The organism is Synechococcus sp. RC10A2 (assembly GCF_047502605.1).
The window spans coordinates 1-56467 of sequence record NZ_JANSHP010000067.1 but is presented as its reverse complement, the minus strand read 5'-3'; the positions used below and the strand labels follow the sequence as shown (position 1 = coordinate 56467).

The 56467-nt window shown below is 62.1% G+C and carries 54 protein-coding genes and 2 pseudogenes; 20 read left to right on the top strand and 36 right to left on the bottom strand.

Annotated elements, in window-relative coordinates:
* Window positions 1–125: 125 nt before the first annotated feature.
* Window positions 126–1523 carry a hypothetical protein gene (locus NW848_RS08970; RefSeq protein ID WP_414510925.1) on the bottom strand — a complete coding sequence of 466 codons (1398 nt, stop codon included), beginning with the start codon at window positions 1521–1523 and terminating at the stop codon, window positions 126–128.
* A 35-nt stretch (window positions 1524–1558) separates the two neighbouring features.
* Complete coding sequence (locus tag NW848_RS08965) at window positions 1559–2188, bottom strand: flavin reductase family protein (RefSeq protein WP_414510924.1); 630 nt, start codon at window positions 2186–2188, stop codon at window positions 1559–1561.
* 40 nt (window positions 2189–2228) lie between these two features.
* On the opposite strand from NW848_RS08965, the gene NW848_RS08960 reads away from it, so the two are divergent.
* On the top strand, window positions 2229–3458 hold the full coding sequence (locus NW848_RS08960; RefSeq protein ID WP_414510923.1) for a neutral/alkaline non-lysosomal ceramidase N-terminal domain-containing protein: 1230 nt from the start codon (window positions 2229–2231) through the stop codon (window positions 3456–3458).
* A 69-nt stretch (window positions 3459–3527) separates the two neighbouring features.
* Here the strand turns inward: NW848_RS08960 and NW848_RS08955 are convergent, their stop codons facing one another.
* From NW848_RS08955 to NW848_RS08940, 4 genes are read right to left on the bottom strand one after another with little or no spacing between them, the layout of a single operon-like run.
* Window positions 3528–4157, bottom strand: a complete 630-nt coding sequence (locus tag NW848_RS08955; protein ID WP_414510922.1) for a Uma2 family endonuclease — start codon at window positions 4155–4157, stop codon at window positions 3528–3530.
* Between the two features lie 12 nt (window positions 4158–4169).
* Window positions 4170–4508, bottom strand: a complete 339-nt coding sequence (locus NW848_RS08950; protein ID WP_414510921.1) for a P-II family nitrogen regulator — start codon at window positions 4506–4508, stop codon at window positions 4170–4172.
* A complete protein-coding gene (locus NW848_RS08945; protein WP_414510920.1) occupies window positions 4505–5251 on the bottom strand; it encodes a phosphatidylinositol-specific phospholipase C/glycerophosphodiester phosphodiesterase family protein in 747 nt (248 codons plus the stop codon). Before NW848_RS08945 ends, NW848_RS08950 begins: the two co-directional genes overlap by 4 nt.
* Entirely contained in the window at window positions 5248–6015 is a 768-nt protein-coding gene (locus NW848_RS08940; RefSeq protein ID WP_414510919.1) for a 3D domain-containing protein, read from the bottom strand. The genes NW848_RS08945 and NW848_RS08940 overlap by 4 nt, the downstream gene beginning before the upstream one ends.
* Before the next feature lie 285 nt (window positions 6016–6300).
* Here NW848_RS08940 and NW848_RS08935 point away from each other — a divergent pair, with 285 nt between their 5' ends.
* Window positions 6301–6564, top strand: a complete 264-nt coding sequence (locus tag NW848_RS08935) for a hypothetical protein (RefSeq protein ID WP_414510918.1) — start codon at window positions 6301–6303, stop codon at window positions 6562–6564.
* Here NW848_RS08935 and NW848_RS08930 read toward each other — a convergent pair.
* Window positions 6561–8012 (bottom strand): phytoene desaturase family protein, encoded by a 1452-nt coding sequence (locus NW848_RS08930; protein ID WP_414510917.1) that lies wholly within the window; start codon window positions 8010–8012, stop codon window positions 6561–6563. The two genes, NW848_RS08935 and NW848_RS08930, sit on opposite strands and share 4 nt — an antisense overlap.
* Window positions 8013–8223: 211 nt before the next feature.
* On the opposite strand from NW848_RS08930, the gene NW848_RS08925 reads away from it, so the two are divergent.
* Window positions 8224–9270 (top strand): porin, encoded by a 1047-nt coding sequence (locus tag NW848_RS08925; RefSeq protein WP_414510916.1) that lies wholly within the window; start codon window positions 8224–8226, stop codon window positions 9268–9270.
* A gap of 51 nt (window positions 9271–9321) precedes the next feature.
* Window positions 9322–10734 (top strand): dihydrolipoyl dehydrogenase, encoded by a 1413-nt coding sequence (gene lpdA / locus NW848_RS08920; protein WP_414510915.1) that lies wholly within the window; start codon window positions 9322–9324, stop codon window positions 10732–10734.
* Window positions 10735–10963: 229 nt separating this feature from the next.
* Here the strand turns inward: lpdA and NW848_RS08915 are convergent, their stop codons facing one another.
* The 3 genes from NW848_RS08915 to aspS all read right to left on the bottom strand — a co-directional run bounded on the left by NW848_RS08915 (window position 10964) and on the right by aspS (window position 15058).
* Entirely contained in the window at window positions 10964–12205 is a 1242-nt protein-coding gene (locus NW848_RS08915; RefSeq protein WP_414510914.1) for a hypothetical protein, read from the bottom strand.
* A gap of 74 nt (window positions 12206–12279) precedes the next feature.
* On the bottom strand, window positions 12280–13287 hold the full coding sequence (locus NW848_RS08910) for a 4-(cytidine 5'-diphospho)-2-C-methyl-D-erythritol kinase (protein ID WP_414510913.1): 1008 nt from the start codon (window positions 13285–13287) through the stop codon (window positions 12280–12282).
* Window positions 13274–15058: an aspartate--tRNA ligase gene (gene aspS / locus NW848_RS08905; RefSeq protein ID WP_414510912.1), complete on the bottom strand. Its 1785-nt coding sequence runs from the start codon at window positions 15056–15058 to the stop codon at window positions 13274–13276. Before aspS ends, NW848_RS08910 begins: the two co-directional genes overlap by 14 nt.
* A 73-nt stretch (window positions 15059–15131) precedes the next feature.
* Between aspS and sucD the strand changes: the two genes are divergently transcribed.
* From sucD to NW848_RS08880, 5 genes are all read left to right on the top strand, one after another.
* Window positions 15132–16007, top strand: coding sequence for a succinate--CoA ligase subunit alpha (sucD, locus tag NW848_RS08900; RefSeq protein WP_414510911.1), 876 nt, complete (start codon window positions 15132–15134; stop codon window positions 16005–16007).
* Between the two features lie 57 nt (window positions 16008–16064).
* Window positions 16065–17567: an aldehyde dehydrogenase family protein gene (locus tag NW848_RS08895; RefSeq protein ID WP_414510910.1), complete on the top strand. Its 1503-nt coding sequence runs from the start codon at window positions 16065–16067 to the stop codon at window positions 17565–17567.
* Between the two features lie 200 nt (window positions 17568–17767).
* Window positions 17768–18805, top strand: coding sequence for a deoxyribose-phosphate aldolase (gene deoC, locus NW848_RS08890; protein WP_414510909.1), 1038 nt, complete (start codon window positions 17768–17770; stop codon window positions 18803–18805).
* Between the two features lie 243 nt (window positions 18806–19048).
* Window positions 19049–19903 carry a type II secretion system protein gene (locus tag NW848_RS08885; protein ID WP_414510908.1) on the top strand — a complete coding sequence of 285 codons (855 nt, stop codon included), beginning with the start codon at window positions 19049–19051 and terminating at the stop codon, window positions 19901–19903.
* Window positions 19904–21214, top strand: a complete 1311-nt coding sequence (locus NW848_RS08880) for a DUF58 domain-containing protein (RefSeq protein WP_414510907.1) — start codon at window positions 19904–19906, stop codon at window positions 21212–21214.
* Between the two features lie 39 nt (window positions 21215–21253).
* On the opposite strand, the gene NW848_RS08875 is transcribed toward NW848_RS08880, so the two are convergent.
* The 3 genes from NW848_RS08875 to NW848_RS08865 all read right to left on the bottom strand — a co-directional run bounded on the left by NW848_RS08875 (window position 21254) and on the right by NW848_RS08865 (window position 23191).
* Complete coding sequence (locus NW848_RS08875; protein ID WP_414510906.1) at window positions 21254–22261, bottom strand: glycoside hydrolase family 5 protein; 1008 nt, start codon at window positions 22259–22261, stop codon at window positions 21254–21256.
* A 166-nt stretch (window positions 22262–22427) separates the two neighbouring features.
* Window positions 22428–22928 carry a DUF3368 domain-containing protein gene (locus NW848_RS08870; protein WP_414510905.1) on the bottom strand — a complete coding sequence of 167 codons (501 nt, stop codon included), beginning with the start codon at window positions 22926–22928 and terminating at the stop codon, window positions 22428–22430.
* A complete protein-coding gene (locus NW848_RS08865; protein ID WP_414510904.1) occupies window positions 22907–23191 on the bottom strand; it encodes a UPF0175 family protein in 285 nt (94 codons plus the stop codon). Before NW848_RS08865 ends, NW848_RS08870 begins: the two co-directional genes overlap by 22 nt.
* A gap of 65 nt (window positions 23192–23256) precedes the next feature.
* Between NW848_RS08865 and NW848_RS08860 the strand changes: the two genes are divergently transcribed.
* A complete protein-coding gene (locus NW848_RS08860) occupies window positions 23257–24891 on the top strand; it encodes an alpha amylase family protein (RefSeq protein WP_414510903.1) in 1635 nt (544 codons plus the stop codon).
* A 277-nt stretch (window positions 24892–25168) separates the two neighbouring features.
* Here the strand turns inward: NW848_RS08860 and NW848_RS08855 are convergent, their stop codons facing one another.
* Window positions 25169–25714, bottom strand: coding sequence for a PEP-CTERM sorting domain-containing protein (locus tag NW848_RS08855; protein ID WP_414510902.1), 546 nt, complete (start codon window positions 25712–25714; stop codon window positions 25169–25171).
* 369 nt (window positions 25715–26083) lie between these two features.
* Between NW848_RS08855 and NW848_RS08850 the strand changes: the two genes are divergently transcribed.
* Window positions 26084–27859: a S8 family serine peptidase gene (locus tag NW848_RS08850; protein WP_414511080.1), complete on the top strand. Its 1776-nt coding sequence runs from the start codon at window positions 26084–26086 to the stop codon at window positions 27857–27859.
* 109 nt (window positions 27860–27968) lie between these two features.
* Here the strand turns inward: NW848_RS08850 and NW848_RS08845 are convergent, their stop codons facing one another.
* On the bottom strand, window positions 27969–29087 hold the full coding sequence (locus NW848_RS08845; protein WP_414510901.1) for a hypothetical protein: 1119 nt from the start codon (window positions 29085–29087) through the stop codon (window positions 27969–27971).
* Between the two features lie 685 nt (window positions 29088–29772).
* Window positions 29773–31101, bottom strand: coding sequence for a PxKF domain-containing protein (locus tag NW848_RS08840; RefSeq protein ID WP_414510900.1), 1329 nt, complete (start codon window positions 31099–31101; stop codon window positions 29773–29775).
* A 166-nt stretch (window positions 31102–31267) separates the two neighbouring features.
* Between NW848_RS08840 and NW848_RS08835 the strand changes: the two genes are divergently transcribed.
* The 5 genes from NW848_RS08835 to ribD all read left to right on the top strand — a co-directional run bounded on the left by NW848_RS08835 (window position 31268) and on the right by ribD (window position 36241).
* Window positions 31268–31465, top strand: coding sequence for a hypothetical protein (locus NW848_RS08835; protein WP_414510899.1), 198 nt, complete (start codon window positions 31268–31270; stop codon window positions 31463–31465).
* A 679-nt stretch (window positions 31466–32144) separates the two neighbouring features.
* Entirely contained in the window at window positions 32145–34058 is a 1914-nt protein-coding gene (locus NW848_RS08830; RefSeq protein WP_414510898.1) for a protein kinase domain-containing protein, read from the top strand.
* Window positions 34055–34735 carry a ribulose-phosphate 3-epimerase gene (rpe, locus tag NW848_RS08825; RefSeq protein ID WP_414510897.1) on the top strand — a complete coding sequence of 227 codons (681 nt, stop codon included), beginning with the start codon at window positions 34055–34057 and terminating at the stop codon, window positions 34733–34735. Before NW848_RS08830 ends, rpe begins: the two co-directional genes overlap by 4 nt.
* Window positions 34732–35064, top strand: a complete 333-nt coding sequence (locus NW848_RS08820) for a hypothetical protein (protein ID WP_414510896.1) — start codon at window positions 34732–34734, stop codon at window positions 35062–35064. Before rpe ends, NW848_RS08820 begins: the two co-directional genes overlap by 4 nt.
* Window positions 35051–36241 carry a bifunctional diaminohydroxyphosphoribosylaminopyrimidine deaminase/5-amino-6-(5-phosphoribosylamino)uracil reductase RibD gene (ribD, locus tag NW848_RS08815; protein ID WP_414510895.1) on the top strand — a complete coding sequence of 397 codons (1191 nt, stop codon included), beginning with the start codon at window positions 35051–35053 and terminating at the stop codon, window positions 36239–36241. Before NW848_RS08820 ends, ribD begins: the two co-directional genes overlap by 14 nt.
* 147 nt (window positions 36242–36388) lie before the next feature.
* On the opposite strand, the gene NW848_RS08810 is transcribed toward ribD, so the two are convergent.
* Window positions 36389–37597, bottom strand: a complete 1209-nt coding sequence (locus NW848_RS08810; protein WP_414510894.1) for an MFS transporter — start codon at window positions 37595–37597, stop codon at window positions 36389–36391.
* Window positions 37597–40260: a protein translocase subunit SecD gene (secD, locus tag NW848_RS08805; RefSeq protein WP_414510893.1), complete on the bottom strand. Its 2664-nt coding sequence runs from the start codon at window positions 40258–40260 to the stop codon at window positions 37597–37599. Before secD ends, NW848_RS08810 begins: the two co-directional genes overlap by 1 nt.
* Window positions 40261–40374: 114 nt before the next feature.
* On the opposite strand from secD, the gene NW848_RS08800 reads away from it, so the two are divergent.
* Together NW848_RS08800 and NW848_RS08795 are read left to right on the top strand one after the other, a co-directional pair.
* Window positions 40375–41769: a DUF1800 domain-containing protein gene (locus NW848_RS08800; protein WP_414510892.1), complete on the top strand. Its 1395-nt coding sequence runs from the start codon at window positions 40375–40377 to the stop codon at window positions 41767–41769.
* A 255-nt stretch (window positions 41770–42024) separates the two neighbouring features.
* The gene (locus tag NW848_RS08795) at window positions 42025–43020 is read left to right on the top strand and encodes an NAD(P)/FAD-dependent oxidoreductase (RefSeq protein WP_414510891.1); all 996 of its coding nucleotides are present in this window, start codon (window positions 42025–42027) and stop codon (window positions 43018–43020) included.
* A 99-nt stretch (window positions 43021–43119) separates the two neighbouring features.
* Here the strand turns inward: NW848_RS08795 and NW848_RS08790 are convergent, their stop codons facing one another.
* The 3 genes and pseudogenes from NW848_RS08790 to NW848_RS08780 form a co-directional block, all read right to left on the bottom strand.
* Window positions 43120–44217 carry an LptF/LptG family permease gene (locus tag NW848_RS08790; RefSeq protein WP_414510890.1) on the bottom strand — a complete coding sequence of 366 codons (1098 nt, stop codon included), beginning with the start codon at window positions 44215–44217 and terminating at the stop codon, window positions 43120–43122.
* The gene (locus NW848_RS08785) at window positions 44214–44969 is read right to left on the bottom strand and encodes a hypothetical protein (protein WP_414510889.1); all 756 of its coding nucleotides are present in this window, start codon (window positions 44967–44969) and stop codon (window positions 44214–44216) included. The genes NW848_RS08790 and NW848_RS08785 overlap by 4 nt, the downstream gene beginning before the upstream one ends.
* 51 nt (window positions 44970–45020) lie before the next feature.
* Window positions 45021–45135: pseudogene (locus tag NW848_RS08780) on the bottom strand (transposase); the annotation flags it as partial.
* Window positions 45136–45251: 116 nt separating this feature from the next.
* On the opposite strand from NW848_RS08780, the gene NW848_RS08775 reads away from it, so the two are divergent.
* Both NW848_RS08775 and NW848_RS08770 read left to right on the top strand, forming a co-directional pair.
* Window positions 45252–48308, top strand: a complete 3057-nt coding sequence (locus NW848_RS08775) for a FlgD immunoglobulin-like domain containing protein (RefSeq protein WP_414510888.1) — start codon at window positions 45252–45254, stop codon at window positions 48306–48308.
* 5 nt (window positions 48309–48313) lie between these two features.
* Entirely contained in the window at window positions 48314–49210 is an 897-nt protein-coding gene (locus NW848_RS08770) for a hypothetical protein (RefSeq protein WP_414510887.1), read from the top strand.
* A gap of 125 nt (window positions 49211–49335) precedes the next feature.
* Here NW848_RS08770 and rplE read toward each other — a convergent pair whose 3' ends face one another.
* The 15 genes and pseudogenes from rplE to NW848_RS08695 form a co-directional block, all read right to left on the bottom strand.
* Window positions 49336–49878, bottom strand: coding sequence for a 50S ribosomal protein L5 (gene rplE, locus NW848_RS08765; protein ID WP_414511079.1), 543 nt, complete (start codon window positions 49876–49878; stop codon window positions 49336–49338).
* Between the two features lie 118 nt (window positions 49879–49996).
* A complete protein-coding gene (rplX, locus tag NW848_RS08760) occupies window positions 49997–50347 on the bottom strand; it encodes a 50S ribosomal protein L24 (RefSeq protein ID WP_414510886.1) in 351 nt (116 codons plus the stop codon).
* A gap of 12 nt (window positions 50348–50359) precedes the next feature.
* Window positions 50360–50728, bottom strand: coding sequence for a 50S ribosomal protein L14 (rplN, locus tag NW848_RS08755; protein ID WP_414510885.1), 369 nt, complete (start codon window positions 50726–50728; stop codon window positions 50360–50362).
* A 15-nt stretch (window positions 50729–50743) separates the two neighbouring features.
* On the bottom strand, window positions 50744–51028 hold the full coding sequence (rpsQ, locus tag NW848_RS08750; protein WP_414510884.1) for a 30S ribosomal protein S17: 285 nt from the start codon (window positions 51026–51028) through the stop codon (window positions 50744–50746).
* Between the two features lie 46 nt (window positions 51029–51074).
* Window positions 51075–51284 carry a 50S ribosomal protein L29 gene (rpmC, locus tag NW848_RS08745; protein WP_414510883.1) on the bottom strand — a complete coding sequence of 70 codons (210 nt, stop codon included), beginning with the start codon at window positions 51282–51284 and terminating at the stop codon, window positions 51075–51077.
* Window positions 51281–51742 carry a 50S ribosomal protein L16 gene (rplP, locus tag NW848_RS08740; RefSeq protein ID WP_414510882.1) on the bottom strand — a complete coding sequence of 154 codons (462 nt, stop codon included), beginning with the start codon at window positions 51740–51742 and terminating at the stop codon, window positions 51281–51283. The genes rpmC and rplP overlap by 4 nt, the downstream gene beginning before the upstream one ends.
* A gap of 227 nt (window positions 51743–51969) precedes the next feature.
* A pseudogene (rpsC, locus tag NW848_RS08735) lies at window positions 51970–52599 on the bottom strand (30S ribosomal protein S3); the annotation flags it as partial.
* Entirely contained in the window at window positions 52599–52988 is a 390-nt protein-coding gene (gene rplV, locus NW848_RS08730; RefSeq protein WP_414510881.1) for a 50S ribosomal protein L22, read from the bottom strand. The gene rplV and the pseudogene rpsC, both read right to left, overlap by 1 nt.
* A gap of 10 nt (window positions 52989–52998) precedes the next feature.
* Window positions 52999–53292 carry a 30S ribosomal protein S19 gene (gene rpsS, locus NW848_RS08725; protein WP_414510880.1) on the bottom strand — a complete coding sequence of 98 codons (294 nt, stop codon included), beginning with the start codon at window positions 53290–53292 and terminating at the stop codon, window positions 52999–53001.
* A 3-nt stretch (window positions 53293–53295) separates the two neighbouring features.
* Window positions 53296–54120 (bottom strand): 50S ribosomal protein L2, encoded by an 825-nt coding sequence (rplB, locus tag NW848_RS08720; protein WP_414510879.1) that lies wholly within the window; start codon window positions 54118–54120, stop codon window positions 53296–53298.
* Between the two features lie 16 nt (window positions 54121–54136).
* Window positions 54137–54427: a 50S ribosomal protein L23 gene (gene rplW, locus NW848_RS08715; RefSeq protein ID WP_414510878.1), complete on the bottom strand. Its 291-nt coding sequence runs from the start codon at window positions 54425–54427 to the stop codon at window positions 54137–54139.
* Entirely contained in the window at window positions 54424–55053 is a 630-nt protein-coding gene (gene rplD, locus NW848_RS08710) for a 50S ribosomal protein L4 (RefSeq protein WP_414510877.1), read from the bottom strand. The genes rplW and rplD overlap by 4 nt, the downstream gene beginning before the upstream one ends.
* Window positions 55054–55058: 5 nt before the next feature.
* A complete protein-coding gene (gene rplC, locus NW848_RS08705; protein WP_414511078.1) occupies window positions 55059–55685 on the bottom strand; it encodes a 50S ribosomal protein L3 in 627 nt (208 codons plus the stop codon).
* Window positions 55686–56007: 322 nt separating this feature from the next.
* Window positions 56008–56316, bottom strand: a complete 309-nt coding sequence (gene rpsJ, locus NW848_RS08700; protein WP_414510876.1) for a 30S ribosomal protein S10 — start codon at window positions 56314–56316, stop codon at window positions 56008–56010.
* A 68-nt stretch (window positions 56317–56384) separates the two neighbouring features.
* A partial coding sequence (locus NW848_RS08695; protein ID WP_414511077.1) for a hypothetical protein occupies window positions 56385–56467 on the bottom strand: 83 nt, incomplete at its 5' end.

Sequence of the window (56467 nt, the reverse complement as noted above, 5' to 3'; positions counted from 1 at the left end):
TATGTTCGGGAAGCGGTGTGGGTTCCGCCTGCCGTTGGGTGCGTTTCTTGCGTTTGGGTTCGGTAGTGGCAATCTGCGTCGCCATCGCATAGCAATTATACCCGCCCAAGTGGGCGTCCTGCGGTTCACTTCGTTCCCTGCAGCTCCTTGAGAAACCGATACCGCTCGGCGTAGTCATAGGGTGTTGCGAGGTAGCGGTTGGCGTGCGCGTGGTAGGCGGCGCGGGCGTCTTCGCAGTCGGGGTACTGTAGGGCGGTCTGGTAGCACTCGAGGGCGCGTTCGCGCAACTGCAGCAGGTCGCAGAGAAGCCCGCACTCGAACCATGCGCGTCCGCGCAGGTCGTCGTCGCTCTGGGCAGGCGCGGCGTTCGCCTGCTCGAACGCCTGCCGCGCACTTTGCAGGTCGCCTGCCCAAAAAGCGCAATACGCCCGCCCGTAGTAGCCTAACCAGAGGTCAGGGCGCATCTGAACCATCTGCTCGGATAAAGCCTGCACAATGGCGACACCTTCGCCGTCCATAATTGCCCAGCGCAGTCGGTGTTCCAACACCTCCTGAAGTGTTTCGGTGCGCGCCGATTCGGGCAACTGCGTGTGCAGGTACTCCCGCCACAGCATCTCGGCTTGCCCAAGGCTCATGCCGAATACCTGTTGGAAGGCGCAGTCTTCCTCGCCTCGGCGTAGCTGCGCGTAGAACTCGCGAAAACGCGCCAGCCCAAACTGCTCGATTAGGTAGAGTGTGAAACTGCCTGCCCAAGCGTAGTGGGCGTGCTGCCGCTCTTGGTCGTAGAAGCGCGTCCCGTCCAATAGGAGCAGAAGAGGACAGCTGGGAAAGTAGTGTAGGAAATAGAGCGCATAAGAGTGTACGGTGGTTGGACTTCCGTGATACTTGGCGGCTTCTGCAATCCCCTCCCGAAACAGCGCAGGCACGTCCTCGTTCCAGCACGCTGTGATGATGTGCGCCCACTCGTGAAGGAGCGTTCGGTAGAGCGCGTCCGTATCCTCACAGTAGACTACCGTTATACTCTCTGTCTCGTGTTGCGCCCAACCAGAATACCAGGCAGGTCTCCCCCACCGAATGTTTTCAAGCGATTCTGTGACGATGTAGACCGCGCCCAACCTGTTCGGCAGCGGCGTCTGCAAGTAGGTTTCCGCCTCGTGAAGCGCCTGCAGGGTGAGTTGGTGCAGCGTCTCACTGTGCGCCTCCAGCGTCGCCTCGTAAGCGAACAAGAAAAATCGCTCGCTGTCGCGGAAGCGCAGGCGCCGTCGGAAAAGATACTCTTGTTTGGCGACTCTGCCCACCCTCACGCCCACCCACACGCCCAAAAACGCCACAGCCACCCAAAACGCGGCATCGACCAATTCGCTGGAGATATACCGTCGCACCGCCGCCCAAAAGAGAACGCCTACAACAACAAGCAGCAGAAATTTCAACGCCTGACGCGCATGCCAAGTCCGTCGCAGCCGACGACGGATTAAGCGCCCCACTCTGTGCAAAACGCGAAGCAGGTAGCGCAAATCGTCCATAAACCGTCCCCCACCAGCACCAACAGTATACCCTGCTACTTCCCCGTGGGGCGCTCCATGCGGAACATGGCTTCGGGTGTGGCGCGCACATACCACGATTCGCCCATGCGCCCGATGTAGTCGGCGACGAGGTTGTCTACGATACCTTCGGGCTTGAGCAGCGTCTCGGCGATGTGGAAGCACAGCACCTCGCCAATCACATAGTTCGCGGCGACGGGACCCGTGCCGTGCGAGACGACTTGGAACAGCTTGCACTCCATCGCAATCGGGCTTTCCGCCACGCGCGGTGGCTTTACATACAGCGACGGCGCGCGAGTCAGCCCGACCTGCTCGAACTCGCTGATGCCGTACTCGTACTCGAACGAGGTCTGGTTCATCTTCTCGGCGAGCCAGTAGGGAGCGATGTTGACCACGAACTCGCCTGTGGCTTGCACATTGCGTAGGGTGTCTTTGGGGCGCCCGTCGCGGAAGTTGGTGCAGGAAAACACGACCGACACGGGGTTCGCCCCGCCCGCGTTGAAAAAGCTGAACGGCGCAAGGTTCGTACTGCCGTCAGGCGCGCAGGTGCTGACCCACGCAATCGGGCGCGGCGCAACACAGCTAATCAACAGGGCATACGCCTCGCGCGGACTCATTTCCGAAGGAACAAAGGTGCGCACCGCCATCGCCCCAAAAGATACCCGATTCGGCTATAATATGCCCGCTATGACGCGCACACGACTACGAGCGGGCGCTGCGAAAGTAGACATCACGCCCGATATTACGAAGATACGCATCCAGCTGGGCGGCTACAACGCGCGACTGAACATGCCGCCCACAGGCGTCCACGACCCGATTTACGCCCGTGCGCTCGCACTGGAGGTCGGCGAGCAGTCGGCGGTTCTCGTCGCGCTGGATCACCTGCTCATCCCGTGGAGCCTCACACGGAATGTGCTGCAAGCGGCGGGGCTGCAGTCCCCTCAACTGTTCATAAGCGCAAGCCACACGCACTGCGCTCCCGACTCGATGGGACTGAACGAGCGGATGCGCTTCCCGCTACCAGGAGTGGGCACATTTTTACCGGAGTTTCTGGCGTTCACGACGGAGCGCGTCGTGCAGACGATACGGCAGGCGCGGCAGCGCATGCGCCCCGCGATGCTTGCCATTACCGCCGCCGAGCTGCCGAACCTGAACCGCAATCGGCGCGGTAGGCGACTGTTAGACCGCACGATGACCGTCGCGCGACTGGACGACTCGCGAGGCGAGCCGCTCGCAGCGGTGGTGGTTTTCGCTGCGCATCCGACGATTTACCCCCATACGATGATGCAGGTCTCGGCGGAGTTTCCAGGCGTGGTGCAGACGACGCTAGAGCGCGCGTTGGGGCGCGGCGCAGTCGCGCTGTATCTGAACGGCGCATTAGGGGATGTCTCACCCGTTGCTGATGTGGGCAAAGACCACCACGAGCGCGTGCGAATCTACGGCGCGTCGCTCGCTGCACACGCACAACGCCTGCTACGCAACGCCCAGCCTGCGCTCGCGCGGCTGCGCGTGCATCAGCAGATGGCGCGTTTGCCCGAAGCGCAACCGCACCCTGAGTTCCGAGAGACGACAGGGCGCGACTACAAAGTGCCCGAATCGTTGCTGCGACAGTTGGTGCGGGAGATAGTGCCCGAAGCCGCGCCTGTAAGCCTGCTCGCGCTGGGCGACTTGCTGCTGGTTGGCTTTCCGGGCGAGCCAATTAGCTCGCTGGGGCTGCAGGCGCGCGAGTTGGGTCGCGAGGCAGGCTTTCGGTATGTTACGCCCGTCGCGCTTGTCAACGACTGGATTGGCTACATCCTCACCCGCCACGAGTACCTCAAGGGCGGCTACGAGGCGACGGTCTCGTTCAACGGGCCCGACGCGGGCGAGGCGGTTATGGGCGCCGTGCGGGCAGGGATAGGCGCACTACGCGGCTGAGTCGCTCGCTGACGGCTTCCGTACAGGCAGAGTGCCCGCGTTCCCCGCATGGCTCCACTGTCCAGTTCGTCATCCTGCGCGCGAATCGTCCCTCCGCTCTAACTCGTCCAGCACGGCGAACACCTCGGCAGGCTTGAGTTCCAGCCCTGCCAGCACCTGCGAGGCGACAACCTGTTCACCCGAAAACCAGCCCAGCGAACGATAATCACTCGCCTCACGCACTTGCACCTCAATCGCTCGCTTGTCTATATCCACCAGCCACACTTCGGGCACGCCCAGTGCGTGATAATCCTGCAGTTTCTCGCTCCAGTAGGTGTAGGTGTCCGACGGCGAGAGGATTTCAATCACTAAGTCGGGGGCGAACTCCAGGCGCGGCTGCTCTTGCAAGTGTGCCCAATCTTGGAGACGTTCGCGCGACAGGAAAAACAGGCCGGGCTGGCGTGTGCGCACAGGCGCACGACGAATCACAAAGTCAAATGGGGCGGTAAACAATCCACCCAGCCTATTGGTCGCAGCGAATGGCGCGATTTGCTTGATGAGTTGCGTCACAATTGCTTGATGTTTCAATCTCGGGCTTGCCAAAGGGATCACCTCGCCGTCGATGATTTCGTAGTGCGTCAGGTCTTCGGGCAGGTTCAGGTAGCCCTCCCAGTCTACAATCCAGCGTTCCGTAGTCGGTTGCGTGGTTGTGATAGCCATAAGACACCCCCATTAGAGCGCGGCTTCGCCGCGTTCGCCTGTGCGGATGCGCACGACCTCCGCCACATCCGCGATGAAGATTTTGCCGTCCCCGATTTCGCCTGTCTGCGCCGCCTCGATAATCGCGCTGACGACCTCCTCGACGCGCTCGTCGGGCACAACGATTTCGATTTTGATTTTGGGCAGGAGGTTCAGCGTGTAGGTGCTGCCGCGATACTTCTCGGTGTGCCCCTGCTGGCGTCCGAACCCGCGCACATCGGCGACGGTCATCCCGTAGATGCCGATGTCGTTCAGCGCCTCTTTGACCGCCTCGAATCGGATGGGGCGGATGATTGCCTCGATTCGTTTCATCGCGGCGTCGCTTTCAGTTTACCCCACATGAAGTCGCGCAGCGCATAGATTAGGTCTGTGCCGATTAAATCGACGCCTGCGTCCCAGAGGGCTTCCCACACGGGTGGGATGTCAGGTGCGCCCCAGAAGCGGAGTTTGTAGCCTTTTGCGTGCGCGCGGCGCAGAACCTGTTGCAGTTGCTCGCGTTCGGCGTCGGGGAACGCGCCGCGTCCGTTCCAGCGGAACAGTTTCACCCAACTGTCGCTGACCCACGGCATTAGCGTTGCGGGCGCGTTGCCGTCCAAGTCGGGCAGGCGTCCGTCGTAGCCGATGAAGCGCACGCGCTCGCGCCCAAGTCGCTCCAGCGCGACGCGATTGCCCGACAACACCGCCGTCACAGCGCGGGGGTAAACGCGCGTCCCCTCGTAGCGGGTTAGCAGGTCATCGTAGTGGGCAAGAGTCTTGTGCAGCGCGTCGTAGGTAGGCTGTGCTTCACTTTTGACATCGATGAGTAGGTAAAAGTGGGGCGCGTCGGGGTAGATGCGCCCGCGGAACTGGCGGGCGCGCTCGCGCAACGGCGCAAGGTACAGCGACTCCAGCGTGCGCTCGTGGCGCAACTCGTGCAGGTCGTGCCCCACCAGCAGTTGATCGCGCACCAGAAAGATGTCCGCCTCCACGCTGCAGAAACCGCACGCCAGCGCGTCCAGCAAGGGACGCTTGCGCCAGTAGTCGTTGTGGGAGTGGGCGCGGGGCAGGGGCATCATGAGGAGTCCTCGTCGGCGTCTGGGGGCGGGTCCTTAGCGTCTTCAGGTGGTTTAGGCGGTGGGGCGGCGGGCGCAGCGCGTAGGATATGCACGCGCACTTTGCGCCTGCCGAACTGCAACGCCTGCTGGCGCGTGGCGTAGCACAGGTCGATCTTACGCCCACGAATTGCGCGCCCTGTGTCAGCGGCGATTGCCATCCCGTAGCCCTCGATATACAACACTGTACCCAGCGGAATCACACGCGGGTCTACGGCGACCAGTCCGTAGCCTGCAGGTAGCCCTGTGGCAGTGCGTCCTGTGCCTGTGCCGCCGCCGCTGCGATGTGGGGTGTACGCGCTGGCGTGCATTTCGAGAACTTTCACGGTGCGGAACGCAGCGCTCCTCCCCACTGTGCCGCGCGAGGCGATATGCCCGTGAACGCCGATTTCGTAGATGCGCGGCTGCGGCGGCTCAATCACATCCTCACGCACCTTGACGCGCCGTACCTCCTTACCGTTGCGGTAATAGACGCGCCAAATGATATGGCTCTCGCCAGGCTTACCTTCTGCTTTCAGCACGCGATGGCGCGGGGGTAGACGCCGATTCACTTCAAACAGGGTGGGCGGCGGCGTCTGCACGCGCTCGTCCACAATCTTGACGATCGTACCTTTCGGGGCAGTGCGCGGCTCTTTGGCGCAGCCCAGCGCGCAGAGCGCGACTATGCCCACACCTACCAGCAGCCCGCGCCACAACCTAACCCAACAAGCGTTGTTTCGCTGTCGCATTCTTGCCTCCTTTGGCGTCCCAGTTCATGCCCCTATCGATATAGGCGCACACGCGCAAGGTCGGCGACAGTTGCTCTCACGCATTCGCCATCGACAGCGTACCTTATCGCGTGGAGGGTAGTATACCTGATTGAGGTGGCAAACTTTAGTCTCTCCCCGCATGCGGGAAGGGCGGGGGTAGAGGCAAGCCTTCCCCACAGGATCGGTCTACGCCTTGCGTCGCCCAGTTGCCCAGCATGCGCGTGGCGACTCCTGAGGTACACTCTGGCGCGGAGGTGATGAGCAGTGGCTTTCAAAGGTACCGTGCGTGGCTCTGTGATCGAACTGGACGAACCGCTGGTGTTGCCCGAAGGCACGCGCGTGCAACTTGAGATTGTCGGGATTGGCGACCCGCCGTTGCCGAAAGGCTCGCCGCAGTTGGTGTTGCAACTGCTGGCGGGAACGCTTACCGAAGAGGAAGCAGAGGCGATTCGCCAAGCGATTGCTGAAATGCGCCGCGCCGATTTGGAGTTTTGGGAATACAACATCTGGATTCCCCCAGAAGACTAAGCCTTTCGCCCCCAAGTGCCCAGAATGCGCTGGGCGACTAACTCTGCGGAAATCAGCGTCATCGGGATACCGTTGCCAGGCTGCGTGCTTGCCCCGACCAAGTAGCAGTTGCGGAACGGCGTCTGTACCGACGGGCGGAACGCCGTGGACTGGAAGAAGGTATGCGCAATCCCGAACGCCGCGCCCTGCCACAGCCCCATCGCCTGCCACTCGTGCGGGGTCAGCATCTCCACGAACTGCATCCGCTCGCGCTTGAGTCCGACGCGCTCGATGACCGTCTGCAGCACGCGCGGCGCGGCGGCGCGGGCGTCCTCGCCCGTCAGGTTCGGCACGGGAACCAGCACATAGAGGTTCTCACAGCCTGCGGGCGCGTCGGCGGGGTCTGTGCGATTGGAAAGGCAGGTGTAAAACGACGGGTCGCTGGGCACACGGTTCTCTTGAAACAGTTCGCGCAGGTTCGCCTCAAAATCGTGGCTGAAGTAGACATTGTGGTGCAGTTGGTGGGGCAGCGGCTCGGTGTAGCCGATGTAGAACATCAGCGCGCTGCACGAGTTGCGGAAGTTGCGCGTGGCGTAGGGCGTCGGCGGCAGCAGCTCGCGGTAAGCGGTCGGCGCGTCGGCGTTGATGACCACATAGTCGGCTTTGAGTACCTCGCCCGACGCGAGGCGCGCGCCCACGGCGCGCCCGCTTTCAATCAGCACTTCCTGCACGCGCTGGTTGAGGTAAATCTGCGCGCCTTCCTCGCGGGCAATCCGCGCGACGGCTTCGGGCAGGCGGTGCATCCCCCCGCGCGGATACCACACGCCCTCGCCCGACTCCATGTAGGTCAGCACGCCGTAGACCCACAGCGCGTCTTTGGGCGACAACCCCAGATACATCGTCTGGAACGAGAACAGCATCTGCAGGCGCGGGTCGCGCACATAGCGCCCAACGCGCCACCAGAGGTTGCTTAGCAGCCGATGGCGCAGCAACAGCCCGACTTGGTACGGCGTGAACAGGTCAGCGAGGCTGTCGTACTGACGACGCACAAACGCGGGCACGACAGCGTGGTACATCGCGCTGAGGTCTGCCATCAGGCGCAGGTAGCCCGGCACTTCGTTGGGGCTGATTTTGCGGGCGATCTCGCGCGTCATGCGGGCGATGTTCGGCGTGGAGTCGAACACCGTGCCGTCGCCGAAGTAGACGCGATACGACGGGTCAATCAGCGCGAGGTCGAGGTAGTCCTCCACGCGGCGGTTGAGGTCGGCGAAGAGGCGTTCCAGCGGTTCGAGCATCATCAGCAGCGTGGGACCTGTGTCGAATCGGTATCCGTCGCGGCGCAGCTCGCCGATGCGCCCGCCGACTTGGGGGCGCGCCTCGAACACGGCAACCTCATAGCCTGCGTTTGCCAGGCGCGCGGCGGTCGCCAGTCCGCCCATCCCCGCGCCTACGATAACGACCGTTTTCATACGCAGGAAAGTGTACCTAATGGGTGGGGTGTGTGCGCTTACTGCTCGCCGCGCAGCCGCTTGAGGGTGGCGACCTGCTCCTGCTCGGACACGACAGGCGTTGCGGTTTCGGGCATACAGGGATTATACCCGACTCGGCGAAACACACCTATAGCAGCAGGAAAGGCGTCCCGCGCGGCGTATCCCCCACAGCCCAAGCAAGGAGGCGACGATGCGAAGCAGGAAGCTTTTGGGACTTTTCAGTGGGCTATGCGTGCTGTTGCGCCTTGCCTATTCAGGTGAGGCGCTTGACGAGCGGGTGCAGCTGACAGGTGTGCTGCGCGTGCAGTGGGGCGATGTACAAGGCGATCAGGGCAGCGACGGGTTCAGCGTGCGCTTGGCGCGGCTTGGTGCGCGGTTTCAGGTCGACGAGCAGACCACGGGCAATCTTCAGGTGGAGTTCGCTTCGGGTGAGGCGGGACGCGCGGCAGACTTGCTGGACGCATTTGTTGCGTGGCGCCCCAGAGCGGAGATTACAGTTTTCGTGGGGCAGATGCTTGCACCGCTGTTTTACGATGTGCGCGAGCGGATTGTGATTCTTGACACGCTGGAGCGGGGCAACACGACGCGCACTCTCTTCGCGGGGGCGCGCCTGCGTGGGGGCTATGTCGCCTACCGCGTGAACGCACAAAACACGCTGGAGGTGGGCGTCTGGAACAGCCTCACCTATCGCGACCCGCAACTGAATGCGTCGGGTGGGCAAGCGGCGGTCGCAGGCACGCTTAGCTGGCGCTATTGCAGCGGCGACACGCAGTTCGCCATCGGCGGGCTGGTCGGTAGACGCCCCCGCCTGCAGGCGCGCGACGCGAACAACACCCCCATCGAAGTGCCCGACAGCGACCGCCGTATCTTCTACGCCGAACTGGAGCAGCGCATCCCGAACACACCGCTGAAAATCCGTGCGGACTACATCTGGGGACGCGACCGTAACCCAGCAGGTGGAACCGCGCCGCGATTCCTGAACCCCAGCGACCTGCAGACGGTGTTCCTGTACGCCCTCTACGAGCCGAACCCGCGCAACCAGATTGTGCTGGCGTGGGAGGACTTCGACCCGAACACCGAGCGCGGCGGCGATCGCCTGAAGACTCTCTCGCTGACCTATCACTACTTCGTGCAGGAGAAGGTGCGCCTCAGCCTGCGCTACGAAGGCAACACCGAAGAGCGCGGCAACCGCATCGCCAACGACCGCGTGATCCTGGCAGCGCAGTATCGGTTCTGACGCCAGAGACGCCCCCGCTGGGGTATACTCTCCGCCGTTAGGGAGGCACTTATGGCAACTTACGAAGCGGATGTGGTGGTGCTGGGCGCGGGACCAGGCGGTTATGTGGCTGCTATCCGCGCAGGGCAACTCGCCAAAGAGCATGGCGGCAGCGTTATCTGTATCGAACGCGAGTATTTAGGTGGAACCTGCCTCAACTGGGGCTGTATCCCCAGCAAAGCGATGATTGCCCACGCTGAGCGCTACCAGCATGTGCTGCACGCAAAAGAGATGGGCATCCTGATTAACGGCACAGTAGACTACGACTTCGAGCAGATGCAGGCACGCAAAAACAAAATCGTGCAGACCCTGCGCGGCGGGATTGGCATGCTGTTTAAGAAAAACGGCGTGCAGAGCATCGAAGGCACAGGCAAACTGATTGACCCCCATACCATCGAGGTCACGCGCCCCGACGGAAGCAAAGACCTCGTGCGCGGCAAGAATATCATCCTCGCGACTGGCTCCAGCGTGATGAAAATCAACATTCCTGGGCTGGAAGGCGAGAATGTGTGGACGAGCGACGATGCGGTGAACGCGCCGTTTGTGCCCGACAGTATGCTGATTCTGGGCGCGGGCGCGGTCGGTGTGGAGTTCAGCTTCGTGTTCAACGCGCTGGGTGGCCATGTCACGGTCGTGGAGATGATGCCCCACATCCTGCCCACCTTCGACGAGGAGATTGCCAAAGAGGCAGAACGCGCCCTGTCGAAGCAGGGGATCCAGTTCATCACGGGCAGCACGCTCAAGTCCGCCGAGCGGGTCGGCGACCGCTGGCGCTGCTATGTGGAGACGCCTAACGGAATCCAGCAGTTCGATGTGCAGGTGGTGCTGATTGGCGTCGGGCGCAAGCCGAATGTAGACGGCATCGGGCTGGAGACGGTCGGCATCCAGATGAACAAGCGATATGTGGCAGTCGACGAATCCATGCGCACGAATATCCCGCACATCTACGCGATTGGCGACATCACGGGAATTGCGCCGCTGGCGCATGTGGCGAGCATGCAGGGCATCGTCGCCGCCGAGAACTGCTTCGGCGCGGCGCGCAGGATGGACTACCGCGCTGTGCCGAATGTGGTCTACACTGTGCCTGAGGTGGCGGGCGTCGGGCTAACCGAGCAGCAAGCGCGCGAGCAGGGCTACGAGGTGCGCATCGGCAAGTTCCAGCCGCGCATCTTGGGGCGCGCGATGGCGGTCGGCGAGCGCGACGGGCTGGTCAAGGTGGTCGCCGACGCCAAGTACGGGCAGATTCTGGGCGTCCACATCTGCTGCAGCCACGCCAGCGACCTGCTGCAGGAGGCAGTGCTTGCCATCAAGCTCGAAGCGACGCTCGATGAGCTGGTGGACACCATCCACCCGCACCCGACGATGGTGGAGGCGCTGATGGAAGCCTTCCACGATGCGGCAGGGCACTGCATCCACAAAGCATAGCACGCGCCTTGCAATGCGGAAGCAAAGCGCGTGCTGAGGCTTGCAAGCCAACCACAGGTCGGGGGCGTCCGCGCATGTAGAGCGACACGGAGTGGACGCCGCAGGAGGAGGCGAACGACTGTCGCTTTTTGTGAAGTCTGGTTCGGCGATTGGTAAGTGCCTTCGCGCTATACAAGTAGCCCCCCACCCGCGCGGGGGCAGGGGGCTTCGAAGCGGTACTCCGTGCGGTTTATTCGCTGCTGCCGAAGCCGAACAACACCGTCAGCAGGTCAGCGTCGTCGATGATACCGTCGCCGTTCACATCACCGAAGATCATCGTCTGCGACGCTACCGTCGGGCTGCACGGATCGATGCTCCAGCCGCCTGCGCGATCGAAGGTGACCTTCAGCCCGTTGTCCCAGCGGCGCACGGTGATAGAGGCAATTTCATTGGACACAGGCAGAGTGAACCGTCCGTTCTCATCCAAGTAGGTGGTGAAGCGCGAGGTGAATGGGTTCTGAGGATCAGAGTCGTTGACCACCTCCACATCGACGATGTTGCGGCGGAGGGCTTCCTCGATTCCCTCGTCGGGGTCGCCTGCAGGATCGTCGTCAAACTCGAACGCGAGCGGGTCGCTTGGCTTCGCGCGGTTGCTTAGTGCGCCCATATCCACAGTGCCCGCGAAGTTGTGCGTGCCGCGAATAGCAAGGTAGAACGACCCCTGTGGCAGCCCTGAGAACACGGAACCCCCAGTGACGGCGGTGAAAGCGGTCGGGGGCGTTGCGAGGCGGAAGTAGCCACGCCCCGACAGCATCGAAACATTGCCAGGCGTGCTGTTGGCAATCAGGGGACCGATGTTCGCCAGGTTAATCGTGGAATTCAGTGTGTTCGGAGTAGCCGCCACCCAGAACGCCTTGGGCACTGGCAGGCTGGGACTCACAGGAACCGTGACCAGAAAGATTCCAAAGCCTTGCACAGGCGGAATGTTCAGAGTCAAAGTCGCACCTGCGATGGGCGTACCAGCCGCCGTACCGAATAGCCCATTCCACGGGTGGATGTCCAGTCGCAACTCTAAGGTTCCGCCAAAAGCATCCGTGGAGAGCAGGGCAAAGGTAATCTCGGAGATACAGGCGACGGGGGTCGTTGTATCGTACCCGAACTGACCTGGATCGGGCGCGCCGCCCAGCAGCACCACATCGTCGCCAAGAGTGCGTCCGCCTGTGAAGCTGAAGAACGACAAGCCGTACGCGCCAGCATCGTTCCAGCGAGCGAACATAGTCTGCAGGTAGACATACGGGTCGGGGGTTGACCCAGCGGGCTGGAAGTCGCCGCGCAGGTCGATTCGGTGGATTGTCGGGCGTCCTGTGAAGGTGACGGTGCGGACGCCTTCCTCGGTCAGCGTCGGCGCAGAAACTGCCTTCTGCGCAAAAGCGGCGCTTGTCAACGCCATCGTCGTCAGCGCTACCGCGCTCAGTAGAGTTAAGCCTTTCATGCTATGACCTCCTAAGGTGAGATTTGCCTGCCTATGGCAGGCTCCTTCAATTGTACCCTACTTCTCACGAAAAATCAACAGCTCCGCGCCCGAACTGCCCAGTAATTCTGTCGAATAAGCGCATTTGCGAGGGTTTTGGCGTGGTCTTCGGATTCGCAGAGGGCGGCTTGTGCCGCGCCGCTGCCGCACAGAATCACGCGCAGCGCGCCGCCCTGTTCCAGAAGCGTGCGCAGCTCCGCCAGCGCGGGGATGGCTTGCAGAATCGGCGTGTCGAAGTCGTTGTGCAGCAGTGGGGCGAGGTCGCGGGGCGTGCGAATGGTTGGCAGCAGGCGCGCGAGGCGTTCGGTGTGGTCGGCTCGTGCGTTCGGGCTGACTGCGCCGCGTCCGAGTTGTGCATACGCCCAGCCTGTGGGCACGCCGACCTCGTAGGGCTTCGCCAGCACCCACCAGAAGGGGGGCAGGGTCGGCAAGGGCTGGAGACGCTCGCCCTTGCCCGTTGCGAGGGCGCACCCACCGTTCAGAAAAAAGGCAACATCCGTGCCCAGCTCGCAGGCGAGCGCATAAAGCGCGTCGTCGGGGAGGGCGCGCTCGTACTGCGCCGCCCACTGGTTAAGCAGGCACAGGGCGCACGCGGCGTCGCTGCTGCCTCCGCCCAGCCCCGCCTGCGACGGGATGCGCTTGAGAAGTGTTGCGTGCCAAGAGTGTTGAACCCCCTCCGTAAGGTTCCCCCTGCAAGCAGGGGGAACCGAGGGGGGTTGGTTCCCCTCGCGAAGCGGGGGGAACCTCATGGAGGGGGGCAAATTCAACATCTCGCCAAATCGCCCCACCGCCTGCCACACCAGATTGCGCGAATCGGTCGGAATCGTCTCGCGCAGGGGCGCGCCGTCAGACGCCTCCACGATGTGAATCGCGCCCCGCGCAGGATTGAGACGGTCGGGCGGGGGCAGCTCCAGCGTCAGCGTATCGCACAGGCTGAGCGTGTGCATGATGCTGGCGACTTCGTGGTAGCCGTCCGCGCGACGCCCCAGCACCTCCAGCGTCAGGTTCAACTTCGCAGGCGCGTGCCCTTCAAGTCTCATCATCACACACAATCCGCAGGTGCAGTTCGCGGAGTTGTTCCTCACTCACGGGCGACGGCGCGCCGAACATCAAGTCCACCATCGCCGTGTTCTTCGGGAAGGCAATCACATTCCGTATCGTTTCGTCGCCTGCGAGCAGCATCACGAGTCGGTCGATGCCGGGGGCAATCCCGCCATGGGGGGGCGCGCCGTACTCGAACGCCTCCAGCAGATGTCCGAACCGCTCCTGAATCTCGGCGTCGGAGTAGCCCAGCAGGTGGAAGATTTTGTCCTGCAGGTCGCGCCGATGGATACGGATACTACCGCTGGCGAGTTCGTGCCCGTTACACACGAGGTCGTAGCAGTTCGCGCGTACCTTGCCTGGGTCAGTATCCAACAGCGGGATGTCTTCCTCGCGGGGCGCGGTGAACGGGTGGTGCGACGGGTTCCAGCGTCCTTCGTCTTCGTCCCACTCCAGCAGCGGGAAGTCCACCACCCACGCGAACGCCATCAAGTTTGGGTCTGCCAGTCCCAGCTCGTGCCCCATGCGGTGGCGCAGGCGGCTCAGGCACTCGTTCACCACTTTGGGCGCGTCGGCAACAATTGCTACCAGGTCGCCTACCTGTGCGCCTGTGCGCTCGCGAATTGCCTGCAGTTCCCCTTCCGAAAGGAACTTCGCGATGGGGGAGCGCACTCCGTCGGCAGTAAAGGCGATCGTCGCCAGCCCTTTCGCGCCGAACCGCTTGACAAACTCGGTCAGCTCGTCGATCTGCTTGCGTGAGTAGTCGGCGCAGTTGGGTAGGCAGAGGGCTTTCACCATCCCGCCCGCTTCTATCGCGCTTCGGAACGCCTGAAACTCTGTCTGGCGCAGCAGGTCGGTCAGGTCGTGCAGTTCCAGTCTGAAGCGCAGGTCGGGTTTGTCCGTGCCGTAGCGGGCGATGGCTTCGTCATAAGTCAGGCGCGGGAAGGGCTTCAGCACACGCTTGTCCGTGCAGGTTTCAATCATCCCGATGTAAAGTTCCTCGATGAGGTTCAGGATGTCGTCTTGGGTGACGAACGACATTTCGAGGTCGAGTTGGGTGAATTCGGGTTGGCGGTCGGCGCGGGGGTCCTCGTCGCGGAAGCAGCGGGCGATTTGGAAGTACCGCTCCACGCCTGCGACCATCAGCAGCTGCTTGAGTTGCTGGGGCGACTGCGGCAGCGCGTAGAACTTGCCTGGATAGAGGCGGCTGGGCACGAGGTAGTCGCGCGCGCCTTCAGGCGTGCTTTTGATGAGGATGGGCGTTTCGATCTCCAGAAAGCCGCGCGCGGAGAGGAAATCGCGCATATACTTCACGATGCGGTGGCGCAGCTCGAGACGCTGGTACATCGCGGGGCGGCGCAGGTCTAAGTAGCGATAGCGCAGGCGGATACTTTCGTCCACCTCCAAGTTCTCCTCGTTCAGTTGGAACGGCGGCGTTTTGGAGGGGCTGAAAATGTGCAGCGCGCGCGCGAACACTTCAATCTCGCCTGTGGCGAGTTTGGGGTTCTCTGCGCCAGGGCGTCGGCGGCGCACCTCGCCCTCAATCGCGACGCAGTACTCGACGCGCAGGTCGCTGGCGCGCTCTACCAGCGCCGTATCGATAGAAGGGTCAAACACCACCTGAACCAAGCCTGTGCGGTCGCGCAGGTCTACGAACACCAATCCGCCCAGGTCGCGGATGCGATGCACCCAGCCGTTCAGGCGTACCGTCTGCCCGATATGCTCTGGGCGCAGAATGCCGCACTCGTGCGTCCGCTGCCAAGTCGCCTTCATACGCGGGCAAGATTGTACCCGCTAGGAACCCGTGTATCAGGTACAATCTTCCCCGCGCAAGGAGCAAGACGCTATGGCTATCTTAGTCAACGCCGATTCGAAGGTGCTGGTTCAAGGAATTACAGGGCGCGAAGGGGAGTTCCACACGCGCCAGATGTTGGAGTACGGCACGAAGGTTGTCGCGGGAGTCACGCCAGGCAAAGGCGGGCAGGAGGTCGCGGGCGTGCCCGTGTTCGATACGGTTAAGCAGGCGGTGCGCGAGACGGGCGCGAATGTCTCCTGTATCTTCGTGCCTGCGCCGTTCGCCCCTGACGCCATCCTGGAGGCTGCCGACGCGGGCATCGAACTCATCGTGTGCATCACGGAAGGCATTCCCGTGCAAGACATGGTGCGTGTGATGAGTTATATCAAGCGTTGCACGCGCAGCCGCGTGATTGGACCCAACTGCCCTGGACTGACCACCGCCGAAGAGTGTAAGGTCGGCATTATGCCTGGCATGCTGTTCAAAAAGGGGAACATCGGGCTGGTGTCGCGCAGCGGCACGCTGACCTACGAGATTGTGTACGAACTGACGCAGGCGGGGCTTGGGCAATCCACCTGCGTGGGGATTGGCGGCGACCCGATTATCGGCACGACCTTTATCGATGTGCTGCCGCTGTTTGAGGCAGACCCGCAGACGGAAGCCGTCGTGATGGTGGGCGAAATCGGCGGCTCGGACGAGGAGATCGCGGCGGAGTATATCAAGCATCACATGACCAAGCCTGTAGTGGGATTCATTTCGGGGCGCACGGCACCACCAGGCAAGCGCATGGGGCACGCGGGCGCGATTATCTCTGGCGGCAAGGGCAGCCCACAGTCCAAAGTCGCCGCGCTGACCGACGCAGGCGTGCCTATCGCCGACACACCCAGCGAAATCCCCCACTTGGTCAAGCAAGCCCTGAAGCGGTAGTCCCATCAGGTAGAATCCTGAACGGCTCAACGCCGAGTCTAACCGATAGGAGGGACGATGATGAAACAGGTACAGGCGATGAACCTGATTCGTGGGCGCTGGCACGAGTCGGCGTCTGGCAAGCGTTTTGAAAGCCTCAACCCTGCGGATACGCGCGAAGTGATTGGCACGGCTCCCTGGTCTGGCGCCAGCGATGTCGACGCGGCGGTACGCGCGGCGCGCGAGGCGTACCCGATGTGGAAAGCGATGTCGCGCGTCAAACGCGGCGAACTGATTGACAACCTTGCCCAACTCATCAAGCGCGACCTGAACGCGCTCTCGGAACTGGTGACGCGCGAGTGCGGCAAGCCCATCAACGAAGGGCGCGCCGATGTCGTGGAGGCGCTGCACATGACGCAGTATGTGGCGGGCATGGCACGCATGCCGCATGGCGAAATCATCGACAGCGAAATCGCCGAAAAGGACGCCTACATCCTGCGCAAGCCGAAAGGCGTCGTGGCGTGCATCACCCCGTGGAACTTCCCCGTTGCTATCCCGCTCTGGACAATCCTGCCCAGCTTGCTGGAGGGCAACACAGTCGTGTTCAAGCCCTCGGAGGATACGCCCATCTGCGGACACGCGTTGGCGGAACTGTTCGTGGAGGCAGGTTTCCCGCCTGGCGTGTTCAATCTGGTGCATGGCCCTGGCGAGGATGCAGGCGATCCGCTGGTGCATCACCCCGAAGTGGATGTCGTGGTGTTCACGGGTTCCTACGATGTCGGGCGCTACATCATCCAGGAGTGCGCCAAGTTGCATAAGTTCGCCGCTGTGGAGATGGGCGGTAAGAACGCCGTGATTGTGCTGGACGACGCGAACTTAGATATCGCGCTCCATGCAGCGATTCTGTCGGCATTCAAGACCAGCGGGCAGCGGTGCGTGTCGTCCAACCGCATTATTATCCACGAGAAACTTGAGCCAGAGTTCACCCCGCGCTTCGTGGAGTTGGCGCAGCGAATCAACATCGGCAACGGGCTGCGCGAGGACACCTTCATGGGACCGCTCATTAACGAGCAGGGCGTGCAGAAGTATCTGTACCACAATCAGAAGGCGATTGAAGAGGGCGCGGAGGTGCTGCTGCCAGGCGGCGTGCTAAAAGAGGGCGAGTACCAGTACGGGCACTTCGTCGCGCCGTTCGTGTACCGTATGCGCCACCGCGCCGATAGCTTCGCGCTCAAAGAGGAAGCCTTCAGCCCGCATGTGGCAATCATCCCCGTCAGCGACATCGACGAAGCCATCCATGTCTACAACGACACCAAGTACGGGCTGGCGATGGCGGTGATTACGGAGGACTACCGCAAGTGGCGCTATGTGCGCGACAACTGCGAGTTCGGCGTGGGGTATGTGAATCTGCCGAGCATCGGCGCGGAGGTGCATCTGCCCTTTGGCGGGGTCAAAGGCAGCGGGAATGGGCATCCCAGCGCATCTGCGCTGTTCGACGCCGTTACGCATAAGGTCGCCTTCACGGTCAACCACTCTACGGAAATCAAGATGGCGCAGGGCTTGAGCGCGAAGATCGGATAAGGTGTGCGCGCCTCGCACCTTTTGCCCTTGCCCGCAGGCGGGCAAGGGGGATTATGGAGTGCGGAAGCGAAGCTTCCGCCCAACGCTGAAGCTGACGCTTCAGCACTCTAAAAGGGTCGGGCGCGCGGCTTTCTTCCCCCGCGAGGCAGGTCGATGCAGGAGTAGCAGGAATCTGCTCCTTTGTGCCGAAGTGCGCACCTATGCCCACAACGATAGTTCGCGAGCGCAAGCCGAGCGCGCCGCCTGTGCCTTTTGGCGAGGTGCAAGGGGTAGACCTATGTGACCGCGCCGCCCTGCGTCGCCTCATTCCAAAGGCAGGACAAGCATGGCGCACCGTGCCCCCCGTCAACGCCTACGAACTACAGCAACGCTGCGAGTGGCTGAGCAAGCGCAGCATCAAGACGCATAGCAAACTCTTCGCGCTGCGCTTGGCAATCAGCATGTGCGACCTGACAACGCTGGAAGGCGCGGACACTGCAGAGAAGGTGCGCCGTCTGTGCAGCCGCGCGCGCAACCCCTACACGCCGCATGCGGGCATGCCCGACGCCGAGACGGTCGCTGCGCCGCCCGTCGCCGCCGTGTGCGTGTACCCCAACTTTATCGCCGTCGCCAAAGACGCCCTGCAGGGCACAAACATCAAGGTCGCCGCCGTCGGTACGGCGTTCCCGTCGGGGCAGTACCCATTCCACCTCCGCTTAGCAGATGTGAAGTGGGCAATCCGCGAAGGTGCGGACGAAATTGACATGGTGATCAATCGCGGCGCGTTCCTGCAGGGCGACTATCGGCGCGTTTTTGACGAGATCGCGAAGGTAAAAGACGCCTGCGGCGAGCGCGTCCATCTGAAGGTGATTCTGGAGACAGGTGAACTGGGGGATTACGACGCGATTCGCAAAGCGTCGCATATCGCGCTCATGGCGGGGGCGGACTTCATCAAGACCAGCACGGGCAAGATTCAGCCTGCGGCGACCCTGCCCGCGACGCTCGTGATGCTGGAAGCCATCCGTGACTTTCACGACGCGACAGGGCGCGCCGTCGGCATGAAACCTGCGGGGGGCATCCGCACCGCCAAAGACGCCATCCGCTACCTGGTGCTGTTGCACGAAACGCTCGGCGCAGAATGGCTCACGCCCAACCGATTCCGCTTCGGCGCGAGTTCGCTGCTGAACGACCTACTGCGCCAGCTGGTCAAACAACTAACAGGCGCTTACCGCGCCGATGACGAGTTCGCATATGACTGACCATCCAGTCAAATTCCTCACCTTGGCAGCAGGAAACTGCAAACGGGTGTATAATACAGGTCGAGCGGAAATGCAACCATTCGTACACGGAACCGAGCGGCTTGGCGCAGATTGTGGCAGCATGGGCAACAACGCCCTCCGCCATCTGAAAATCCTGCCCGCAACAGTGTGCCGACACACTCCCTATTTCTGGAACACCGAAATAATGTTCCAGAGTCTATAAACCTGTGAGGAGGAGATACTATGCGAAGGGGCTTCACTCTCATCGAACTGCTGGTCGTAATCGCGATTATCGCCATCTTAGCGGCGATACTGTTCCCCGTGTTTGCGCAAGCGCGCGAAAGTGCGCGTAAGACTCAGTGCCTTAACAACGGGCGCAATTGGGCAACTGCCGTGCAGATGTATCTGACGGACAACGATGAGCGTTTTCCGATTGCCATCTATCGCGCCCGCAACCGAACCAATCAAGAGTGTGAATACACGATGATGACTGCCGTCGAGCCATATATCAGAAACCGCGACACCCTGCGCTGCCCTTCAGATCCTCAGCCGCTGAACTTTCACGATGGCGCGCGTGGCTTATCTGGGGTAGGCGCGCCAGGAGGCGAATGTAGCGAAATGCGTGAGCTCAGCTACATGTTCAACTTCGAGCTGGCTCGACCAGGCGACCACCCGTTGAACACGGAATGGCGCACGAACCCCAAACCTTCCGCCACTCTCGCCCAGATACCCTTCCCTGCGGAGACCAGTGTCATCTTCGATGGGCATCTGGTGGTGGTCTTCAACGGCAACTGTGGGTCGGTAGTCGGCATGGGATTGATTGACACTTCTGTGCAAGCGCGCCATCAGGAGATGGCGATTACGAACTTCGTCGATGGGCACGCGAAAGTCGTTAAGGCGCGCAAAGACCGACCGAACTGCACTTACAGCTACTTGGTCGGCTACCAACAGCTGAGGTCAGCCCAGCCGTGGTGCATCGGTGAAGGACCGTACACGCGTCGCTGTGGGGAAGCAAATCCGCGCACTTGTCAGTATGAGCTGGAAGGTGTCGTGGACGAGGATCCACGGGGTAAGTGCTACCGACCGCTGTACCCGTAGATGACGCTTACCTATCGCGCATGGGCGGTGCTGAGCGCGGGCGGGCTGGTTGCCCTGTTGGGCGCCGCCCGCCCCGACCTGTTGGGGCTGACTCTGCTGATTGACCTACTGGCAGTGGTCGCAATCGCGGTGGACGCGCTGAGCTTGCCCCGCGCCGATGCGTTCCGTGTGCAGCGCCGCCACGAGCGCGTATTGTCGCTCGGCGCGGAGAACCGCATCGAGCTGACGCTGACGCATCGCCTGACCACGCCGCGCCATGCCCGCCTGCGCGACGAGCCGCCCCCCCTGTGCGACTATGACCAGCGCGAGTTTGCACTGATGTTGCAGCCCGACCAGCCTGCAGAGGTCGTCTATCACCTCACGCCGCGCTATCGGGGTGAGGCGCGCTTCGAAGACGCCTTCCTGCGCGTGGAGGGGCGGTTCCGCCTAACCACACGCGACTACCGCTTGCCCGCTCGCGAAAGCGTGCCCGTCTACCCCAACCTCTTGCAACTGCGCGAGTATGACCTGCTGCGCCATCGTGGACGCCTACAACTGATGGGCTTCCGCCAGCTGCGCCTGCGCGGGCAGGGCACAGAGTTCGAATCGCTGCGCGAATACACCCTCGACGACGAGTTCCGCCGCATCGACTGGAAGGCGACCGCGCGACGCGGTAAGCCCATCGTGCGCGACTACCAGACCGAGCGCAGCCAAAATGTGATCCTGCTCTTGGACGCAGGGCGCACGATGCTGGCAGAGGTGGAGGGCAAACGCAAGTTCGACGCCGTGCTGAACGCCGCGCTGATGCTGGCGTATGTCGCCGTGCAGATGGACGACAAGGTCGGCGCGCTGGTATTCGCCGACGAGGTAGACCTCTTTAGCCCGCCCCAGCGCGGCAGAGCGCAGGTCGGCAAGCTGGTGGACGCGCTGCACGATGCCGAGCCGCGCATGGTGGAATCGGACTACCTGTATGCGGCGACCTACTTGGCGAAGCGGTGGCGCAAACGCTCGCTGATTGCGCTGTTTACAGACCTGATTGACCCCGACGCCTCGCGGATGGTGCTGCACGCGGTAGGCGCGCTGCGGCGGCAGCACCTGTGCGTCGTGATTACCGTCGCCGACCCGCGCCTGCACCGCTGGAGCCAGCAACCACTCGACGCGCCCAGCGACCTCTACCGCCGCGCTGTCGCCCTGCAAACGCTCAACGACCGCATGGCAGCGATTCGCGCCTTAGAGCGCATGGGCGTTCACTGCATCGACGCCGAGCCTGACACCCTCGTCGCCGCGCTGGTGAACCACTACCTGCAGGTCAAAGCGCGTGGCGGGCTATAACGGCGCTCAGCGGTGGGAGCCGTGCTCTCGCAAGTTATATTACATCGCCTGCAGCAACTCCAGCATCTGGCGGTCTAACTTGTGCCCGCGCCATGACTGGTACTCCACATCGGCGCGGTCGCTGTCGATAACGCCGAACGGGCCGCGGAAGTTCCACAGCGCCCAGCCCCAGCCCGCCTGCTGCCACAGCGCCAGCAGGTCGCGCATCCACGCCAGCACGACCGTGTGTGGGGTGAACCTGTACGCGCCGAACTCGCCGACCATGACGCCGACGCCGCGCTGCTCCAACGCCTTCCATGGGGCGTAGTAGCGCTCCCACAGGCGCGCCTTGTCCCACACGGTCTCGCCCTCGCGTAGGGGGTACTCGCGCGGCGGCTCCATTTGGTCTGCGCCAGGCACCCACTCCGCGCGGTAGTGGGTCAGGCGGAAGGGCTGATAGCCGCGCGTCGCCTGCGCCACCTGCAGCGGAGCAAGGTCTCCGTTGGGCGTCATGCCCCAATCGCGCCCGTCGCACACAATCAGGCGGTCGGCGTCCTCCTTGCGTATCGCCTCCACGACGCGCTCGACCACTTTGCGGTGCGGCTCAGCGTCCACATTCGCAGGCTCGTTGAACAGGTTGAAGCTCAGTTGGCGGTTCGGCTTGCCTTTGTAGCGTTTGGCGAACTGCGTCCAGTGGTGAATACAGAGCCGTTGCGCCTCCTCATCCTTCCAGAGGTTCAGTGGCTCTGGGGGTGAGGCGACCGTGTAGCCAGGCGCGCGATGGAAGTTGAGCATCACATGGATGCCGTACTTCTCGCCGAACTGCACGGCGCGGTCAATCTCGCGCAGCTCGGCTTCCTTGAGGCGGTAGGGGTTGTCGGGCTCCGTCCAGATGCGGTAGTCCAGCGGCAGGCGCACGAAGTTGAAGCCCAACTCGGCAATCCACTCGAAGTCTTTCTCTTCAAACGGGCGGTTGCTCCACTCCAGTCCGAACTTGTTCAGAAGATTGAACCCGCGCCAGCGTGGGAGCTTGCGCGGGGTCGCCTCTGGCAGTGCGCGTTGGGTCATAGCGACGGGAAGTGTACCCCATCGGGTATCCTATCCTCCCGATGTGGCGGTTGTGGTGTTGAGTGTGGTTGGCAAGCGTGGTTGCGAGTGCGTTCCCCCAAGCGTTGCCACCGTCGGCCACGCTTGTGCGGTGCCCAGGGAGCTGGAAGAAAGCGTCGAGAAGTCGCTACCTCTCGCCCGCAAGCAACAACACCTCGGCGACAATCCGCTCACTCAGGAAGAAACCTCTCTCTGTAAGCCTCTCCAGATAGTCTCTCACAGTGTCAATATGCCCCAGCTGCTTCAGTAGCAGAAGGTGCCCGAGGATACCGCGTGTTTTTAGTCCCAGCCGCTGTGCAACTTTGCGCCCTCGATAGTCGTCCATCAGCACGAGGGTAATCCCACTTTCCAACGCAAGAGCAATCACCTCCGCCTCGCCTCCTTCAGCCGCTGTGCCGATGGCAGCTGCAAGGGTAGCGTCAGACACTTGGGCGCGTTCAATCACCCCTATTTTTGCAACGGCAGCTAATTCTTCCTCACTTGCACCCTCGGCGAACTCATCCCATACTCGTTCTGGAACCAGAACTTTCGTGTGGACTTGCTCAAGCGTCTCGAGCAGCTCCAGCCACTGTAGCGCAATGAGGAACGAAGTGTCAGCGACAGCCTCTACCCTTCGTGCATCTGCCATCGGATGGATTCGACATCGTGGTCAAGCTCGCTGGGAGGGTAGTTGAGAGCGGGCAGTCCCAAGCTCGCGAGAAACGGGAGAAACTCACGCACAGGCATTTGCGCCAATTGCGCTGCTTGTGTTAGTGTCAGAACGCGGCGCGCGTAGAGTGAGGCGGCAAGCGCTCGACGCGCTTCCACCCCCAACGACTCGGCGGAGTAGCCTGCCAACTCCAGCGCGTGCTGCAGGCTCTCAGGTATCTGAACATTCAGCGAGAGGCTCATCAACGAGATTGTACCCCATCGGGTATCCTATCCTACCGATGTGGCGGTTGTGGTGTTGGGTATGGTTGGCAGGCGTTTTCGCGAGCGCGTTCCCCCAGTCGTTGCCGCCGTCGGTCGCACTCACGCGCCGCATGGGGCTGGAAGGGCGCGTGATGTGGGTGGACGCAACGGCAAACCTGTCGTGGCTCATCGACCGCGCTCAAATCCGCCAGTTCGTGCGCAACTGCCGCGAGGTGGGCATCAACTGCATCGTGCTGGATGTGAAACCCATCAGCGGGCATGTGCTGTATAACAGCCAGATTGCGCCGAAGCTGACCGAATGGCGCGGGGTGCAGGTTCCCCCCGACTTGGATGTGCTGCAGGTGTTCCTGGAGGAGGCGCACGCGATTGGGCTGGAGGTGCATGCGAACATCAATGTGCTGTCGGAAGGGCACAAGATGTTTAGCGCGGGTCCCGCCTACGATAACCGCGATTGGCAGATGGTCGCCTACTCGCGTCGGCGCACGCTGGTGCTGCCCGACGGCTCGCGCTACGACCTGAACCGCTTCGACACGACCCCGCCGCCTGACGGAATCGCCGCCTATCGGCGCAACCCTGCGCCGCCGCCTCCCGCAGGACGTACTTGGGCATACGCCATCCTGACGGACGACCTGCGCGTGCAGGCAGTCATCGACGGGCAGTTCGTGTCGCGCCCGCTGACGCCCCCTGAAAACGGCTGGATTCTGGTCGCCGACGGGCAAGCCGCGCTGAGCCTGGAACGGATGAGTACGCTCGGCGTCGGGCTGACTCTGCAGACGCAGCCGATTCTGCAGCCCATCGCTGAATCGGACACAGAGGGCATCGCTGTGTTCGTGAACCCGCTGCACCCCGAAGTGCGCCAGCGGCTGCTGAACATCATCCGTGAGATTGTGCAGAACTACCCGATTGACGGCTTTGTGCTGGATCGGATGCGCTGGGCAAATGTGTATACCGATTTCTCGGAGCGCACGCGCGCGGCGTTCGAGGCGGAGTACGGGCGCGTGGCGAACTGGCCCGACGATATTGTGCGCCCCCCGACGCTGCCGCGCGAGGGCTTCACACGCGGACCGCGTTTCGGGGAATGGGCAGAGTTCCGCGCTCGCGTGATACGCGACCTGCTGCGCGATATTCGGCGCACGATCGAGTCCATCCGCCCAATGCCCATCGGCGCGTATGTGGGCAGCTGGTATCCGATCTACTACGAGCTGGGCGTGAATTGGGGCAGCGACGCGCTGGCGCGTCCGTATGGGTTCGTCAGCCCCGAATACCGCCTCACCTCGTACCTGTACGATATGGACTACCTGATGCCCGGCGTCTACTTCAACATCCCGTTTATGAACGAGGCGCCACTGTACGACGGCGACGAGATGCGCACGGTGGAGGGCATGACGCGCCGCGTGATGGAGTGGACGAACGGCGACCTGTTTGTCTATTCGGGCATCTACGCGCTGGACTATCGGGGCGACCCTGCGGGTTTTGAGCGGGCGATTCGCGCCGCGCGCCTGAACTCGCACGGCGTGATGATTTTCGACGCCTCGCATATCGTGCAGTGGGACTGGTGGGAGACGATTCGGCGCGGGCTGGGCACGCCTGACGGCTTCGCAAGCGAGTCAACGCCGCTTGCCCCGCACCAGTTGCCGACGCTGCTGCCGACCTTGCGGAATGGGGGGTTAGGGCAGTAGCCCGCGCGGGTACTTATGATACCAATCGCGTGAGCATAGTTGTCAATAGGGTATACTCTCGCCGCACGCGGCAAGAGACAGTAATCGCCGTTTTGGTTAGTGTAGCCATCCTCATACCTCCCTGTTAGGATAGTGTTTCGGGAGCGTCTGGTCTGCGCCTCCGTTTGGTTAGAGGCGTTGGGGTGGCAAAAGGATTCGAAGGGGGTACACACAAACCAGCAGGCGGGGTGTGCTGGGCACAACCCCGCCTGTGATCCTTTCCGAGCGTCGTCGAGGCTTACTTCCTGCGGCGGCGCAACCCAAGCAACCCAGCCAACCCCGTACCGATGGCAATCAGGCTGCCCGGCTCAGGCGCGATAATCTTGCCCGAAATGGTTCCAGTATCAGTCGGAATCCCCTGAATGTGTACCATCGCACTATCGTTCAGCCCTGCAAAGTCGGAGGTGGAAACGCCGAACAGCTTGAAGGTGGAAGTCCCTCCAGGCAGCAGTCGCTGGAGAGGCGGAGCCATCTTGAAATTCACCCCGACATTGAAGCTCAAGCCCGCGTCTGTGTAGTTGCCCAGAGAAATTGATGTGACATACGGGTCGCCAGTGGAGTTAGACCCCGTCGGTAGCGCGTTGAACAGCAGGTTCAGCTTGCTAATGAACTGCCCTGAGGCGTTGGTGGGGCTGTTAGTCAGACTAATCTGCACGCCGCCTGCGATGTCGGTGATGGTCATCGTTGCCCAAGGCGAAGGACCAATGGGCGTGCCGCCTGTCCAGACGGTGTTAAAGTTGAACACGATGGACGCGGACGCTTGCGCAAGGGCGACAAGACTCACAAGGCTTGCTAACAGCCAACGATTCATGACGCTTCTCATCTTCTACTACCTCCTATATAGGCTCACAATCCGCTAAGAGCGGAGATGTGGCGACAAGGAGAGTAGCAATTCGCGTGCCAACTACCTTACATCTTTTTGTGATTAATGCGGGTTTGATTGGGAATTCAGTGTCCATTCTGGTGTTTTTGTGAGGTTCGCAAGCAGAACCTTCCAACGAGCAAGCGCGAGCGTTCGTCTGTCTCGGTACTAATGAATAACGGTTCCTCCCGTCCGTTCAGTTGAGCTTCGCTCGTTAAAGAGAAACTCCATTCTTTTACCAGTCTGCTACGCCCCTCCGAATGGCATATATCTTGTGGGGAGGGTGTGAATATGCGGACATTATCACTTCTGACGCCGAAATTTCTGCGCGCAGCTCGGTTCTGCGTGATCTTTGCGTTTCTGCTGTCGACCAGCATCGAGGTTGGTTTTACTCAACATCGTCCAGATTTTGTTCCTGGGCGCGTTCTCGTGAAGTTCCGTCCCGAGGTGTCTCCTGTCCAGGTGCAGAGTATCGTTGCTGCAGCAGGGGCGCGGATTGCAGGGCAAATCCCACGGATTGGGGTTCTCGTGCTGCAGTTGCCTCCAAACGCCAGCGAAGTGGCTTATGCTCGCGCTTTTAGACAGCGGAGAGATGTGGTTTTCGCTGAATTGGACCACATCCTCCCGCTTGCGTTTACCCCTAACGACCCCCTGTATGCCCCGTCTTCGGGAAGGGGGTGGCATCTGGCGAAGATTAGCGCTCCGAACGCTTGGGATACCACTCTTGGCAGCAACAGGGTAATCGTTGCCGTTCTGGATACGGGTGTGGACGGCGCTCATCCTGACCTTGCGCCGAATCTGGTGCCCGGATGGAACATTTACAACAACAACGCCGACACGAGTGATGTGCACGGGCATGGAACGGCAGTTGCAGGCACGGTCGCGGCGGTTATCAATAACGGAATCGGTATTGCTTCAGTCGCTGGAGGCTGCCGAATTATGCCGATTCGCATCTCAGACCCGAATGGGTACGCTTCGTATACGACCATAGCCAATGGTCTGATCTGGGCAGCGGATCGAGGCGCGCGCGTCGCCAATGTTAGTTATAGGTGCTCGAATAGTTCCACCGTAGCCACCGCCGCGCAATACTTCCAGAGTAAAAACGGCGTTGTTGTAGTTGCCGCAGGGAACGAGAGTACCTTTGACGCCACTGCCGATAACCCGTATGTGTTGACCGTGAGCGCGACCAACTCCAGCGATTCGCTGACTTCCTGGTCCAATACGGGCAACAATATCGACCTCGCTGCGCCGGGCTCAGGCATCTACACCACCCTAAGGGGTGGAACCTACGGCTCGAAGTCTGGCACCTCCTTCTCGGCGCCGGTCGTAGCAGGCGTTGCCGCCCTGGTTATTTCCGTCAATCCGAATCTCACGGGTGGACAGGTGCAGGATGTTCTGAAAAGGTCGGCGGACGATTTGGGAGCCGCGAGCTGGGATCCCCAGTACGGTTGGGGACGGGTGAACGCCGCCCGAGCGGTGAGCATGGCGCTCAGCCTCAACCAAATGGGCGATACCACCCCGCCGAGTGTGAGTTTCAGTTCGCCGACCAACGGCGCAACGGTCTCGGGCACGATTACGGTGCAGGTAAATGCCAGCGATAATGTCGGGGTCGCTGCGGTCAGCCTCTACTTGAACGGGGCTTTACTCAGCACCAAGACCGCCGCGCCCTACACTTTCTCCTTGGATACTACACGGTTCGCCAACGGGTCGTACACCTTACGCGCCGTCGCTGCCGATGCGGCAGGCAACACAGCAAGCGCGCAGATAAGCCTCTCCATCTATAACACGGCGGATACCACGCCGCCCACCATCCGCATCACTTCGCCAATGAATGGAGCGCGAGTGAATGGTACCGTCTCTGTAGCCGTCGCGACAAGCGATGACCGAGGGGTGGTCAGGGTCGAACTCTATGTGAACGGTCGGTTGACCGCGACCTCGACCAGCGCGCCGTTCACTACGCAGTGGAACGCCTCGAAGGCTCCGCGGGGCGCGCATACACTCCAATGCAAAGCCTACGACGCGGCGGGCAATGTAGGGATTTCGCAAAGTATCACCGTCTACAAGTGAGCGGCTGCTCTTGGACGAGGGGGGCTGCCCTTCCAAAGAAGAGCAGCCCCCTCGCTTATGGAGTAGCCCCTCGCGGGCTTCCAAACAACCCGTTAGGGCACGAAGCAAGTTACGGACAGGAGCGCTTCAGGTGCGCCTGTGCAAATGGGCTCGGATTGCAAGCGCCTGCGTCCGGATGGAGTACGAAGTTGAGATGCTCGACGAGCTGGTTGAGCTGACCGAAGTCCAGCCCGCAGAGAACAGTCCCCGAACCGAGCGCCGTGTTCGCCGCCGCCAGGATGTCCCAAACGGTCTTCCCGTTGAGGCAAGCCGCCTGATCCGCGGTCAAAGCGGCACCACCAAGCGCAGTATTCCCTTCTGCAAACCCGCAGAGAACCATGTCGCCCAGTTCGGGGCACTGGCAGAGGTTCAGCCAGAGGGTCAGCGTCTGACGCGCGAGCGTGCCCCCGTCGCTACGGCGTCTCTCATTGGGGTTGCATTTATCAATCTGCTGCGAGGGACCGCCGCCGCCGAGGAAGTCCCGCACAGCCTCCTTGGTGGAGAAAACCAGCTGCCTGCACGGGTCAGTCGGATGGCCGAGCGTGTAGGGGAGGCACTCATCGGGAATTCTGTCGCTGTAGAATCGTGGGTTCTGGTAGTAACCCTGCGAGTAGGTACAGCACTCAGGGTACTCGCTTGGGGGCAGACAAGGCGCGGTAGAGCAGAAGGCATCTGCGGAGAAGGGGCTTCGTCCGCGCTTCCCTCTGCCCGGTTCGTTGTGGGCAAACGCGCGGAACACATACTCCGTACCGCACTCCAAGCCGCCCGGACAGCTGGTGGAGAAGCCAGGCCAGTTGCCAACCCAATCGCCCAGAGAGCCGACCGTGATGTCTCGGCACTCGTTCGGACCGAGGTTCCATAGGGTCCCGTTCGCCTGCCCGGAGAAGGAGGCTTTGCAGATTCGCGGGTCATCCGAGAGGGGCCAGGAATTATCGTCGTCGGTACCGGGGATACCATCCGGTCCTGCTTCCCAGTCGGACTTTTTGATCCACTGGAGCGAGAACCCACCAGGAGCGCCCGAAGGTCCAGCGCATACGCGAACAGTGATGGTTGTATCCGTAGAGCCGAGGCAAGTAACGGTCATCGGGTCAAGCGGGGTACGCTGGGCGAAGCTCGGCGTTGCAATCGCCAGCACGAGACTAACGCACGACAGAGTACAGTAAGCATTAAGCGATAAGCCTTTCATCATGTGAACCTCCTTAGTTCGCACCTTCCCTAGTGCTGGTACGAGCCTTCCTTGAATAGTAGCGACAACGCTACCTCAACCGAGTGTTTTCTACTTGTAGTGGGAGTTGAACTCCCCGCCTATAAGCGTTGTTATACCATGTTGCAGAGGCGTTTGTCAAGTGAGAAAGGCGAATTGACCGCTTTTGGGGCGTAATTCAGGGCGAATTGGCGCCGATTTGCTTACAAAGGGGTAGAGGGTATGCTTATCAAAGGGTAGTTTTTTCTCGCGTGACCGCGATTGCGGGCGGGACGCCCGCTTCTCAGGGTAGCGCCTGCTGGGTCTCGCTCGCATGGAAGGGAAAAAAACCGCCTGCGCATCAGCTTTGCAAAGCGGGTGTTCGAAAAAAAAACACTCGGTGGGGCGGAGTTGAAGGCTTTTGAATCGGCGCGGCGACCGCGCCCCTACGGGAACCCGATACAGGCGTGGTTCCCGCGTCCTGACTTCTTGGGATCCCGCGCCCTATCTTTGGATACCTTCACTCTGCAAGTGTGTGTGCCACAAAAAACCTACTCCTCCAACCCCCTATGTTCTTGTGTCAAATGCGTGCAGGGCAGACACAGGGGTCTGCTCCTACACGCACCTTCTGTAGGGGCAACCCCCTGTGGCTGCCCCTATATGTTCTGCGTCGCCCGTTTTGAGCCTTCGGCTAACGCTTGATGCTGATATGCACCTCGTGCGTTGTGCCGTCGTCCAGGTGCGCGCGAATGATGTAGGTTGAGTTGAGCAAGTAGCTCGTGTTCGTCTTCAGGTTGTAGATCCACTGACCATCCGAATAACGGAAGTACCAAGTGTTATCGTTGCTCGAGCCTGCGTCGGTAACCTCCGGCGTGCCGTTCGGCGACGCACCCGAGAGATAGTCCACACTGATCCGATGCTGACCCGTTGTGATTTGGTTTCCGTTGCAGTCATAGAGCTGGAACTTCACAGGTACCGTGCTTCCACGCTTGACGATGGTTGCTCGCGTAGTGTCCAACGGTGAGAAGAAGCCCACGAAGTTATACACTACTTGCACCGAGACATACACGGTCATGGTGGAAGTCATCGGTTCGCATGTGCCGTTCGTTCGCTCGCTCGGATCGTCGGTAGCGACGAGCGTCACCGGGAGCGTGACCACGCCTGGACCCACGAAGGTCAGCTGGGAGATGTCACCCTGAATGGAGAGCGAGACGGGGTCGCCCTCGGGGTCGGTAGCGCTCGCGTCGAAGGTTTCAAGCGAAATAGGCTGGGTCGTCTGGAAGCTCCCATCCACCAGGCAGCCGACAATCTGCCCGAGGTTTGCGTTGCTGGCAGTGATGGTCGGTGGGTTGTTCCGGTGCAGGGTGGCTCGGACATAGACCGTCGTCTCGCCACACAGGCTCTGCATCGGCTCACAATCGGGTTCGTTCCTTCCGCTCGGATCGTCGCAGACCTTCAGCGTCACGGGCACCTCCACCGTCTGGCTCGCGACGCCCGCGGGGAGCGTCAGAGTCACGGTCGTGCTCGTGCTGCCGTCGCCGAATGTGGTCGGACCTGCCTGCGGGTCGCCGTCAGGGTCGGAATAGACGGGGTTGAAGTCCGCAGGCGCGACCGTCACTTGGTAGGTGAGGTCGCCACTGCCTGTTCCGACGCAGATGTGTCCGAGATCGTAGTCCTGCGCTGTCACGCTCGGCGGGTTGTTTACGGGCTGGTTCTCGACCTCGGCGGTAACGGTGACAGTCGCTGTTGCCATAAGTCCACCGCTATCCTCGACTTTGAGGGTCAAGGTGGCGGACGGCTGCGCAAGCGTCAGGGTGACCGTTTTGCTCGTGCTGCCGTCGTCGAAAGTCACGGGAAGGGTTCCGTCCTCGGCGTCGGATGCTGACGCGCCGAAGTCCGCGGGCGTGACAGTGACCGTCGTCGAGGGGCGCGTCGGGTTGCACAGGTGGCCTCGCGTGATGTTCGGGTTCGTCACGGTAAGCGTGGGCGGCGTGTTGGGCGGCGGGACGCTGATAATCACAGCATTATTTTGTGTGGCATTTCGCGATCGAGGGCTGCCGGATGCATGGGTAATTTCAACCCTGACCTGGTAACTTCCGTTGGGGGTTCCCGCTGGGATTGTCACAGCCTCGGTAAGTGATTGCGTTCCCTGCGGCAGTCCTGTCACGGTTTTGGTCGCTATAGGATTGCCTGGCGGTCCAATCGTGATGACCGCCGTGACGCTCACAGGAGGAGTCGGCGTGGTGGTTACATATGTGAAGGCGACATTTATCGTTGCGGGGAGCGAGGTCACGGTAACGGGAGCAGCGGTGGTCGGGCTATTTATCGTGACACTTGTAACCGAGTCTCTGAAAGTGGTCGTGGCGACCAGCCCCGAGGAGTAACCCATCGCCGTCAGACGCAGAGTCCTATCCGCCCAATGCTCGGGAACAACATAGGTCGTCTCGAAGCCGCCGTTCTCGTCCGCGAACTCGATAGTCCAATCCACATCGGGGACCCAAGTTCCATCCTCGCCCTCGACGGCGATACTCAAGTCCACAGGTTCGCCTGGCCAGAAGCCTGCGCCAGTGATGTAGACCGTCTCGCCGGGCATATAGTCGTCTTTGTCGGTTACGACTGTGGGAACCTGAGACGCGTTGTTTGCCGATGCGGTCGAGGGAAGCATGCCTGCTACGCTCGCCGTGTACACTGCTACGCAAACAGTCACGATGCTGAAAAGGCTTCTGAACTTTATCATAGTTTACCCCCTTTGTCACTCTGCGGTGACACCCCTGGCTTGCCTCGTAGGACGCTCTCTTTCAGTTCAGCAGCAACTCCTTCGTAGGCAGCCCTGCAGCGACGACGCTGCAGTAGTCAGTGATTTGCTCTGCATGAGAGAGTTTCACTCTCCCAATAACATACTATTATACCCCATTTTAGACCGTTCGTCAAGGGTGCGGGGCGCATGCGCCAACACATCGTTCACACCCACCCCTGCTCCCCATCCTCTACCCACCCTCAAAAAAGCAGGCGCCCCCCTGTAGAATCTCTTAGACAACTCGCATAACAGGAGGCACGCCAACGATGGAACTCACCTATCAGGAGGTATACCTCATGAACCCAACCGAAGCACGCAAACGCATCATTCAAACCTCTCATTACACAGACTCCCGTTCACTGCCAGTGTTGCAGATACTGCCGCCGCGCATTCGCCAGCATAAATCTGGTATCTTAACGGTAGCCATGACAGGGAATGTGCTGGCGGCGCGTTATGAACTCATCGAGCAACTGGCGGAGGGGTTGCTGTTCCATGTGTACCGCGCACGGGACATAAGCCGTTCGCGCGTGGTGACGCTGAAGGCGTTGCGTGCGCCGTATGCGCAGAACCGCTCGCTGCTGGACGCGCTGCAGATGACGCTGGACGCACGGAAGCGACTGCGCCACCCGAACTTGCTCGAACTGTACGAGGTGGACTTGGAAGCGCAGCCCCCGTTTTTCGTGGAAGAGTTTGTGCGCGGGCTGGACTTGGCGACGCGCATTCGTCGTACCGCGCCGTTCACGGTGCCGATTGCGGCGGAGATTATGATTGGCGTTGTGGAGGGGCTGCAGGCGGTTCATAGCGCGGGGCTAACGCACAGCGACTTGCGCCCTGCGAATGTGATTGTCGGTTCCGAGTGGCATGTGTGGCTGAACGGGGTGGGGATGCGCGCGGTGTACCGCGCCGAGCCTGGGCTGGCGGCGGCGCACGAGGCGCGCGCGGCTGCCTACACCGCGCCCGAACTGTTTCGCGGCGGCGCGCCCAGCGTCGCCAGTGACATTTACGCCTGCGGCGTGATGCTGTTCGAGATGATTGCTGCCGCGCCGCCGTATATAGGCGAGACGCCCGTGCTGACCGCCGAAGCGCACATGAACGACCCCATCCCGTCGCTCCGTCAGCGCAACCCTGCCACCCCACGCACCGTAGAGGGCATCGTCGCGAAGTGCCTGCAGAAAGACCCCAGCCAGCGCTACGCCAGCGCGCTCCAACTGCTGAACGACCTGAAGGCGGTACGCGACGCGCTGCGCTTCGGCAAATCGCTTGGTTGGTCGCCGATAGACCTGCCCGATTCGCGAGGCACAAGCCCTGTGCAAAGTGATATTTTTGCGCGAAAACCTACACAGCCGCCCCCGCCTGTCGTTGAGGAGGACGAGGAAGAGGACGACATCCCGCGCTGGCTGCGCACGATGCTGCGCGTCACGGGCGCGCTGGTGGTCGTGGGGCTGGTGGTCGGCTTCGCGGCGTGGATGGCGCTGCGCTTTGTGCCCGAAGACCGTCCCGTGCCGCAGGTGGTCGGCAAGCCGTTGGAGGAGGTGAACCGTATCCTGCGCGCGGCGGACTTGGAGCCAGAGGTGCGCTTGGAGGGCTACAGCGAGCAGTACCCGCCTGGCGTCGTCTACTCGGTCAGCCCGCCCGAAGGGCGCGTCGTGCGCAAGGGCAGCAAGGTCTATCTGTGGGTGAGCAAAGGCTCCCGCTTCGTGCAAGTGCCGAATGTGCGTAACCTGCCCGAATCGCGCGCCCGCCGCGAACTGGAGGGCATGGGGCTGGTGGTGATGGATGCCGTCGAGGAGCGACGCGACGCCGAAATCCCGCTCGGCTATGTGATTGGCACAGTGCCACCTGCAGGCGCGCGGATCGACCGCTCGCGCCCCATTAAACTCATCGTGAGCATCGGCATGGGCTACGACACGCCGCCTCCCACAAGCCCAGAAACGCCTCAGCTACCTCAAGAACGCCCCACGACCGAGCCGCGACGCTACTTCGATGTGCAGGTAGACCTGACGAACCAGCCCGACCGACGCATCCGCATCGAGGTGGAAGACGCGCAGGGCATACGCACCGTGTTCGATGAAACCCGCACGGGTGGGCAGATGCATGTGATTCCTGTGGAGGCGCATGGTAAGCGCGTGCGTATCCGTGTCTATGTGGACAACGAACTGGTGCAGGAGATTGTGAAATGAAGGCGCAACAACCCCCCTTGATTGCCCCGTCGATTCTCTCCGCCGACTTTGGCGCGATGCGCGAGGCGGTGCTTGCGCTCACCGAGGGCGGCGCGGACTGGATCCACTTCGATGTGATGGACGGGCACTTCGTGCCGAATCTTACTTTCGGCGCGCCGATGGTCGCCGCTCTGCGCCCGCATTCGCATCTGCCCTTCGATGTGCATCTAATGATCGAACACCCCGAGCGGCTGATTCCCGATTTCGCACAGGCAGGCGCGAACAGTATCACAGTGCATGTGGAGGCGTGCGCGCATCTGCACCGCGTGATTCAGCAGATTCGCGAGTTGGGCTGCGGGGTGGGCGTCGCGCTGAACCCGCATACGCCGTTGGAGAGCGTGCGCTATGTGCTGCCCGCGATTGACCTGCTGCTAATTATGACCGTGAACCCTGGCTTTGGCGGGCAGGCGTTTATCGGATTGATGTATCCGAAGATTCGCGAGGCGGCGGCGCTGATTCAGCGCGATGCGCCCCATGTGCTGTTGCAGGTGGACGGCGGCGTCTCGCCCGACAACGCGCGCGAGTTGGCGGCGTGCGGCGTGCAGGTGCTGGTGGCAGGCTCCAGCGTGTTTTGTGCGCCGACCCCGCAAGCGGGCGTCGCTGCGCTCCGCCTCGCGCTGATGAGCCAGCAAGCATGAGCAAGCGACTCTCGTATCGCGCGTGGATGGCGGTGCTACTGGGGGCGCTGATTGCGCTCGTGCCGCTGTGGGTGGTCGTGCGGAACGCGCTGCCGCGCGAGACCGCCGACCAGAAGCGGCTGTGGCTGCTGGCAGCGAGCGTCGTGCTGGTTATAGCGGTTAGTTTGCTGTTCGCGCTCATCTGGCTCGCGCTCAAAGACATTCGGCAGATTACCGAGCAGTACCGCAAGGCGCACCGTGAGGCGTTCGAGGAGATGACCGAACAGATCCGCGCCGACTATCGACGACGACAGGAACGCGAGCGAGGGCAGAGAGATGGCGCTGAGTGAGCAGGACTTGCAGTGGATGCGCCGCGCGATTCGGCTCGCCAAGCGCGGCTACCCCGCGCCCAATCCGCATGTGGGCGCGGTGGTTGTCACGGACGGCGCGCTGGTCGGCGAGGGGTTCCATCCCTACAAGGGCGCGCCCCACGCCGAAGTGTTCGCGCTGCAGCAAGCGGGCGAACGCGCGCGCGGCGCAACGCTTTATGTGACGCTGGAGCCGTGCTGCCACTATGGATTCACGCCCCCATGCACGAACGCCGTCCGCGAAGCAGGAATCGTGCGCGTGGTGGTCGGGATGCTCGACCCCAACCCCGAAGTGAACGGCAAAGGCGTCGAGCAACTGCGTGAGGCAGGCATTCAGGTAGACCTGTTAAGCCCCGAAGTCCCTGCGGAGGCGAAACTCATCGATGCGCTGGAGGCGGTGAACCGCATCTACCTCTATTGGCGTCGGCATAATCGCCCCTTCATCACGCTCAAAGCGGCGATGAGCCTGGACGGCAAAATCGCCACGCACACGGGCGACTCGAAGTGGATTACGGGCACGCGGGCGCGCGGGGTGGCGCACAGGCTCCGCGCAGAGCATCAAGCGGTGCTGGTCGGCGTGGAGACGGTGATTCGCGACCGCCCACGATTGACCGCCCGCGTGCGCGGCGTCCGAAACCAGCCGCTGCGCGTCATCCTCGACGCACAAGTGCGCCTCTTCCGATGGTACTGGAAGCCGCGTGAGATGCCCATCCTGAACACTTGGAGGGGACTGCAGCAGCTGCCCACCATCGTCTTTTACAAGGGGCTTCCGTACTACCCCGATGGGAAGCAGTTGCACAAGCGGGCGCGCTGGCTGGAGGAGTTAGGCGTCTCTACGGAACCTATCTACTCGAATCCCGAAGACCCGTATCGCGTCGATGTGCGGGAGGTAGTTAACTACCTGTGGCACATATGGGAGGTGCGGAGCATCTTGGTGGAAGGCGGAGGTCAGGTCGCGGCGTCGTTTCTGGAGGCGAGGCTGGCGAACCGCATCGCCTACTTCTACGCGCCGAAGTTGATTGGCGGTGCGGACGCACGCACGGCGTTAGAAGGGCTGGGCGTTGCGGAGGTCGCACGCGCCCCGCGCGTGGTGAACATCACCTATCGTAAGCTTGGCGAGGATTGGCTAATTGAGGGCGATATTCAGTACCCTGACTGATAAGTGTCCATGCGCTGTGTTTTCGACGCGAGCAACCTGGGGCAACCGCAAGGGTTGCCCCTACGGAGGTGCGGCGATGCCAACCTTGTAGGGGCAGGTCTTGTGCCTGCCCTGTCTGCATGTTGAAACCGTTTCGCAGGCACTTACCTAATCGGTAGTGGGCGCTGACAGCTTGGTAGGAGGACGCACGCGCAGCGCAAGCAGAACACAAGACGCCAGCAGCCCTGCCGCAACCGCGTAGGGCAGCGCGTCGCTATACTTGAGCGCGCCGTTGCCCCCGATGGGCGCCACAATCCGCGCAAGGCTTTCCAGCGACCCCGACACGCCCTGAACGCGCCCCTGTTCCGCGTCGGTCGCCGAGCGGCTAATCAGGCTCACGACGCAGGGCAGCGCGAGCGCGCCCCCCACCGACGCAACGCCCACCAGCAGGTAGAACAACGGTAGCGCGTGCGTGAACGCCGCGCCCGACAGCCCCACGATGTTCAGAAGCAGCCCGACCAACAGCGTCCGTTGCTCGCCCAGCGCATGCACCACGCGCCCGACCAAAGTCGCCTGCGAGAGCGCGCTGACCAGCCCCACTACCGCCAGAATGTAGCCAATCTCGCGCGGACCTAGCCCGAAGCGCAGGTTCACAAACAGAGGGAAGGTCGTCTGGTAGACCGAGAAGCCGATCCAGAGAATGAAGTTCATCCACAACAGGCGCGCGGCAGGGCTGCGCGTGAGCGTAACGGGCATCTCGCGCCACGGGGAGGGACGCTTCGCGGGCACAAGGTGCGCCGTTTCGGGCAGCGCGACGAACGCATACACCGCCGCCAGCAGCGACATCCCCGCCGCCGCCCACGCAGGAGCCGCCAGCCCGAACGCCGCCAGTCCGCCCCCCAGCGCAGGACCCAGAATGAACCCCAGCCCGAACGCCGCGCCGATAAGCCCAAAATTCCGCGCGCGCCGCTCAGGCGGGCTAATGTCGGCAATATACGCCCGCGCCGTCGTAATGTTGCCTCCCGTGAACCCGTCCAGTAGGCGCGAGAGAAACAGCCACAGCAGGTTCGGCGCGAGCGCGAGCATCACGAAACTCGCCGCCGACCCCAATAGGCTCAGAATCAGCACGGGACGACGCCCCCACCGATCCGACCAGTCGCCCAGAATTGGCGCGGCAAACAGTTGCGCGACCGAAAACGAAGCAAACAGCAGCCCAATCTGCAGCTCGCTCGCTTGGAACTGCTGGGCGTAGAACGGCAGCAGCGGGATGACTATCCCGAAGCCGATGAGGCTGACGAAAATCGTGATAAAGACCGCCAGCAGCGCGCGGCGTTTGACCCGCTCATCGGCTTCGGGCGTAATCCGCTGGATGGGCATCAGTAGCGTCGCTTGCGCTTGCCGACATGTTGCGCGTGGTGCTTCTTGCGCGGGGTGTCGTCGGCGCTGCTGGCAGTGGGCGCAGCGGTCGGGGTGGACGCGCCGCTGGGCTTCGTCGGCGCGATAGCCGTCGCCTTCGCCGCCTCCACTTGACGCTGGTGCAGCTTCTCACGGACGTCTTGCCAGCCCACCATAATCTGGCTCGCGATAAAAATCGACGAGTAAGTGCCCGCAATTACGCCAATCAGCATCGCGACATAGAAGAAGCGCAAGTCCTGCGTCACTGCGCCCCACACCACCAGCGCGCCCAGCACCAGAACGAGCGTCAGGCTCGTGTTAATCGAGCGCGCCAGCGTCTGGTTCAGGCTGCGGTTCACGATGGTCGCGAAGGTCTCGCCGCGCGCCCGATGACGCAGATTCTCACGCACACGGTCGTACACGACAATCGTGTCGTTAATCGAGAAGCCAACCAGCGTCAGCAGCGCGGTGATAAACAGCGCGTTAATCTCCCAGCCGAGCAAGTAGCCCAGAATGGACGCACCGCCGACCATGATTAGCACATCGTGTGCCAGCGCAATCGTGGCAGCGATGCCGAACTTGAACCCGCTCCAGCCGCCCTCGATGGAGAAGCGGATGGCGATATAGAGCAGGATAGCAATCAGCGCAACAACGACTGCCGTAATCGCGCGTTGCACGGTCTCGGCGCGCACGCGCGGGCTGATGCTGGCAAAGCTGACCACCTGCAGCTCGCCCAGCGGTTTGAGCGCGTCCACAATTTTCGGCTGGCTGTCGACAGTGGCATCGGCGACATGCACAATCAACTGGCGGTTGCCCTCGCCAAACAGCGCGCCAACCTTCTCGAATCCCGCCTGACGCAGCAGGCTCAGCACCTGCGCCAAGTTCGCCTCAATCGGTTCTGGTTGCACGGCGGGCGCAGCGGGTGGTTGCTGTTTGGTTTGTTCGCCTTGCGCGGTTGGCGGCTGCTGAGGCTGGTTGCCTTGCGCGGTCGGCGGTTGCTGCTGTTGGTTGCCCTGCGTTGCGGTGGGCGGTTGCGGCTGCGCCTGCTCGCCCTGCGCGGGCGGCTGTTCGGTCTTCGACTGGGTTGCGCCTGGGATGGGTCGCTGCAGCACCAGCTCGCTGCCGCCCGCGAAGTCGATGCCCGGCTTCAGCCCGCCCAGCCCGAACCAGAAGATTAGCCCAATCAGGATGGCGACGCCGCTAACCGCATAATACAGCCCGCGCCTATTTACGAAGTCGAAGCGGTCCTTCGCTGCGCCGAGTTGCTCGCCGACTTCCTGCCCCAACTGGCGGCGCAACCCAAACAGCCGCTCGCTCGGATGCACGCCCAACCCAACCAGTGTGTAGAGCATCGTGCGCGTGCAGAAAATCGCCGTGAAAAAGCTGATCGCCACGCCCGTGCCCAGCGTCGTCGCAAAGCCCTGCACGGGACCCGTGCCGAAGTAGTAAAGGATGAGGCAGATAATAATCGTACTCAGGTTCGAATCGAAGATGGCGGGGAAGGCGCGCTGAAAAGCGGCGTCCAGCCCTGCCAGCAGCGTCTTGCCCAGACGCAACTCCTCTTTGAGTCGCTCGAAGATGAGGATGTTCGCGTCAATCGCCATGCCAATCGAAAGAATCAACCCAGCGATTGCGGGCAGCGAGAAGGTCACGCCCAGCGACTTGAATATCGCCGTCGCGAACAGCACATACAGCCCCAGCGCGATTACCGAGATGACGCCTGGCAGCAGGTAATACAGCACCATAAATGCGGCGACCGCGATGAAGCCGATGATACCCGCCTGAATAATCCGCTCCCACGCCTGCGCGCCCAGAATTGCCTCCACGCGATTGATCGACTCCAGCGAGAGGCTCACAGGCAACGCGCCCGCGTTCAGCAAATCGCGCAAGCGCGTCGCCTCCCTCAAGGTAAATTTGCCTTCGATCACTGGATCGCGCAGGTTTGGCGACCGAATCACAGGCGCGGAGATAATCTTGTTGTCCAGCACGATGGCAATATGTTCTCTAAGGTAGAGCGAGGAAGCGCGAGCGAACTTGTCCTGACCTTCGCGATTGAATATCAGTCGCACTTCTGGCGAGACGGCTTGGCTAACCACTTCCGCGCGCTCCAGCTCGTCGCCCGTGACAATCAGCGGCGAGGACTCGATAATTTTCTGATACTCTGGCATGCCAGGCTCAATCACTTTTCCGTCGGGGCTGGTCAGGTCGACAAATCGGACCACATCGTCCGTGTTCTGCTCTTCGAGGATGCGGTAGCGTCCCGCAGGCTGCTTATCCGTGCGCACATCTTTGAGGTAGCGGAACTCCAGGCGCGCGGTGGTCTGCAACAGGTCGCGCGCCTCCTGCTCGTCGGTAAAGCCTGGTAGCTCGATAACAATCTCCGTATCGCCCTTCTGATAAATCGTGGGTTCAAGCACGCCCAGCGAGTCGATGCGGCGGCTCAGGATGTCGATGACTAAGCGCATCCGTTCAGGCGTCCACAGCTTTTGCTCTTCGGGCGAAAGTTTCTCGATTTCGGCGCGCAGGGTCATGCGCAGCCCACCCTGCACATCCAGCCCGCGGCGGATTGGCTGCGTGGCGAACAGGTAGCCCGCCAGCCCCGCGAGCAGCACCACGATACCCAGATAAATAAAGTGTTTGTTCAAGGCGTTCCTCCTCCTGCGTGCTTGGGCGTATTATACCCCTTCGTGAAACCCGCTCGCAGTGCGCGGTGTAGACCGCTGTAGACTGAACACGCCTCTGCCCATAATCGTCATGACATGCAGGACGACGCGATGCAATCGAGTTTGACGGAGCGACTGGCGCATTTGCGGCGGCGCACGGGTTTCAGCGCACGCGCAAGCGAGATTGAACCGCTCATCCCACTGGGCATTGAGGGCGCGGTCGATAGGCTGTTGGAAAGCCCCTACGACCACAGCATCGATGACGAGGCGGTGCTGCGCCTCCTGCAGGGCGAGATGAGGAACCTGCAGCCGCAGGCGGTCAGCGCGTGGTGGCTCTATCGTATGCTCGTCTCGCAGCAGCCGATTCAGGAGCGCATGGCGCTGTTTTGGCACAATCACTTCGCCACTTCCGCCTCCAAAGTGCAGGCGGGCAGGCTGATGCTGATTCAGATTCAGCGATTTCAGCGGTTGGGGCTGGACAACTTCAAGACGCTCACGCTGGAAGTTGCGAAAGACCCCGCAATGCTGGTGTGGCTGGACGGGGCGCGCAGTGTGAAGGGCAAGCCGAACGAGAACTTCGCTCGCGAGCTGTTCGAGCTGTTCACGATGGGCATCGGGCACTACACCGAGCGCGATATTCAGGAGGCGGCGCGGGCGTTCACGGGCTGGTCGTTCAGCCGAGTCACCGCCAGCTTCGTGTTCAACCGCAATCAGCACGACGACGGCGAGAAGGAGGTCTTCGGCAAGCGCGGCGCGTTCACAGGCGAAGACATCATCGAGATGGCGGTCGAGCATCCCGCTACCGCGCCCCACATCGCCCGCAAGTTTTACCAGCACTTCATCAACGACACAGAGCCGCCTGACGAGCGCACGGTACAAGACCTGGCGAAGGTGTTCCGCGAGTCGGGCTACAGTATCCACGCGCTGATGCGGCGGCTGCTGCTCACGCCTGCTTTTTGGAGCCGCCTGAACTGGTGCAAGCGGGTGAAAAGCCCTGTGGAGTTCGTGGTGGGTGCGCTGCGGCAGGTCGGCGTCGGCGAGCGGCTGCGCACGGTGAACCTCAGCGACGGCGCGGGGCAACGGCTGCTGGCGGCGTACCTGCGCTTGGCAACCCAGTGGACGCGGCGGATTGGGCAGGTGTTGCTCTACCCGCCCGATGTCGCAGGCTGGGAGTGGGGCAAGGCGTGGATTACCTCCACCACGATGATGGAGCGAATGCGCTTCGCGGAGTTCCTGCTGCCGCAGCGGGGCGCGCTGGGCTTCGCGACGCTGAACGAGCTGGTCGGGCTGCCTGCCCCGCGCACGCTCGACGAGTTCGTCCAACGACTGGAGCAGACTCTGGATGTCGCGCTGCAGCCCAAAACGCGCGCGAGCCTGATAGAGTACTTGCAAAAGCGCGGGGGCGTTAACGCTTTACGCCAACGCGACCGCCAAACCGTGCAGGGCGCGCTGCAAATCGTCTTTAGCGCGCCAGAGTATCAGATGCTGTAAAAAAATCCCGGGAAGGGCTGGTCGACCTTCCCGGGTTGGCAGGCACGGCAGGGACTTTGCCCTGTGCGTGTTGTGTAAAGCGTCTCGACCTGCGTATTGCTCCCCACAGCACGGCGTTCCCATCGAAGCACAGTCCCGAAACCCTGCCTACTGCCCGCCTGTATCAACTTTCGTGCTTATAATACACCGCCGCCGCCTCGAAATGTTAGGGACTTAAGTCCTAATTTGCCCCGAATTGGGGTAGAATTCGGGTGTATGCACTCCGACCTCTATGACATCACGATTATCGGCGGCGGTCCCGTGGGCTTGTTCGGCGCGTTTTATGCGGGGCTGCGCGGGATGCGCGTGAAAATCATCGACAGCCTGCCTGAGCTGGGCGGGCAACTGACCGCACTCTATCCCGAAAAATATGTGTACGATATGCCAGGCTTCCCCGAAGTGTTAGCGAAAGACCTCGCGCGTGAGATGATTCGGCAGGCGATGCGCTTCAAGCCGACGGTGTGCCTCGAAGAGCGCGCCGAGACGCTCACCCGCACTGACGACAGTTGGGCAATTACCACCCATACAGGGCAAGTCCATTACACGCGCACGATTGTCATCTGCGCGGGGGCTGGGGCATTCGCGCCGCGCAAACTCAACGCGGAAGGCGTCGCCGCGTTCGAGGGCAACGGTGTCTACTACGGCGTGCGCGAGAAGTCGCTCTTTGCGGGCAAGCGGCTGCTGATTGTCGGCGGGGGCGATTCGGCGGTGGACTGGGCGCTGAACCTGTATCCGATAGCGCAGGAAGTCACCCTCATTCACCGCCGCGACGAGTTCCGCGCCCACGAGCAGAGCGTGCAGGAGCTGCGCCGCTCGCCCGTGAAAATCCTGACCCCCTACGAACTGCGCCGCGTGTGCGGCGATGGAACCGTCGAGCGCGCCGTCGTCTTCCACAACAAGACCCAAGACGAGATCGAACTGCCCATAGACGCCGTGATTCTCAATCTCGGCTTCGTGGCGACGCTGGGCCCCATCAAAAGCTGGGGACTGGAGCTGCAGGGCAACCAAATCGTGGTAGACGAGTATATGCGCACGAATCTGCCAGGGGTGTACGCCGCAGGCGATGTGTGTACGCATCCAGGGAAGCTCAAGCTGATTGCGACAGGCGTCGGCGAGGTTTGTACCGCTGTCAACCACGCCAAGAGCGTCATCGACCCCACCGCCAAGATGTTCCCAGGACACAGCAGCGACATGGAGTTGCCTGCCCTGTGAAAAGAGGAGGCTGTAATCTAAAGGTGTGTTATTCAGGCGTGTCGCCTGCGGAGTTTTCGCGGTCGTGCGCCCCGTTCGAAGGATAGTCGGCGATATTCCCTACTCCAGCCGCCTGAGGAGCGTTAGCCCGCCGACGCCAAACAGCAGGTTCGTCGCCCATGCCGCCAACAGCGGCGGCAGCACGCCGTGATTGCCCAGAATCTGAAACAGCAGCAGCGTGTTCCAGAACACGAACACCAGCACAATCGCCAGCAGCACGCCCACGAACCCGCCTGCCCGCGCCAGCAGGAAGCTCAGCACGGGCGCGCACAACGCCAGCACCAAACACGCGACAGGCACTGCCGCCTTGAGGTGATAGCTCACCTCCAGCGTGCGCGTGTCCAGCCCCATCTGGCGGTTGCGCTGAATCTGCTCGCCCAACTGCGCCATCGTTTGCTCTTCGGGCGTCGGTGCGGCGAAAAAGTCTTGCAGCGCAACCTGCAGGTTGATTACTAAGCGCGTCGCCCGTTGCACATCGGCGACCTTGCCGTCGGGCTGGTAGTAATGCACTGTCGGCTCGTAGAGTTCCCAGACGCCGCCCTGATATTTGCCGCGCGGCGCTTTGACCACCAGCCAGCCCTCCTGCTCGCGCCGCTCCAGTATCAGCACATCTTCCAGCAGCACCGCATCGCCCTGCTGTTGTGCGATGCCAACGCCAATCATGTAGTTCTGCGTTCTGATGACGGCGTTGCTGGTCAAGTTCGGCACGGGCGCCAGCAGGAACATCCGATTGCGCAACTTGTTGAACTGCTGCATGCTGGGCGGCACGAGGTACTCGTTCAGCGCGAAGTTCACTCCCGACAGCAACGCGCCTATCAGCAACATCGGCGCGAAGATACGGCGCAGGCTCACCCCTGCCATCCGCATGATGGTAATCTCACTGTCGCGCGTGAGGCGGTTGACCGTCAGCGCGGTGCCGACCGCCGCGCCCACAGGCAAACTCAGCACCAGCAGGTACGGCGTGTAATACAGCACCATCTGCAGCACGGCGGTCAAGGGCACGCCATAATTGAAAAACCACGGCGCGTAGGTGAACAGCAGGTTGCCAATCAGCATCAGCAGGATAGCAAAGACGCCGATGCCCAACGGGACGAGCATTTCGCGGGCGATGTACCGATCCAGCCGTGTGAACGGCGGCAGCGTGCGTAGGCTTATCATCGGCGCACCACCCAGACGATTAGCCCCAGCGCGACGCTGAGCGTCGCCAGAATTGCGACCAGCGCGTTCAGCCCTGTCAGTTGTTCGCGCCAAAGCAGGCTCAACGCCGACGCCCCGACCGCGATGCCCCACACCGCGACCGCCTTATGCACTAACTGGCGGGGAACCCAACGCCCATGCACCAGTAGCGGCAGCAAAAGGTGTCGGCAACGCTCGCACCGCACCGCCCCCACTGAAGACCGCGCGCCGCAGTGCATGCAGGGAGTGTAACCAAGCTTGGGGTGATGTTGTAGCTCGTCCTGCCACATGCGCAGGCGTCGCTTCTCGTTGGCTGCCATCACGGGCGCTTGCTGAATCGCGTGTTCCAGGTGACGCACGGCTTGCTCCAGCAGCCCGTTTTTGTAGCACACCTCGGCGAGGTTGATGAGTGCACCGTAGTTTTTGGGGTCGAACTCGTAGGCGAGGCAGGCGCGCTCGATGAGTTCGGCGTCCATTTGGGCGTGCGCGGCGCGGTTGAGATACGCGCGCAGCACGGGCAACGCTACGGCTCCGCCCCCCAGCGTCGCCAGCGAGAAGGGCACGACATACGGGAACGCCCGCTGCGCACTCGCAATTGCCAGCAGCAACGCCACGACCGAGCCAAAGGCTGCCTCAACCGCGCTGACATCACCTGTAATCGCCCAGCTCACCAGTAGAAAAATCCACACCGCCGCCAGCAGCCACACCAGCATTACGCCGAACAGATGCTCCATTCTGTAGCAATTCTACCCGCGCCTCTGCCCGCCAGCCCCTGCACGCCACCTAACCCCAAGCACACTGCCCTGCGAGTCGACCACAATATGCCGCTTGCGCCCTTTCACTTTCTTGCCTCCGTCATACCCGCGTGCCCCCCTTTGCCGTGGACGGCACACTCTGACTGTATGACCGAAAATTGCTTAGCAATCTTTCGTCTACCCCCATCGCGTTCGGGTACAATCCATAGCCGCAGGCGCTGGGAAACCCGCCCCCGCCTCGCGCGTCTAAGGATGGGAACGATGAGAGCAGGGAGACTTCGCCTTCTCGCGGCGCTGGCGATTGCACTTTTTCTGAACGGGCTACAGGCGCAGCAGGTCTATCGCAACATTATCAACCGCCCCTTCGAGACGGTCAGCAACGGTCCCCAGCATGTAATTGTGGTGGACATCGACCGCGCGGGGCGTTCGCCTGAAGCGATAGACCGCCTCATACGGGCGCAGGTGGAGCGGGCGACCCGCGCGCAGATTCAGGGCGCGCGTCCCCTAATCCGCCTCTACAAGCAGCTCGGTCTGCTCCCCGAAGACTACCGCCTGCCGATTCTGCATACAGTGGTGCTGCGGCGCAACGGGGAGCTCATCTTGCCCGCGCGCACGCGCTCCGATGGGCTGGGCAACGGCGCGCTGAGTTTCCAAATCGTGGACGGCGCAGACCCCTTCCCGCCCGCCTACAAGGCGCTGCTGCAGGCAATCCTCAACGCTGCGCCTGCGCTCGTTGAAGCCGAGTACGGCAAGCCTGCGCGCACGCTCACGATTCAGGTCGTGAACTTCGACGACGGAATCGGCGACCGCGACGCGGTAGTGGGCGGGATTTACGATGTGAGCAACAACCGCTTCCTGTTCCCGATTTACAACTCGCCCGAGGCGGCGGCGGTGAACCTGCTGAACTTGGTGGTGCAGGCGTTCCATGCCGATGTCGCGCCGTTTTACGATGCGTGGGCGGCGGGCTTCGCGCGGGCAGTAACGGCGCGAATTGCGCGTGGTGCCGCGTTCCGCAGCCTTGCGGGGCTGAACCCTGCCTTCATCGACCAGACGCTGGACAACACCTACGACGCGCGCCCGTATTACGATGCTTGGAACCAGCCGACGCTGGGCAGCCCCAGCTTTATCGCGCCGTCGCTGCGCCAGCCGCCGATTGCAGGCGGCACCACAGGCGGGCTGTGGCTCGTGCGCTACCAGATGGCAGGCTCCGTGTGGCTCAAACTCGCGACCGAGTACCCCAGCTTCTTCCGCGAGTTCAACCAGCGGTACTACCAGAACTACACCCCCGCCCTGCGCGGCGACACGACGCAACTGCTGAACCTCGCCAAGCAGACCCTCGCTGCGATTGCAGGCAACCCGAACCCGACGGTAGAGGGCGTCCCGTTTGACCAGTGGGCGCGCCGACAGTATATTCTGGATACCAGCGTGACCTACGGGCGCAAACTGCACGCGCAGATGCTTCCCTACGCTTCGAGGGTGAAGCCCGACGAGCAGGCGGTGTTCACGGTGTTCCTGACCTACTTCCAGACGACGCGCGTGGGCAACAGCTGGGACGAATCGCTGCTGAACGGCACCTGCTACCCCATCTACTGGGACTTCGCGTACAATCGCCTAACGCTTTCGCCGCAGTATGAGCGGGTGGATATTCGGGTGGGCACGGGCGCAGTTATGCCCAGCTTCGTCGGCGCGGAGACCGCCAACCAACGCCTGACGGTGGACTTCAGCGTCGGCACAGAGAACGCGAAGGTCTACTACCCCAGCAGCAAGGTGCAGGGCACGAGTTTCCGCAACAACTTTTTCGGTGTGGTGTTCGGGCTGGACGAGGGCGAGGTAGAGGTGCAAATCGGCACGGAGACGCGCCGCGCGCCCGTCACGAAAGGCGCGTTCGGCATGCAGTTCAGCGAGGAGACCCTCTCGCGCGAGCGTATCGCTGTTTTGACCTTCTACAACGCGCAGGGCGCACAGGTGGGCACTTGGCGCACGAACACGGGCGTCGGCTTCCACTATGTGCAGGCAACGCTACTCACCCCCGCGGGGCTGTTTACCCTGAACCGCAGCGCGGGACTGCATATGATTAGCCTGCCTCTGCGCCCCTACGAGACCGACATGGCGAAGCTGCTGAACATCCCCGCCAGCCAACTGCGCCTCGCACAGTGGCGGCAGGAGAGCTTCAACTACGCCTACTACCCCGCGACGCCGCCCCCCGCGCCCGGAGTCGGCTACTTCCTGCAACTGAGCAGCCCCATCAACATTACGATTTCGGGAGACCCGCCACCCACAGACCGCCCCTTCGCAATCGCGCTGCAACCGGGCTGGAATCTGGTGGGCGTGCCGTTCAACCAGCCGATTCCCGTCAACAGCCTGCAGGTGGTGCATCAGTTCAGTTCGCCTGTGTCGTGGGAGACGGCGACCGAGGCGCTGGGCGGCGAGCCGCCGTTGGTGGGTAGCCGCGTGTGGACGCTGGGCAGTTTCGGAACCTATGTGCAGGCGACGCAGTTGGAGCCCGGGCGCGCCTACTGGATTCGCGTGCTACGCCCAGAGGGGGTCACGCTGCTGGTTCCCCCGCCGACGGGCAGCACGGGGCGCGCTGCCCGCGCCACCGACGCGCCCGCGTGGGCGATGGACCTGATTCTGCAGTCGCCGCTGGGCGGCGGCGTCGCTACTGTAGGCATAGACGGCGCGGCGCGCACGCGCAGTTATGCCTACAACCATGACGCGCCCCCTGCCCTGCCCGGCATGAGCGCGTTCGGCGTACTGGACGATGCGGGGCAGCGACTCCTGCAGTCGGTCAAGCCGCCGTCGGGCAGGCAGGAGTGGACGCTGCAGGTCGCGCCCGCCGAGCCAAACTGCGAACATACGCTCACTTGGCGTATCCCCCACACCACGCCCAAACGGTGGCGCATTATGCTGGAGAACCCAACCACAGGCGAGCGCGTTGATATGCGCCAGCGCGAGTTCTACCGCTTCACGCCTGCCGACGCGCAGACGCTGCGCGTGGTCGTGGAGCCGAGCGTCGCTGCGCCCGTGCGCATCATCAACCTCGCGGCGACCGTCTCGCGCGGCGGGCAGGCAACCCTGCAGTTCCAACTCACGGGCGAGGCGACCCTGCGCGCCGAGATCCGCACCGCGCGTGGCGAGACCATCCGCGTGCTGACCCCCAGCCGCGCGGCGGGCGCAGGCACACAGAGCCTCACTTGGAATGGGCGCGACGCCAACGAACGCGCGCTGCCCCCAGGAACCTACATGGCGTACATCGAGGCGGTTGACAGCGAGGGGCGCGTTGCGCGGGCAACAATCCCTATCCTCCTGACACGGTGACGGCAATGACAAGGCGATTCTCTCTCTGGGCGTTGCTGATAGGTGTTTTCGCGGTGCTGACCGCGCTGCTTGCAGGATGTGGCGGCGGGGGCGGCTTCTTCGGTCCTTCTGCCTTGCTGCAAGGGCGCGTGGTACTGGTCAGCACAGGTCAGCCGCCGAACCCGCCTGCAACGGTCATCGTCGGCGGGCAGAGCGTGCGCACCAGCACACAGGAGGGCACGTTCCAGCTGCGCGTGCCGACGACCGCGACCCAACTCGTCGTGCGCACTCCAGGCTTACCTGACTTCACCTTCACGCTGCCGCCCCTGCAAGCGGGACAGACAGTAGACCTCGGCGACCTGTATGTAGGCGTGCGCACCATCGCGGTGCAGGGACGCATCGTGGACGCACTAACGCAGCAGCCCGTCGGCGAGGCGACTGTCTCGCTGCTGGGACAGCGCGCCCAGAGCAACCCCACCACGGGGCGTTTCACCCTCAACGGCATCGCCTACGACCCCGAAGGCGTCTTAGACCCCGAAGGCGAGGTGCAGAAAACGGGCTACCTCCCGCGCCGATTTCTCGCCGATCAGCCCGTGATTGACGGCGTGATGGAGGTCGGCGACCTGTTGCTGCTGCCCGAAACGGACGACAACCCGCCTGGACAGCCAGGCAATGTGCACGGCGTTGTGCAGGTGCCGCTGGACACCCCAGTCGGCGCGCGCATCGATGTCTACACCCCGCCTGACGCGCCGATTGCCAACGAATCGGTCATCCTATCGCAGCCGAGTGGCGCGTTCCGACTGTGGCTACTGCCTGGCAACTATCGCCTCGTGTTCACCAAGGGCGCACGCACCGCCACACGCACGATCACCGTTACCAGTCTCACGCAGGAGATAGACTTGGGCACAGTCGTCCTCCAGTAATAATACCAATCGCACGGACATAGTTCACAAGCCACCCTGATAAGGGTACAAAGGATTGGCGCGTCGAAGGCAGGGCTCCCCTCTCCCGCAAGGCAGGAGAGGGGCACGGGGTAAGGGGCTGGAAACTACTTACGAAACGGCATCCCAAGCGCTTTGAGCAGCGCGAATGCCTCCTCGTCGGTTTTGGCAGTCGTACAGATGGTAATGTCCATCCCGCGAATGCGGTCTATCTGGTCATACACGATTTCGGGGAACAGAATCTGCTCGCGTAGCCCCATCGAGTAGTTGCCGCGTCCGTCGAACGAGCGGGGCGAGACGCCTGCGAAATCGCGAATACGCGGCAACACCACATTAATCAGCTTCTCCAGAAAGATATACATCCGATCGCCGCGGAGGGTCACTTTGCAGCCGATTCGGTGTCCCTGACGCAGGCGGAAGTTGGAGATAGCTTTTTTGGCGACGGTGACGACAGGCTTCTGTCCCGAAATGAGCGCGAGGTCGCGCACAGCGTTTTCGAGCTGCTTGGGTTCCTGCTCGCCCTTGCCGACGCCCATGTTGATAACGATTTTCTCCAGGCGCGGGATTTGCATCGGGTTCTTGTAGTTGAACTGCTGTTGCAGTTGCGGACGCACGACCTGTTCGTAGTGGGTGCGCAGGCGCGGCGTGATGCGCGCGATTGCGCCGTCGCCTGTCTCGAACAGCTTCTCGGTTTTCTGTTCCTTCGTTGCCTTCTTGCCCTGTGGCTGCTGAGGTGGGGGTGTTTTCTGTTTTGCCATCGTTCATCCCTCACTTCGTAGCGTCGATCATCTCGCCGCACTTTTTGCACACGCGGTACAGTTTGCCGTCCTGACCGCGGATGCGCCCCACGCGGGTCGTCTTATCGCAGTGGGGGCAGACCAGCATCACCTTGCTGGCAAATAGCGGCGCGGGCATCTGAATCTTCGTGCCCTTTTGTGTGATGAGGCGCGGTTTCTGGTGTTTCCAGACGAGGTTCAAGCCGTCGACGACGACGCGGTTCTCGCGGGGCAGCACGCGCTGCACCCGCCCGCGTTGCCCCTTGTCCTTGCCCGAGATAATCTCGACCGTGTCGCCCGTTCGGATTTTCATCCGCAGGGGTCGCTCTCGTTTGCGTACCATCGTTGTTCCTCCTTACAGTACTTCTGGCGCGAGCGAGATGATGCGCATAAACTGCTTATCGCGCAGTTCGCGGGCGACGGGTCCGAAGATGCGCGTACCGCGCGGCTCGCCTTGGTTGTTGATAATCACGCAGGCGTTGTCATCGAAGCGCAGCGTGCTGCCATCGGGTCGGCGGATGGCTTTGCGCGTGCGTACAATCACCGCGCGCACCACATCGCCCTTCTTGATGGGCATATTCGGCGTGGCGGCTTTGACCGACGCCACAATCACATCCCCTACATGCCCATAGCGTGCGTTCGAGCCTTTCAGCACGCGGATACACATCACCTCGCGTGCGCCTGAGTTGTCGGCGACCTTGAGTCGTGTGAACGGTTGTATCATCGCACTCCCTCCTGTCTACTGGGCGCGTTCTAAGATAGCGCGCACGCGCCAGCGTTTGTGTCGGCTGAGCGGGCGCGTCTCGACAATCTCAACGCGGTCGCCCACGCGACAGACGTTGTGTTCGTCGTGCGCCATATATTTTTTGGTGCGCCGAATTGTTTTCCCGTAGAGCGGGTGGCGGAAACTGCGCGTGACGGCGACCACGACGGTTTTGTCCATCTTATCACTGACTACCACGCCGACGCGCACTTTGCGACGCCCCTTATACGGGGTCGTCTCGCCGATTGGCACGCCTTCCATAGGTGTCTCCTGTTGAATCACTTCCTCATTCATATTTGCATACCCCTTAGACGCCTGCCTCGCGTCGTTTCTCGTTGATAATCGTCAAGATGCGTGCAATGTTGCGCTTGAGTTGGCGCATCGAGTCGGTGTCTCTGAGTTGTCCGATACTTTTTTGCACGCGGAGCCGATATTGCTCGTTGCGCAGGTTGTCTAATTCCCGTTGCAGTTCAGGGAGGCTCATGCGGCGCAGTTGGTCGGGGTTGAGCGGTTTCATGCGCGTTCACCTCCTGCGGCAACCGTTTCGGTTTCGACGCCGAGTTGGAAGTCGGCTTTGGAGACGATTTTGGTTTTGATGGGCAGTTTGTGGCTGGCGCGTCGGAGCGCTTCGCGGGCGCGCGCTTCGTCAACGCCGCCGAGTTCCATGATGATGCGTCCGCGTCGGACGACGGCGACCCAGCCCTCCACGCTGCCCTTTCCTGACCCCATGCGGGTTTCGGCGGCGCGTTTGGTGTAGGGCTTATCGGGGAAGATTCGGAACCAGATTTTGCCGCCGCGGCGCAGGTAGCGCACGATGGCGACGCGAGCGGCTTCCATCTGGCGGTTGGTAATCCACGCAGGCTCCATCGCCACCAGTCCGAAGTCGCCGAAGTGCAGTTCGCGTGCGCCTTTGGAGACGCCTTTGCGTCGTCCCCGTTGCTGTTTTCGGTACTTCGTTCGTTTGGGCATCAGCATAGCGTTTCACCTCACTCTGCGGCAGGCGTTTCGGGTGTGGTCGTTTCTGTGGGGCGTCCGCCTTGGCGTCGGCGTCCGCCTTGGCGTCCGCGTCCGCCCCCGCCGCGTCGTCGGCGCGCGGACTTGCGTTCGCCGCCGCGTCCAGGCGCGCCGCGCCTCGCCTCGCCTGGCAGCGCCGACTCAGGCGTGGTTACTGAGGAGAGCAGAATGCGTCGCTCCGTCAGCGGGATGTCGCCCTTGTAAATCCAGACTTTGACGCCGATGGTGCCGTAAATCGTGTACGCGGTCGCGAATCCGTAATCGATTTCGGCGCGCAGGGTCTGCAGCGGCACGCGCCCCCAGCGATCCCACTCGGTGCGGGCAATCTCCGCGCCGCCGAGCCGCCCCGCAACCATCACCTTAATCCCGCGCAGGTTCGAGCGTTGGGCGCGTGCAATTGTTTGGCGGATGGCGCGCCGATGTGAAACACGGCGCTCCAACTGGCTGGCGATGTTCTCCGCCACCAGTTGCGCGTCTTGGTCGGGGTTGCGCACATCTTCGACATCAATGCGCAGTTCGGGCTTATTCGGATGGATTGCCTTGAGTACCGCGCGGGTGACCTCCTCGATGCCTTGACCGCCGCGCCCGATAATCTGTCCAGGGCGCGCGGCGTAGATAATAATGCGCACGATGTTCGCCGCACGCTCGATCTCGATGCGTGAAATGCCCGCGCTGTACCAGCGTTGCTTGATGGTGCGCCGTATCAGGTAGTCTTCGTAGAGTGTGTGGCGGTACTGCTTCTTGGGCGCGTACCATCGACTCTCCCAGTTGCCCGTAACGCCCACACGAAAGCCAATTGGGTTGATTTTCTGACCCATTAGTTCTGCTCCTCCTGCTGCGGTTGCGGTTGTTTACGGGTAGCGGGGCGTACCCCCATCGGCAAGAGAACCCCCAGCTCGATAGTGATATGGCTGGTGCGCTTGAGGATGCGGAACGCGCGCCCGCGATCTTTGGGCAGGATGCGCTTCCAGCGGGGACCTTCGTCCACATAGGCGCGCGCGACAAACAGCATGCGTGAGTCGAGCCCCGCGTTGTGGACAGCGTTCGCGACGGCAGACTCCAGCACTTTCCGCGCGATGCGTGCGGACTTGTTGGGCATTTGCTGGAGAATCACGAGCGCCTCATCAACCTGCTTGCCGCGCACCAAGTCGATGGCTAATCGCGCCTTGCGTGGTGGGATTCGAACATAGCGTGCAACCGCTTTCATAGTTACCTCCTTACTTCTTCTTGACCTTCGAGGTCTTCTCCGAGCCTGCGTGTCCGCGGAAGGTGCGCGTCAGCACGAACTCGCCCAGTTTGTGTCCGACCATCTGCTCGGTCACATAGACGGGCACATGTTTGCGTCCGTCGTGAACGGCGAAGGTCAGCCCGATCATTTCGGGCACGATGGTTGAACGGCGCGACCAGGTTTTGATGGGGCGCCTCTGTCCGGGCGGCGCGTCCATCATCGCCAGCACCTTCTTCATCAACTTCGGGTCGACATAGGGTCCCTTTTTTAGCGAGCGCGCCATAGGTTATTTCCTCCGCTTGAGAATGAATCGGCTGGTGCGTTTGTTGCGTCGGGTTTTGACGCCGAGCGCGGGTTTGCCCCATGGGGTTTTAGGGTGGGGCAGTCCGATAGGCGCTTTGCCTTCGCCGCCGCCGTGCGGGTGGTCGCGCGGGGTCATCGCCGAACCGCGCACATGGGGGCGGCGTCCCAGCCAGCGCGACTTGCCCGCCTTGCCCCACACCTCGTTCTCGTGGTCTAAGTTGCCGACCTGTCCCACGGTTGCGCGGCAACTGAGGTGTACGAGGCGCATCTCGCCCGAGGGCATGCGCAGGGTCGCATAGTTGCCCTCTTTTGCGAGGATTTGGGCTGCCGCGCCCGCACTGCGCACCAGTTGCCCGCCCTTGCCAGGATAGAGTTCGATGTTATGTACCAGCGTACCGACGGGGATATTCTGCAGTGGCAGCGCGTTGCCTGGCAGAATGTCGGCGTCGGCTCCGCTCATCACGGTTGCGCCGACCTCCAGCCCGACAGGCGCGAGGATGTAGCGCTTTTCGCCGTCTTCATACTCCAGGAGCGCGATGCGGGCGGAGCGGTTCGGGTCATACTCGATGGCGACCACTTTCGCGGCAACGCCGTCTTTATTGCGCTTGAAGTCGATGATGCGGTACAGGCGTTTGTTGCCGCCGCCGCGATGGCGCGCCGTCACGCGCCCCATGTTGTTGCGCCCACCCGTCTTGCGCAGACCGACCGTGAGGCTCTTTTCAGGTTCGTCTTTGGTAATCTCCTCGTAGGTCGAGGTCTGCATAAAACGCCTTCCAGGCGAGGTCGGTTTCCATTTCTTAATCCCCATCTCTATTTGCCTCCACTTACAGGTTGAAGTCTTCGATGGTCTGGTCAGGCTTGAGCGTCACGATGGCTTTTTTCCACGCGCGGGTGTAGCCCCGACTGCGCAGTCCGACGCGCCTCGGCTTGGGCTTGACCCACAGCGTGCGCACCTTGATCGCGTCCACATTATACAGTTGCTTGAGCGCGTGCTTGATGTCGATTTTGGTGGCGTCATCTGCCACTTCGAACATGTATTGGTTCTCCAGCATGCGCAGGCGTGTGCCCTTCTCGGTAATCAGCGGGCGGACGATGACTTGTGTGGGATGTTTCATTGCGCCCACACCTCCTCCATTTTGGCGATGGCTTGCTTCGTGGCGATGACGCGCCGCGCTGGGATGATTTCGTGCAGGGCGAACGCGGGCGCGATGCGCACCAGCACATTCGGCAGATTGCGGAACGACTTGTAGACGATTTCGTTCGGCTCGTGGATGAGGATAAGGACGCGCTCGCTGCCAATCCCAAGCGCATTAAGGAACGCCGCCGCGTGCTTGGTCTTGATTTCGGGGAAGTTCAGCTCGTCGACGACGAGCAGCGCGCCGTTCTCGGCTTTGTCGGCAAGCACGGTACGGAAGGCGAGCCGTCGTTCTTTCTTGTTCACGATGGGGTTATAGTCGCGCGGGGTCGGTCCGTGCACGATTCCGCCTTTGCGCCAATGCGGGGCGCGGATGGAGCCTTGGCGGGCGCGTCCCGTGTGCTTCTGGCGCCACGGCTTGCGTCCGCCGCCGCGCACCTCGCCGCGCGTCTTGGTGTCGTGCGTGCCCTGACGCAGGTGCGCCAATTGCGCCACGACCGTGCGATGCACCACACTCATCTTGCCCTGCGTTCCAAACAGGCGGTCGCTCAGTTCGACCTCGCCTATCGCTTGACCCTGCGCGTTATACAAACTGACTTTTGGCATAGGAATCACCTCTCCTGTTTCTGCACATAGACGATGGAGCCGCGTCCGCCGGGCACGGCGCCCTTAATCAGCACACGGTTCTTGTCGGCGAGGATTTTCACGATGGTCAGGTTGCGCGTAGTGACTTGCTCGCCGCCCATGCGCCCGGGCATGCGTTTCCCCTTGAACACGCGCTGGGGACCTGTCGCGCCGCTGGAGAGCGGTCGGCGGTGGGTCATCGAGCCGTGTGTCTTCGGTCCGCCTGCGAACCTGTAGCGGCGCACCACGCCTGCGAAGCCCTTCCCCTTGGAAGTGCCCGTGACCTTAATCGTTTCGCCCTCTTGGAACACATGCTCGACGCGCACTTCCTGTCCGCTGGCGGCTTGCCCGTCGACGATTCCGAACTCTTTCAAGTGACGCAGGGGCTTCTCCAACTCGGCTTTTTCGAACACGCCTCGCATCGGCTTGTTCACGCGCTGGGTCTTCATTGGCTCAAAGCCGACCTGAGCCGCGTAGTAGCCGTCCTTTTCGGGGGTGCGCACCTGCACCACATAGCACGGACCCAACTCCACGACGGTTACGGCGACCATGCGTCCGTTCTCGTCGAAGATGTGCGTCATGCCGAGTTTGCGTCCGATTAAGCCTGTTAGCACGGGGGGTGGAGGCAGTTCGCGTTTGGGTTTGGCAGGCGTGGCGGGCGCGGCTGGTTCCGCTGCGGTTGCGCTCGCCGCCTCCGACACATCTTCCCCTGTCGCCTCTTCGGAAGCCTCTGCGGGGGCAGCCGACTCGCCTTCGACTGCCGTTTCGCTTACCGCCTCAACGGACGCTGTCGGCTCGCTTTCGGCAGTCGATTCGCCCGCCGCTGCGGCGGGCGCTGCCGACGCATCTGGCTCGGCGCCCGTCTCAGGTTGCTCGCTGCTGGCTTGCGGGGTCTCCTCCGATACTTGTTTCTCTTCTTGCATCGCTACTGCCTCCTTAGAGTTTAATCTCAATATCTACGCCGCTGGGCAAATCCAATCGCATAAGCGCGTCAATTGTTCGGTTGTTCGGTTCCAGGATATCGATGAGCCGTTTGTGGGTACGGATTTCGAAGTGTTCCATGCCGATTTTGTCGATGTGCGGACCGCGAATGACGCAGAATCGGCGGATGTCGGTCGGCAGCGGCACGGGACCGCGCACGCGCGCGCCCGTGCTCTGCACCTGCTCGACAATCCGCTTCACGGAATCGTCCAGCACGCGATGGTCGTAGGCTCGTAGTCGTATCCTGATTTTGTCGCGTTTCATCGTCCTCTCCTCCAGGATCGGAGCGGAGGGGGATTATACCCTATCCGCTCCAATCGGCTGGCGCGCGTTTAGTCCAGCATCTCCGTGACAACGCCCGCGCCCACCGTCCGACCACCCTCACGAATGGCAAAACGCAAGCCCGTCTCTATCG

Bases quoted from the DNA above. Each gene is read 5' to 3' on its own strand.
- NW848_RS08965 (WP_414510924.1), bottom strand. From the start codon at position 2,188: ATGGCGGTGCGCACCTTTGTTCCTTCGGAAATGAGTCCGCGCGAGGCG.
- NW848_RS08960 (WP_414510923.1), top strand. From the start codon at position 2,229: ATGACGCGCACACGACTACGAGCGGGCGCTGCGAAAGTAGACATCACG.
- aspS (WP_414510912.1), bottom strand. From the start codon at position 15,058: ATGAAGGCGACTTGGCAGCGGACGCACGAGTGCGGCATTCTGCGCCCA.
- NW848_RS08940 (WP_414510919.1), bottom strand. From the start codon at position 6,015: ATGCGACAGCGAAACAACGCTTGTTGGGTTAGGTTGTGGCGCGGGCTG.
- rplD (WP_414510877.1), bottom strand. From the start codon at position 55,053: ATGCCAAAAGTCAGTTTGTATAACGCGCAGGGTCAAGCGATAGGCGAG.
- rplW (WP_414510878.1), bottom strand. From the start codon at position 54,427: ATGAAACATCCCACACAAGTCATCGTCCGCCCGCTGATTACCGAGAAG.
- NW848_RS08785 (WP_414510889.1), bottom strand. From the start codon at position 44,969: ATGGAGCATCTGTTCGGCGTAATGCTGGTGTGGCTGCTGGCGGCGGTG.
- NW848_RS08915 (WP_414510914.1), bottom strand. From the start codon at position 12,205: ATGAAAGGCTTAACTCTACTGAGCGCGGTAGCGCTGACGACGATGGCG.
- NW848_RS08930 (WP_414510917.1), bottom strand. From the start codon at position 8,012: ATGAAAACGGTCGTTATCGTAGGCGCGGGGATGGGCGGACTGGCGACC.
- NW848_RS08845 (WP_414510901.1), bottom strand. From the start codon at position 29,087: ATGATGAAAGGCTTATCGCTTAATGCTTACTGTACTCTGTCGTGCGTT.
- rpe (WP_414510897.1), top strand. From the start codon at position 34,055: ATGAAGGCGCAACAACCCCCCTTGATTGCCCCGTCGATTCTCTCCGCC.
- rpsS (WP_414510880.1), bottom strand. From the start codon at position 53,292: ATGGCGCGCTCGCTAAAAAAGGGACCCTATGTCGACCCGAAGTTGATG.
- NW848_RS08945 (WP_414510920.1), bottom strand. From the start codon at position 5,251: ATGATGCCCCTGCCCCGCGCCCACTCCCACAACGACTACTGGCGCAAG.
- rplV (WP_414510881.1), bottom strand. From the start codon at position 52,988: ATGAAAGCGGTTGCACGCTATGTTCGAATCCCACCACGCAAGGCGCGA.
- NW848_RS08925 (WP_414510916.1), top strand. From the start codon at position 8,224: ATGCGAAGCAGGAAGCTTTTGGGACTTTTCAGTGGGCTATGCGTGCTG.
- NW848_RS08955 (WP_414510922.1), bottom strand. From the start codon at position 4,157: ATGGCTATCACAACCACGCAACCGACTACGGAACGCTGGATTGTAGAC.
- NW848_RS08795 (WP_414510891.1), top strand. From the start codon at position 42,025: ATGCACTCCGACCTCTATGACATCACGATTATCGGCGGCGGTCCCGTG.
- NW848_RS08895 (WP_414510910.1), top strand. From the start codon at position 16,065: ATGATGAAACAGGTACAGGCGATGAACCTGATTCGTGGGCGCTGGCAC.
- NW848_RS08950 (WP_414510921.1), bottom strand. From the start codon at position 4,508: ATGAAACGAATCGAGGCAATCATCCGCCCCATCCGATTCGAGGCGGTC.
- NW848_RS08970 (WP_414510925.1), bottom strand. From the start codon at position 1,523: ATGGACGATTTGCGCTACCTGCTTCGCGTTTTGCACAGAGTGGGGCGC.
- rpsQ (WP_414510884.1), bottom strand. From the start codon at position 51,028: ATGGAAGGCGTGCCAATCGGCGAGACGACCCCGTATAAGGGGCGTCGC.
- rplX (WP_414510886.1), bottom strand. From the start codon at position 50,347: ATGGTACGCAAACGAGAGCGACCCCTGCGGATGAAAATCCGAACGGGC.
- rplN (WP_414510885.1), bottom strand. From the start codon at position 50,728: ATGATACAACCGTTCACACGACTCAAGGTCGCCGACAACTCAGGCGCA.
- NW848_RS08870 (WP_414510905.1), bottom strand. From the start codon at position 22,928: ATGGCAGATGCACGAAGGGTAGAGGCTGTCGCTGACACTTCGTTCCTC.
- NW848_RS08830 (WP_414510898.1), top strand. From the start codon at position 32,145: ATGGAACTCACCTATCAGGAGGTATACCTCATGAACCCAACCGAAGCA.
- lpdA (WP_414510915.1), top strand. From the start codon at position 9,322: ATGGCAACTTACGAAGCGGATGTGGTGGTGCTGGGCGCGGGACCAGGC.
- deoC (WP_414510909.1), top strand. From the start codon at position 17,768: ATGCCCACAACGATAGTTCGCGAGCGCAAGCCGAGCGCGCCGCCTGTG.
- sucD (WP_414510911.1), top strand. From the start codon at position 15,132: ATGGCTATCTTAGTCAACGCCGATTCGAAGGTGCTGGTTCAAGGAATT.
- rpmC (WP_414510883.1), bottom strand. From the start codon at position 51,284: ATGAAACCGCTCAACCCCGACCAACTGCGCCGCATGAGCCTCCCTGAA.
- NW848_RS08880 (WP_414510907.1), top strand. From the start codon at position 19,904: ATGACGCTTACCTATCGCGCATGGGCGGTGCTGAGCGCGGGCGGGCTG.
- NW848_RS08910 (WP_414510913.1), bottom strand. From the start codon at position 13,287: ATGATGAGACTTGAAGGGCACGCGCCTGCGAAGTTGAACCTGACGCTG.
- NW848_RS08820 (WP_414510896.1), top strand. From the start codon at position 34,732: ATGAGCAAGCGACTCTCGTATCGCGCGTGGATGGCGGTGCTACTGGGG.
- NW848_RS08770 (WP_414510887.1), top strand. From the start codon at position 48,314: ATGACAAGGCGATTCTCTCTCTGGGCGTTGCTGATAGGTGTTTTCGCG.
- NW848_RS08850 (WP_414511080.1), top strand. From the start codon at position 26,084: ATGCGGACATTATCACTTCTGACGCCGAAATTTCTGCGCGCAGCTCGG.
- NW848_RS08800 (WP_414510892.1), top strand. From the start codon at position 40,375: ATGCAGGACGACGCGATGCAATCGAGTTTGACGGAGCGACTGGCGCAT.
- NW848_RS08775 (WP_414510888.1), top strand. From the start codon at position 45,252: ATGAGAGCAGGGAGACTTCGCCTTCTCGCGGCGCTGGCGATTGCACTT.
- ribD (WP_414510895.1), top strand. From the start codon at position 35,051: ATGGCGCTGAGTGAGCAGGACTTGCAGTGGATGCGCCGCGCGATTCGG.
- NW848_RS08885 (WP_414510908.1), top strand. From the start codon at position 19,049: ATGCGAAGGGGCTTCACTCTCATCGAACTGCTGGTCGTAATCGCGATT.
- NW848_RS08810 (WP_414510894.1), bottom strand. From the start codon at position 37,597: ATGCCCATCCAGCGGATTACGCCCGAAGCCGATGAGCGGGTCAAACGC.
- NW848_RS08875 (WP_414510906.1), bottom strand. From the start codon at position 22,261: ATGACCCAACGCGCACTGCCAGAGGCGACCCCGCGCAAGCTCCCACGC.
- rplB (WP_414510879.1), bottom strand. From the start codon at position 54,120: ATGGGGATTAAGAAATGGAAACCGACCTCGCCTGGAAGGCGTTTTATG.
- NW848_RS08790 (WP_414510890.1), bottom strand. From the start codon at position 44,217: ATGATAAGCCTACGCACGCTGCCGCCGTTCACACGGCTGGATCGGTAC.
- rplP (WP_414510882.1), bottom strand. From the start codon at position 51,742: ATGCTGATGCCCAAACGAACGAAGTACCGAAAACAGCAACGGGGACGA.
- NW848_RS08865 (WP_414510904.1), bottom strand. From the start codon at position 23,191: ATGAGCCTCTCGCTGAATGTTCAGATACCTGAGAGCCTGCAGCACGCG.
- rpsJ (WP_414510876.1), bottom strand. From the start codon at position 56,316: ATGAAACGCGACAAAATCAGGATACGACTACGAGCCTACGACCATCGC.